The organism is Nitrospirillum amazonense, assembly GCF_029594735.1.
In the GTDB taxonomy this organism is placed as follows: Bacteria; Pseudomonadota; Alphaproteobacteria; order Azospirillales; family Azospirillaceae; genus Nitrospirillum; species Nitrospirillum amazonense.
Map to the genome: position 1 here is coordinate 794,287 of NZ_JARPAF010000001.1, position 57,671 is coordinate 851,957.

Sequence of the window (57,671 nt, forward strand, 5' to 3'; positions counted from 1 at the left end):
ACCCCCGTGCCGTGACCATTGATCCTCATCACGGGGCGCCCAAGCGATCGAGTGCCCTCATAACGTTCCCCCCATAACGTTTCCGATGCCAAGATATGCAGAACTCAGCAGAGCAGATCCGGTCGCTTGTCTTCGACGCCCTCCGTGCCGCGCTGGATAGACCCGTCGAATTGTCCGATGATACGAACATCACCGAAGGCCTCGGTCTGGATTCGGTCGCGGTCATGGATTTCGTGATGGAGATCGAGGATGCACTCGACATCTCCATCCCGCTGGATCGGATCGCCGAGGTGAAGACCGTCGGTGATCTCGTCGCCGCGGCGCAAGACCTTAAGGGCGGCCGCTGATCCATGGCTCTTTTCGACAAGTACGCGCCGCTGATGGGGCAGTTCGAGAGCCTGGAATCCACCGGTCACAACCCCTTCAACGTCAGCTTCGACCGGGTGCTTTCCCCGACCGAGGGGATGATCGCCGGCCGGCGCATCCTGCTGCTGGGCACCAACAACTACCTGGGGCTGACCTACGACCCCCACGTCATCGATGCCGCCGTCGCCGCGACCCGCAGCCTGGGCGCCGGCACCACCGGCTCGCGCGTCGCCAACGGCAGCTACGGCGGCCACCGGCAGCTGGAACGCCACCTGGCCGACTTCTACGGCCGGCGGCACTGCATGGTGTTCTCCACCGGCTACCAGGCCAACCTGGGCATCCTCTCCGCCCTGGCCGGCAAGGACGACCACCTGATCCTGGACGCCGACAGCCACGCCAGCATCTATGACGGCTCCCGCCTGGGCCATGCCCAGGTCACCCGCTTCCGCCACAACGACCCCGACGACCTCGACAACCGCCTGCGCCGCCTGGCCGACACCCCCGGCGACAAGGTCATCGTCGTCGAGGGCATCTATTCCATGCTGGGCGATACCGCCCCCCTGCGCGAGTTCGTCGAGGTCAAGCGCAAGTGGGGCGCCTACCTGGTGGTGGACGAGGCCCATTCCCTGGGCGTCCTGGGGCGCACCGGACGCGGCCTGGCCGAGGCGGCCGGCGTCGAGGACGAAGTCGACTTCGTCGTCGGCACCTTCTCCAAGAGCCTGGGTGGCATCGGCGGCTTCTGCGTCAGCGACATGGACGGCTTCGACATCCTGCGCGTCGCCAGCCGCCCCTACATGTTCACCGCCTCCCTGCCCCCGGCCGTGGTGGCGGCGGTGACGGAGGCGCTGAACCAGCTGCGCCACCGCCCGGCCCTGCGCCAGCAGCTGATGGACAACGCCCGCCGCTTCCATGCCGGCCTCGCCGACCTGGGCTTCCATGTCGGGCCGGAGGCCAGCCCCGTCGTCTCCGCCATCATGCCCGACCCCAAGACGGCCTTCGCCTTCTGGACACGCTTGCTGGAGGCCGGCCTCTACACCAACGTCAGCCTGCCCCCCGCCACCCCCAAGGGCCTCGCCCTGCTCCGCTCCAGCGTCAGCGCCGCGCACAGCCGCAGCCAGATCGACCACGCCCTCTCCCTCTTCGCCACCACGGGACGCGAACTGGGCCTCATCCCGGCAGAGCCGGCGATTCCCGCCTGGGTCAAACATCCCACGGCGAACCTCGCCCACGAGCCGCAGGACGCCCTGGCCATCGGTTTCCGTAACCAACTGCTGGCGCGGCTGGCCGCCCCCAGCAAGGTGATGGCAAAGTACTATTCCGCCTTCCGCCGCCAGTCCCCCCGCCGCGCCCGCATCGTGGGCGACAAATAGGGTTCGCCTGAAATTGTGGCGGGCCGGACCTATCCCGGCCTTATCCCTCGAGCACGGCGGTTAAACGCCGTCCGAGGCTCGGTTCACATCTGGCTCTCGTCACCGGTGCTTCCCGCGGGATCGGGGCGCCCAGGTACTGGTGCACTATGGCAGCGCCGTGGATGGGGCGACCTGGTTCCCACCGACGACGCGGAACCATGACGGCGCTGGCGGGTTTGCTGCCCCATCGTCCCCACGTGAGAGAGAGGAGGCTCCGATGCAGGCGGTGCGTATCCACAGCTTTGGCGGGACCGAGGTTCTGACGCTGGAAGATGTGCCCAAACCCGAGCCCGGTGATTATGAGGTGCTGGTACGGGTCCAGGCGGCCAGCGTGAACCCCGTCGACTACAAGATCCGCAGTGGCAAGTACCTCCCGGCCGACCAGCTGCCGCTGACCCTGGGCCGCGACATGTGCGGCACGATTGAGAAATGCGGCCGCGCCGTCACCGGCTATACGGAAGGGGACGCGGTCTTCGCCATGCTGCCCACCGACCGGGGCGGCCATGCCGAGTACGTGGTGGCCAACGTTGCCCATTGCGCGCCCAAGCCGGAGAGGCTGGATCCCATCCACGCCGCTGCGGTGCCGTTGGCGGCCCTGACGGCCTGGCAGGGCCTGTTCGACCATGGCCGCCTAAAGGGCGGGCAGCGGGTGCTGGTTCACGGTGCCGCCGGTGGCGTGGGCCACTTCGCCGTGCAGTTCGCCAAGGCCTACGGCGCCACCGTCTACGCCACCTGTTCCGAAGGGGACCTGGAGTGGGTGCGGTCCCTGGGCGTGGACAAGGCCATCGACTACAAGAACCAGCGCTTCGAGGATGAGGTGCCGGAGGTTGACCTGGTCTACGACCTGGTGGCGGGGGAAACCCAGGACCGGTCATGGTCAGTCCTGAAACAGGGTGGCGTCCTGGTCTCCACCCTAACCGAGCCGTCGGCCGACAAGGCCAGGGAGCATGGCGCCGAGGGCACGCGCTATACCGCCCACGCCGACGGCCGCCAGCTGGTGGAGATCGGGCGCCTCATCGACGCCGGCCGTGTGCGGGTGCAGGTCGACAAGGTCTTCGCCCTGGAAGAGGCGGCGGAGGCGGAGCACGTGCTGGAGGACGAGCATGTGCGAGGAAAAGTGGTGCTCAAGGTCGCTTGAGTCCCCGGGGTGGCGGGCCTCACGGCCCGCCGTGCCCCCCCGTGGCGCCGAAAACCTGGCCGGTGGAGAAGGTGTCCTCGTTGCTGGCCAGCAGCACGTAGAGCGCCGCCAGCTCCGCCGGCTGCCCCGGCCGGCCCAGGGGTGTATCCGATCCGAAGGTCACCAGCTTTTCCGGCGGCTGGCCGCCGCTGGGCTGCAGGGGCGTCCACACTGGACCCGGCGCCACGGCGTTCACGCGTATGCCCTTCTTGGCCAACTGCTTGGCCAGGCCCTTGGTGAAAATCATGATGGCGCCCTTGGTCGCCGAATAATCCAGGATATTGGGTGAGGGGTCGTAGGCGTTGACCGAGGCGGTGTTGATGATGGCCGCCCCTTTGCCCAGGTGCGCCATGGCCGCCTTGGTGATCCAGAACATGGCGTAGACGTTGGTCTTGAAGGTGTCGTCGAACTGCTCGCTGCTGATGTCGGTGAGGCTGTCCACCGAATGCTGCCGGGCGGCATTGTTGACCAGGATGTCCAGCCCCCCCAGTTCGCGCGCCGCGTCGGCCACCAGCTTCTGGCAGAAAGCCTCGTTGCGGATGTCGCCCGGCAGGGGCACGGCCTTGCGTCCGGCATCCTGGATCAGCGTCACCACCTCCTTCGCATCCGGTTCCTCCACCGGCAGGTAGCCGAACGCCACGTCCGCCCCCTCGCGGGCGAAGGCGATGGCGGCGGCGCGGCCGATGCCGCTGTCGCCCCCCGTGATCAGGGCCTTGCGCCCCGCCAGTCGGCCGGACCCTTTGTAGCTTTCCTCGCCATGGTCCGGCCGGGGGTTCATACGGCTGGCCAGACCCGGCGGCTCTTGCTGTTCCTGCTTGGGAAAGGGCGGGCTGGGATATTCAGGCGTCGCGCGCCTGCCTCCGGCGGTCGCGGGCGCCGCCTGGGCGGGAACCGCCGTGAAACCCGCCATCGCCGTGCCCGCCGCCAAGCCGCCGATGACCGTGCGGCGTGAGGTGCCGTTGCCTGCTTCGCTCATGATCCTGTCTCCGCAAGGGGTATGCGGCGTCAACAGACACGGGCGCGACGGGTTCCGTTTCGGATGGGCGGGAACGAAGCCGGATAATTGGCGCTTGAGGCGGTGTTTCCTTCTGGAGGTGACACATGACCAAGCCGCTTCGATCCCCGGGCGATCCTCTGGGCATCCCGGTCCCGCTCCGCGCTTATATTCGCCGGCCCGCGCCGGCGACGATGCAGAACGCGCCGGGCCGCAAAATGTCCTGGATCTTGACGTATGAGGCCAAGCCCACCCATGAAACCGATCCGCTGATGGGCTGGAAGGGCGGCGGCGATCCGCAAATGGACGTCTTCCTCGCCTTCGACAAGCTGCAGGAGGCGGTGGAGTATGCGGAGCGCCACAACCTGCCCTATGAGATCAGCGATCCGGAGGAGCGGCCGCGCCCCCTGCCCCGGCCACAGACCCACCAGATGCGGCAGGTGTTGAGCGGCCCCACCATGGCGCCGGCCCGTACCGAGGATCCGAGCATCCGGGGCCATCAGACCGTGGTCACGACGCCGGGCCCCGTGGTGCCGCAGGCCATGGCCGATGGGCAGAAGGCGTTGATCGACAAGGCCAACGCCCCACCGCCCTATGTGCCGGATCGCGACGCGGTGGAGGACGCCAGCGAGGACTCCTTCCCCGCCAGCGACCCGCCATCCTGGACACCGGTGACGGGGGAGGCCAAGAAGACGGTCTAACGCCCAGCCACTAGTCCAATACTTTATTCAAAACTCACTTTTTCGAGGCGGCAGGGGAATATCCCGCCGGTCCCACCCGTCTGAGGGGACAGGGACTGAGGGAGCCGCTGTATGACGCCGAAGCAAAACCTGTTTTCCGCCGCGCTGGTGGTGGCCTTGGCCGTGGGGGGTGCCGGCACGGCCCACGCCGCGGGCGACGCCGCCAACGGCGCCACCGTCTTCAAGAAATGCGCCGCCTGCCATTCGGCGGAGCAGGGCGTGAACAAGGTGGGGCCCAGCCTGTTCGGCGTGGTCGGTCGCCCGGCCGGCAGCATCGGCGGCTACAGCTATTCCCCCGCCGTACAGCAAGCGGCGGCCAAGGGCCTGGTGTGGAGCGAGGACAATATCGTCGCCTACCTGGCCAACCCGCACAAATACCTGGGCGATTTCGTCGGCGACCCATCCGTCTCGAACAAGATGCCCTTCAGTCTGGCGGATGAGCAACAGCGCCGGGACGTGGTCGCCTACCTCAAATCCCTGGCGCCGCAATGAGGCGCGGCGTCGTTCTGGCCCTGCTGCTGGCCTGCGGCCTGGCGGGCCTGGCCCGCGCGGAAACGCCTATGCTGCCGCCTGATCAGGCTGCCCTGCGGGATGAGATGGCGCGCATCCATGCGGGCCATGTCGACGCCGACGCCCTGCACCGTATCGACAGCGACATCGCCGCCATGCCCGCAGGCCCAGCGCATATGGGCATGGCAACGGACGGCATGGCGGCGCAAGCCCCCTACCCCAGCCTGAAGGCCACCCAGTTCACCCCGGCGCCCGCCCCGCGGCCTGCGGCGTCGAAATGGACGCGCCTGGCCAGCTATGCCTCAGACGCACCTAAGGGCGACGCACCCAAGCCCGACGCGCCAAAGGCGGAGGCGAAAGCACAGCGCACCTATGTCGGGCGCGAGACGTGCGAGAGCTGCCATCAGCAGGAGGCGACTAACTGGGCCCACACCATCCATGCCAAGGTGTTCCAGCAGAACCCGCGCACGGAGTTGCAGGCGCAGAATTGCGAGGCCTGCCATGGCCCCGGTTCCGCCCATATCGAGGATCCCTCGGACCTCACCACCATCATCAGCTTTTCCAAGAAAAGCAAAACGCCGGTGGCGGAGCAGAACGGCCAGTGCCTGACCTGCCATGCCGGCGGCCAGCGCATCTTCTGGCATGACAGCATTCATGACAGCAACCAGCTGGGTTGCGCCGACTGCCACAACCCCATGACCACCTTCGGCGCGCGCGGCCTGACCGCCCGGGAAAGCATCAACGAGACCTGCTTCCAGTGTCACAAGGCCCAGCACGCGGAATTCGCCCGGCGGTCGCACATGCCCCTGCTGGAGGGCAAGCTCAGCTGTACCGACTGCCACAACCCGCACGGCTCGACCACGGCGCCGCTGCTGAAGGCCGACAGCGTGAACGAGGTCTGCTTCACCTGTCATGCCGACAAGCGCGGGCCTTTCCTGTTCGAGCATGCGCCGGTGCGCGAAAGCTGCCTGAACTGCCATTCGCCGCACGGGTCCAACTTCGAGAACCTGCTGAACGCGCCGCGCCCGGTGCTGTGCCAGCAGTGCCACTCGCAAGACGGCCATCCCGGCAGCCTGCTGACGGCGGGCAACATGGCACGCGGGCCCATGCCCGACCCGCGCCTGATCGCCACCAGCTGCCAGACCTGCCACGTGAACATCCACGGGTCCAACAGTCCCTCCGGCGCACGGTTCGAACGATGAGACCTCGTCTGAAAACCTCCACCCGCTGGCTGCTTGCGGCCACCGCCCCCTTGGCGGCCCCCTTGGCGGCAACGGCGGCCCAGGCCGACAGCGGCACCACCGGCTATGGCGGGCCGGGCAACGTCCTGAACCCCACAGCCCAGGTGATGAACCGGGCGCGGGACAACGACGGCCTGTCCATCATCGACGACGTGACGCGCACGCCCACGGGCCTGATGTATCCCGTGCCCTTCCGCACGCCGGACATGACGCAGAGCAAGAGCGCCCCCGACTGGTGGACCCAGGGCTGGTTCGAGGCCGGCATCATGGGCACCTTCGGCCAGGACAGCCGTTCGGCCGCGTTGAACGAATACGGCGACTGGAAGAACGGCTTCACCGTCACCGGCCTGGGCTTCTCGGCAGAGAACCGGAAGACCGCCCTGCACGCCTCCGCCTACGGCCAGAACCTGGGCCGCACCGACCAGTATTACCAGGTGGACGTCGGCCGCTATGGCGTGTTCGACCTGCAGGCCTATTTCGACAGCATCCCGCACACCTTCTCCACCACCGCCAAGTCGCTGTGGGACGGGGTGGGCACCGGCAACCTCACCCTGCGCGGCGGCCTGACGCCCGGCGCCTCCACCTCGGCGCAGGTCAACGCCGTGGCGGCGGCGGTGGGGCCCAGCACCCTGCGCATCCTGCGGGAAAAGGCCGGCAGCTCCCTGACCTACACGGCGGATGAGCATACCGAGCTGTTCCTGAAGATTTCCGATGAGCAGCGCAACGGCACCCAGCCCATCAGCGCCACCTTCGGCTATCCATTCCAGAACGGCGCCACCCAGCTGATCCAGCCCATCCACTACCAGACCGTCGATGTCACCGGCGGCGTGCGCTACAAGGAACAGAACTTCCAGGCCAACTTGGCCTATGCCGGGTCCTTTTTCCGCAACGACATCCTGGATCTCACCTGGCAAAACCCGGGCCTGACCTCCAACACCACCGCTGGCGCCTATATCCCGCAGACCGGCCGGCTGAGCCTGGCGCCCAACAACGACTATCACACGGTGAAGGGTGATCTGGCGGTGCAGCTGTCGCCAGCCTCGCGCTTCACCGCCAGCCTGTCTTACAGCCTGATGCGCCAGGATGATGAGTTGCAGGCGCCCAGCACGGGCGGCGGCCTGATCACCAGCGGCGGCAACACCATCAACCTCGGCCAATGGAACAGCGCCTCGGCGCTGAGCCAGCCCACCGCCAACGCCGCCATCAACATCCTGAACGCGGTGGCGCAGTACCATTACACCGTCAGTCCCGACCTGGGCCTGACGGTGGAAGTGCGCGACCGGGATGAGGCCAACCGCACCAACTACGTCGCCTACAATCCGCAAACCGGGCAGTACGGCTACATCGCCATCGACGGCGGGCTGGCGCCCTTCATCCCGTCCTTGAGCGGCATCTACCGGGCCAACACGCCGGGCAGCTTGGTCCAGATCCGCAACATGCCCTTCGCGAACAATGCGTTGCAGGCGACGGTCAAGGCGGCCTACCGCCTGGACACGCATTGGAAGCTGGACCTCAGTTACGAGAACGACACCATCGACCACACGGTACGGGAGATCGCGGACGCCCACGACAACATCGCCCGGCTGCAGGTCAGCACCGCGGGGTATGAGTGGGGCACCGCCCGCCTGTCCTATGAGTTCGCGCGGCGCATCGGCAGCGACTACCAGTCCAACCCCTATACGCCCTACTATTCCTCGGCCCTGCCCGGCTATATCCCCGCGACGCCGGCGGGCGATCCGGCCTTCGCCCTGGCCGACCTGCGCAAGTTTGACGTCGCCAACCGCAGTGAGCATGTGCTGCGTGGCCAGGCCAACTACATCCTGTCCCCGCGCAGCGACCTGCAGCTGACCGGCAGCTTGAAGGTGGACGAGTACGACGCCGCCTACGGCCTGCAGGCCACCCACGCCTATGATATCACCGCCGCCTACACCTACCAGATGTCGGCGGCGACCACGCTGACGGGCTATGTCACCTATCAGAACCAGGACCGGGGTGTCGCCAACATCAACGCCACCGGCAGCGGCACCAGCGGCAGTGCCGGCAGCCCAGGCTATCCCCTGGCCAACGGCTGGACGGAAACGGTGGGGTCGGACAACTATACCCTGGGGCTGAACGCCCATCACAGCTGGGGCGTCATCTCGCTGAACGCGGACTACACCTTCACCCGCGCCAGAACGGCAATCGACTACGCCTTCGCCAGCACCGGCGCCTTCTTCAACAGCCTGACGCCGGCGCAGGCCGGCAACAGCTTCCCGGAGATCACCTACGACAGCCACGCCCTGCAAACCGATGTGCGCTGGCAAATGTCGGAAGAGCTGTCCTACCGCCTGTATTATCGCTTCAATTATGAGCGGGTGGTGGATTTCCATTACACCGGCCTGACGGCAGGCGTGATCAACAACAACACCTACCTGGGCGTCATTCCCGAGAACTACACGGTCCAGACCATCGGCCTGCTGGTCCAGTATGTCTTCTAGCTCAACGCTTGACGAAGACGACGTCGGTGTAGCGTTCACCCGGCATCAGGCGGTTGTCCGGTCCGAATATGACATCGGGCGCCAACTGGTCGGGGGAGATGGTCAGGGCCACGTCGAAACCGGCGGCCACGTCGGTATCGCGAAAGCGGAAGTTGGTGGTGACCAGGCACAGCAGGCCACCCGGCTTCAGGCAGCGGGCGAAGTCCGTGACCATGGCCTGGAAGGTCGCGAAGTGCAGCACGGGATCGCAACGCTGCGCGCCGCTGGTGGTCAAGGTACCATTGCACAGTACCGCCAGGCAGAAGATGGCATCAAAGCTGCCGCCCACCTCCCCCGCCGTGCTGTCGCCCACGGCGAACTCCACGCCCGTCAGCCTCAGGGCGCGGGCGTCGGCGATGTTGCGCGGGTCAATGTCGATGCCCTTCAGCCGAGCCTCTGGGAAAAGGCGGCGCAGGCTGGCCACCTCCTGCCCCACCGAACAGCCGAAGGACAGCAGGCGGCGGTCCGGCCCATCACCCAGCCGCTCGCGCACGAAGGTGAACAGCCAGGGGTATCGGTCCGGCTTGGTGTAGCTGAAGGGCTGGAAGCGCCGGGGCGAGCGGCGCCACGGCCCCAGGCCGCGCAGCAGGCGCATCGGCGTCCTCATCACATCCGTCATCGTCATGGCCGGCACCCCTTCGACATGAGGCGGAAGCGTAGGACTATACGGTGTAAATTCAAACACTTGATGGGCGGTACGCCAGGATGACACCGCTGGAATTCTTCACCGTCTCCAAGATCGGCTGGTACCTGGTGGCGCCCAGCCACGTGCTGGTATGGAGCGCCCTCGCCGCCGCCGTGCTGGCGGCCCGGCGCCATCCGGCGGCCGTGGTGCCGGCAACGGCCTGCGCCTTGACACTGCTGGTCCTGCTGACCCTGCCCGTGGGCAATTGGGCCCTGCGGCCCATCGAAGGGCTCCATCCACGGCCGATGGAGCCCCCAACCATCGACGGCATCCTGGTGCTGGGCGAAGGCCTGAATGGCGAGGTGCTGCGCGACCGGGGGGTCCCGGGCGTGGGCCCGGACGGCGGCACCCTGCTGGCAGCCGCCGCGCTGGCCCGCCGTCATCCAGAGGCGCGCGTGATCTTCAGCGGCGGATCGGGTGAGCTGGGCACGGCCGGCATGCCGGAGGCCGAGGTGGCACGCCACGTGCTGGCTAACCTGGGCCTGGACGACACGCGGGTGAGCTATGAAGCGCGGTCGCGCACCACCCTTGAAAATCTGGTGCTGGCCAAGCGGATGGCGCAGCCGGCGCCGGGGCAGACCTGGTTGCTGGTCGCCTCCGCCTACCACATGCCGCGCGCCATGCTCTCGGCCTCGCGCGTAGGCTGGAAGGTTATCCCCTGGCCATCGAACTACCTGACCACGGCCCTGGGACCGGAAACCCATCTGTCCCTGCCCGCCAACCTGGCGCATCTGGATTTGGCGGCGCATGAGGCGCTGGGCCTGCTGGCCTATCGCCTGTCCCATGCCGGGCCGGAGACACCGTGATGCCGCCGCACTGGATGGGCCCCACCGCGCCCCCGGCCAGCCTGGCGGATCTGGTGGGGACCTACGGCCGGCGGCTGGACGATTGCATCGCCTTTCCAGGACTGATCAATTCCCACGACCACCTGGCCTTCAACTGCTATCCGCCCACCGGTTCCCCGCCCTACGACGACTTCCTGGGCTGGAGCCACGACGTGCAGGCGAACCGCGCGCTGGTCACCCGCATCGAAGCCATCCCCGCCCCCCTGCGCGTCCAGGTCGGTCTGCTGAAGAACCTGCTGTGGGGAGTGACCGCCGTGGCCGACCATGGCGGCACACCGGTCGAGGGCCCCATCCGCGTGCTGGCGCCCTACCAGGACCTGCATTCGCCGGAACTGGCCAGCCCCTGGCGCTGGATGGCCGGGCTGGGACCGGCGGTGACGCATCTGGCGGAGGGGGTGACCGCCGACAGCCGCCGCCGTGCCCTGGCCTTCCTGAAGGAAAACCTGTTCCGCCGCGCCGTCGCCGGCGTGCACGGCGTGAGCCTGGAGGGTGAGGATTTTCAGCGCCTGGCCGCGCTGGTGTGGTGCCCCGCCAGCAACCTGTTCCTGTTCGGCCGCACGGCGGACGCGGCCACCGCCCTGCGCTATACCCAATTGCTGTTCGGCACCGACGCGACCATCTCCGCCCCCGGCACCCTATGGGATCATTTGCGCCAGGCCCGTGGCCGCGTGGCGGATGCGGAGCTGTTCGCCAGCCTGACCTTCCGCGCCGCCCGCTTCTGGCGGCACACCGCGCCCGATGACCTGGTGATCGCCCGGCGGACCGCCGACGACCCGTGGGATGCCTTCTTCGCCCTGACGCCCGCCGACATCCTGCTGGTGGTCTGCGCCGAGCAGCCGGTGCTGGTGGACGACCGCCTGAGCGCCCCGTCGGGCTTCGGCCGCCTGACGGTAGGCGGCGAGGCCAAGCACGTGCGCATGAGCGTGGCGGAAATGCTGGCGGCGCTTAGGCCTCAGTTGGATACGGCGGCGCTGCTGTCGCGGTTTGGCGTCGTCGCGGAATAGATCGCCAGCGTCTCGACCCCGAAGTGCTGCCACAGCACCCGTTCCACCACCAGTCCCGCCTGGGCCAGACCGTTCAGCATGCCAGCGCAGTCACCGTGGCTGGTCAGCACGAAATAGGCCCGGCCGCCGGGGTTCAGCATGGCGGGCAGTTCGGCGGCCAGGCGGTCGATGACGTCAGGGCTGCGCCAGGACTGTTCGAACGTCGTGGTGGGCGTGCCCCGGAACTTCGGCAGGGAGAACAATACGACGTCGAAGGTGCGGCCGGCCACGGGGGCGAACAGGTCGCCCTGGTGCAGTTCCACCGCCACCCGGTTCAGGATGGCGTTGGCCCGGGCACAGGACACCGCCTCGGGCACCACGTCGACCGCCGCCACCTGGTATCCCCGCAAGGCCGCGAAGATGCCCAGCACGCCGCAGCCGGTGCCCATGTCCAGCGCAGTCGCCCCCTCCGCCGGTTCCAGCAGCGGGCTGGTGGCGATGAATTCCGCCAGGAAGCGGCCGGTACGGAAGACCACAGGGTTGAACACCCCCGGCCAGACGACGAAGGAGCGGCCCCGGATCTTCTCGAACACCGCCCGGCCCAGGCGGCGGCGCAGCACCGCCCGCTTGGCCGCCGTCCAGGGCGTCCACAACAAGCGGGTGGCGGTGGAAACGGGCGGGGGCGGCGGGGCCGCCTGGGGAGTGGCCATGGCGGTACTCATAGCTTGAGGCTGCAGACACAGCGCCGACAGACGGGATCGCTGTCCACGTCCAACGCGGCGCGGAAGGAGCGGGCCACCGGGCCATTCAGGATTTCCGGCAGGGTGCCGTCGCGCAGGCTGCCGATGGGTTCGTGGAAGAAGCAGGGCCGCACCGTGCCGTCGGCTTCCACCACCGTGGAGACCCAGGGCGCGTTGCAGCGCACGGGCGGAGGCAGCGCCATGCCATGGGCCGCGCGGTACCGAGTGCTGATGCGGCGCAGGCGAGCCGGGCTTTCCTGGATGTAACGACCGGCGAAGTCGCCGCCATGGCTGGCCGCCAACTGATCAATGGCGGCATCCAGGGCGTCGCATTCGGCCGGTGCCAGGCCCACCTCCTCCACCCGGCCCTCCGCCCAGGCCTGCGGCCGGTTGAAGGCGGTGGAGGTGAGGTCGGCGCCCAGGAAGGAAATGCTGTCCAGGCCGATGGCTTTGGCGGCATCGACGATGGCAGGCAGCTCATGGAAATTACCGCGCTGGATGACGCAGCGCGCCGCCACCGGGTAGCCTGACCGCCGGCGCCGCAGCGCGTCCACGCCGGCGGCCAGGGAGGCGTAGGCGTCCTTGATGCCGCGGATGCGGTTGTGCGTGGCCTCGGGCCCGTCCAAGGAAACGATGACCTCGTCACACCAGTCCACGATGTCGGCGGCGTGCCGTTCCAGCAGCAGGCCGCTGCTGAGCAGGGTGATCTTCAGCGGCAGGGCCTTCAGCACCGCGCACAGGCCCCACAGGTTGGGGTGCATCAGCGCCTCCCCACCCGAGAGCACCACCCAGCGCACGCCTAGGGTGCGGAAGTCGTCCACCAGCCGGTCCACCGCCGCCTGTTCCAGGCTGGTGCCGTTGCGGTTGGCCTTCCAGATGTCGCACATGACGCAGCGGCAGTTGCAGCGGCTGTGCGGCATCAGGGTGACCACCGGCACCCCGGCCAGGCGCCGGCCCCGCCAGACGCGCGCTAGGGGAAAGGCGCCCATCCTAGAACCCTTGGATTTCGGGGCGCTGGTAAGGGAACACCTTGTCCAGCAGCCGCAGTTCGATGGGGAAGTCGTAGAACTGCGTCTTGTACCGCCAGGCGGCCATAGTGCGCAGGGCGAAGCGGCCGGTACGGGTCAGGCGGGTGTCGGTCATGGTGGGGTAGCGGGCGTGCAGCACCCGCTGGAAATTGCCGATCTTGCGCCGAATGTCGTCGTTCATCCACGGCAGGTTGGACGACAGATGCTGGGCGAACTTCTCCCACTTCGCCTCGGTCCACGTCGCCACGTCCTTCGGGTATTCGAATCCCGCCGCCTGCGCCTCCTGCAGCATGGCGCCCTCCACCGGCACGGGGCTGTAGATGTAGAACACGATCTCCGTCGCTGGATTAACTTTCTTCAGCATCCGTATGAACTGGATGGTGTTCTCGGCATCCTTCGCCGGGTCCGGCGGGTTACCGATGATGAAGGACATCTCCGGCACCACGTCATGGCGACGCATCTTTTCCGCCACCGCCAGGATGGCGTTGCCGTCCTGCTTGCCGCCCTTGTTCATGCGCTTCAGGGTTTCCAGGTCGCCGGATTCCGCCCCCATGAACACCATCTTCAGGCCGCTCTTGCGCATCTTGGCCCAGGTCGCGTCGCTGAACTTCAGCATGGTGTCGGCGCGGCCGAATCCCCACCAGCCGATGTCCAGGTGAGTGATGCGCTCCGCGAACTCGGCGCAGCGGGCCTCATGGACGAAGAAGTTGCTGTCGTAGAACTCCACCGCCGTGGCGCCGTGCTCGCGCACCAGCTTTTCCACCACGGCGGCCGTCCGCTCCGCCGTCTGGGCGGAATAGCGGCCGTTCACCTTGTGCACCACCGCGCAGAAATTGCACTGGAAGGGGCAGCCGTAGCTGGCGTGGTGGGCGATGGTGCGCGACCCCAGGAAGGAGGAGCGGACGTAGGCGTCCATGTCCACCCGATGGTAGGGAAAGTCCGGCAACGCATTGATGTCGGGCACCGGCGGCTTCTGGTTCAGGTGCACCTTGCCCTCGGCATCGCGCCAGCCCAGGCCCGGCAGGCCGGTCACATCCTCCCCCGCCCGCACCTTGGCGACGAACTCGCCGAAGGCCAGCTCGCAATGGCCGCGGAAGACATAATCGACGTAAGCTTCCTGCATCACGATCTGGCCATGCAGGGTGGGGAAATAGCCGCCCCAGAGGATGGTGACGTGAGGAAACTCCGCCTTCAGCGCCCGGCAGATGGGGGAGGCGTTGGACAGCTGCGGCCCCGGCATCACCGTCACGCACAGGATGTCGGCCTTGGTCTCGACCAGCGCCTGGCGCAGCGCCGTCAACCCGTCCGGCACCAGGTTGCCGTCGATGATGCGATACTCCTCCACCCCCTCCAGCATGGCGCCGATGGCCAGCAACGACATGGGCAGGACCGGCTTCTTGGAGGCGGAGCTGACGGGGTTGTAGAACAGGATCATGGCGCGGTCGCTTCCTTAAACATGCCGCAGCAAGGTCAGATGATGGTCGGCCAGCCGGGCCAGCCAAGGATGGCCGGCCACCCGGGTCTCCCAGCGCATCAGGCGGGTCAGGTGGCGGGGATGGCGCTCCAGCCCGGCGAACAGGTCGGATGGTGGCAGGAACACCCCCACCGGATGGACGGAGACCGGCTGGAACGCCGGCGCGAAGGCGCGGGCGATGTCGCCTGGGGTCCAATAGCGGACGGGAATGGCGGCGCCGCCAATGTCGGCAGTGGAACGGCCGGACCAGCGGCGCACAGCGGTACGGCGCAAGCGCGCCCCATACCACAGGGTTTCCCAGGCGCAAAAGCGCCCCATGACCACCAGGGCCACCATCCCGCCCGGTGCCACCGCCCGGCGGAGGGCGGCGGCCAAGGGCGCCAGATCCATGGCGCAGTTCAAGGCGCCGAAGTTGGACAGCACCATGTCATAGGGACCGCCCAGATCATCAATGGCATTGAGGTCGACCAGGCGCGTGACAACCCTGTCGGCCATGCCCAGGCGCGCCGCCTTGTCGGCCGTCACCCGCAGCATGGCGGGGGAGCCGTCGGCCGCCGTCACCTGGGCGCCGGCATGGGCCAGCCACAGCGCGTCCTCCCCCGTGCCGCAGCCCAGGTCCAAGGCGCGCATGCCCGGCCAGAGATGGGCGCCCACCTGCCGCCACACGGCGTGGCGCAGCCAGCGGCCGGGGATGCTGTGGGCGAAGCCGGCGTCGTAATCATCGGCGAAGCGGTCGAAGGCCGCCGGCTGCAACAGGGCCTCAGCCATGTTCCACCTCATGACGGGTGGCGTACATGGCAAGGCGGCTGAGCGCCGAGGAGGCGCGCGCCTTGGCATGCCGCAGCAGGTCGCGCCGAGGGGCGGCCTCCAGGCGCCCCAACCGGCTTTCCGCCGCCAGCCAATGCTGGGCATGGCGGTAGAAACGGCGTGACTTGCGCCCCACCACGGTCAGGGCGCGGTCGCTGCTCTCCTGCCAGGCGCCGCCGCCGGCGATGCGGTCCGCCACCTTGTCGTAATAAGGCGTCCCCTTGATGGGATAACTGATGGTGGTCAGGACATCGTCGGGTGCCGACAGGCGCAGGTGGCGCGCCGTCTCGTCAATGTCCTCCCAGGTCTCGCCGTCATAGCCCAGCATGATGAAGGTGCCGGCGCGGATGCCCCGATCCTGCACCAGGGCGATCATCTCGCGCATGCGCACCGCGTTGGTCCGCCGCTGCATGGCGTCCAGGATGCGCTGTGACCCGCTTTCGGCGCCGATCCAGATGCGATAGCAGCCCAGTTCCGCCAGCAGGTCGGCCACCCGCTCGTTCAGCCTGTCCTCGCGTGTGATGGTCTCAAACGGGTAGCGCAGGCCCCGGCGCTTCATTTCGGCCGCGAACTGTTCCAGCCATTTCTGGTTGATGGTGAAGACGTCGTCGGCGAACCACAGCTGGTCCGGGGCGTAGGTGTCGCGGATGAACTCGATCTCATCCGCCACGTTCTGGGCGGACCGGCGGCGGTGGCTGTGGCCGAAGACGGAATGGCTGCACCAGTTGCAGGTGTAGGGGCAGCCCCGCGCCACGATGAGAGAGACGGAGCGCACGCCGTGGTGCGTCTTCCAGGTCTGCAGATAACGCTCCAGATCGATGGCGCCCCGGTCTGGAAAGGGCTGAGCGTCCAGGTCGGCGATCTGCTTGCGCGCCGGGGTGCGGCGCACGCCGCCCTCCTCATCGCGATAGGCGATGCCGTGAACCTGATCCAGTTCGGTCAGCCCATGCCGGGCCAGATGGGGGATCACCTCCGCCAGGGTCAGCTCCCCCTCCCCCGACACGACGATATCGCCACCCCGGCTGAGGTATTCCTCGGCGTAGTTCGCCGGCTCCGGCCCGCCGAAAATAACGGTGGCGCCCGCCGCCTTGGCCGCCGCCGCCAGGCGCAGTGCGTTGCCACGGGTCATGAGGTTGACGTAGATGCCCACCACCGGCGGCCGCTTCGCCGCCAAGGTGGCCTGGGCAGCGGCCATATCCATGAAGGTGGTGTCCATCACCTCCACCCCGAAGCCCTGGGCCTTGAGGTGGGAAGAGATGTAGAGCAGGCCCAGCGGCGGATAGGGCTTCATCACCGCCCGCTCCGCCGGATCCGCCATCAGGAAATAGCCGTGGGTCAGCAGGATGTCGGTCACGGCGCCGCCCTGCCCGCAGTCATCGTCCGGGGGGCAGCCGGATGGGGCATCAGGCGCAGCAATTGCAGCCGCGCCCAGGACAGCGGAATGGCCACGCCGCAATAGGCTACGAAGGCCAGCGCCCGCAGATGATCGCCACCCCCGGCCCGGCCCCTCACGGCGTCACGCAACTGCGCCACCGCCCGGCGCACACGGAAGTCGCGATGCACGTAAGTGTGCAGGTGGCGATAAAAGGCGGTGGTGTAGGGGCCCCGGTACAGCATGGCCATGTCGGACGACACGTCCCAGTGCCGCTTGTCCCGCAGCTGGCTTTGCACCCGCTCGTAAAACACCGTCCCCGGCAGGGGATAGGAGACGGAAATGCCCATCTCATCCGGCCGGGTGGTGCGCAGCATGGCCAGCGTCTGGCCGATCTCGGCCATGCCCTCGCCGGGATAGCCGAATTGCAGGAAGTGGCCGACGCGGATGCCCGCGGCCTTCAGTTTCGCCGTGGCATTCGCGATCTCCCCGGTCGAGAGGTCCTTGTCCATGGCGTCCAGGATCTTCTGGCTGCCGGACTCCGCCCCCAGCCAGACGATGTCGCAGCCGGCGCGCTTCAGGTCGTCGACCGCCCCCTCGCGCAGCACCAGGTCGGCGCGGCTGAGGCATTTGAACGGCACCTTGACGCCCAAGTCGTCGATGGCGGCGGCGAACTCCCCCCACCAGCGGGGCTTCAGCCCCATGATGTCGTCCATGAACCAGATGTAGTCGGGCGCCGCCAGGCAGACCAGGCGCGCCAGCTCCTCCGCCACCGCCCGGGCACTACGCACGGCGTAGCCTTGTCCCCAGATGGGTTTCGCGCACCAATTGCAGGAATAGGGACAGCCGCGCGAGGTGACGAGGTTGAGGGCGAAGAAGCCGTGGTGCCGGCGCCAGACCTGGCGGTAGGCGTCCATGTCCACCAGTTCCCAGGCCGGCGGCGGCAGGGCGTCCAGGTCGCGCAGTACCTCACGCTTGAGGTTGCGCACGGTCTCAACACCCTTGCGCCAGGCCAGGCCCTTGATGGCGGACAGGTCATCGGCACCATCGCGCCAGGCGGCCGTCAGCTCCGCCAGGGTCAATTCGCCCTCACCGACGATGACAGCACCGGCACCGGCGTCAAGGTAGAGGTCGGGATGGTCGGCGGCGTCAGCACTGCAGATGGCGACCTTGGCCCCCGCGGCCGTAGCGGCGGCAATCATCTCCAGCGCCGCCAGCCGCATGGCCGACAGGCACATCTTGGACAGGTAGTTGAAATTGTCGTCATAGAGCACGGCGACGTCCGGCCGCACTTCCGCCACCCGCGCCGACCAATCGACCACGGCCTGGGCGGTCATGGCGTCGAAGAAATGCACCTCATGCCCAGACGCCTGCAGCGTGCCGGCGGCATAGAGGGTGCCCAGCGGCGGGAACGGCTGATGCTCCGCCCACCGCGCCGGATCCAGGCGCAGGAAATAGACACTGCCGACTAGTATGCGAGGCATCCGCCATCCCATCGCGGAGGAAGAATGGAACGGGCCCCCGGCCCGCCCCTAACCCAAGGACGGAAACCGGGGGCCCTTTATTCCCCGTGGGCCTACTTTGAGATCACGGCCAGCGAGGCGCCGGTGATGGCCAGCTGGCTGGTGACCTGGATGATGTCCATCAGGATGCTGTCCCAGGTGAAGTGGCGCAGCTTGCGCGGCACGACGATGACCGAGCCGGGCGCCAGCTTTGGCGGGCTGGAGAGCCAGCCGCCGCCGTCCACCTGGATGGCGGAACCGTCTGGCTGGACCACGAAGACATGGTCGTCGTCGGCGATCTCCGTCATGCCGCCGGCCATGGCGATGTAGTCGTCCACGCTGCGGTCGCCGCGGAACTGGATGCCGCCCGGGGCCATGACCTCACCCGAGACCACCACGGCGCTGGGCTGGCGCGGCACCACCAGCTGGTCGCCCGGCTCCATCACCAGATCCAGTTCCGGATGGGCCGCGATCTCCCTCGGGTCCACATGCACCGCCACCCGCCCGCTGGCGGGGCCGATGCCCTGGCGCAGGCGGGCGATCATCTGGGTGACGTAGGCGATCTCCCCGTCCGTCACCTGCACCTTGCCGCTGACATTGCCGACGATGGAGATGATTTGGCGCTCCAGCGCGTCCGCCTCCTTCTGCAGGGTGTCGCGCTGCGATTCCGCCACCGACTGCCGCAGGAAGACCACGCCGGCCGGATAGGCGGCATCCGTGAAGCCGCCGGCCCGCGCCAGCACGGACGACAGATGCTCACCCCGCAGGATCTCATACCCACCGGGGAACTTGACCTCGCCCGACAGGGTGACGTCGCCCGTGTCGCGGTCGGAGAAGACGGGGTTGAAGCGCACGCGATCGAAGGGTTTCAGCGCCACCTGCGCGAACTGCGCCACCGGCAGGCCATAGCTGTGGCGCACGGTGCGCGACAGGCCGGAAGCGTTGTCGATGTCGGCGGAGGTGACCTCGAAGGCGTGCAAATCCACCTTCGGCGTCAGGCCGCCCGCCGCCTGCACCAGCTTGTCCAGCGTGGCGCCGGGCATGACCAGGAAGTCGCCGGGGCTGTTGACCTCGCCCACCACAGTGACGTGGTAGTTGGTCAGGGTGCCGACCAGCAGGCGGCGGGTGTCATCGTCCAGGCCGACGAACAGGCGCAGGGGCGGCCGACGGGAATGCTGGGCCTGGCTGACACCCAGTTGGTTGGCGCCCAAGGGGCCGACACCAAGAGGCCCGGCACCGGCTGGCAGGGCCATCGTCTGATCCTGGTCGTCATCCGCCCGGGCGGAGCTGCCGTCCTGGGCAGTAATGATGTCCGGTGGCGCCACGATGCCGGGGTTCAGCCGCTCTTCCTCTGGCTTGGGCGGGCCCTGGTCCTGAAGCGCCGGATTCTGCTGGCCCAGCTGGTTGGCGGCGTAGGCGGCATAGGCCGGGTTGGCGGCCAGCAGGGCGGCACCCTGCCCGGCCCCGCCCGGCTGGCCGGCCGGCAGCTGGATGCCTTGCAGGGCCGCCAGCTGCGCCACGCGCGGGTCCGCCGCCAGGCCGGGTGGCAAGGCCGCCGCCTGGGCCTGCAGGGCGGCGTTGGCATCAGGCGCCGGCGGCGGCGCCACCGGGTCGGGATGGTCGTTCACCTTGCGGGTCGGGTTGCGCTGCAGGTCCCCCGCCTTGTGGGCGATGTAGCGCATCTCCGCCACGTTGGTGATGTAGACGATGTCGTTGGACTGCAGGGCCACGTCGGCCTTGCCCTCCAGCACGTCGGACACAGCGAAGGGGATGACGGTGCGCTGCAGGGTGGCTGGATCCAGGCGGATGACGGCGTCGGCCAGCAGATAGGGCAAAGGTCGCCCCACCGCGGGCGCGAACATGTCGCTGGAGGCCAGCAGGCCGCGCAGGGACCGCACCGTTTCCAGAGGATAGCTGCCGTTCAGGGTGGTGGCGCCGCGCAACTCCACCTTGGCCAGCGAGATGTCGGCCGTGGGCGCCACGAACACCACGTCGCCGTCATGGACCGTGGCGCCGCCGCCGGCACCCACCTGCACCATCTCGCGCTTGCCATCGTCGCGGGTACGCAGGATGGAGTAGCGGTAGCTGCCGCGTACCTCCGTGCCCCCCGCCATGGCCATCAGGGCCGACAGCGGCGTGGCCTGCTGCCCGGCCGGTAGTTCATAGATGGCGGGGCGCTTCACCTGGCCGACAACGGCCACGGCGCTGGTCTGCAAGGGCACGACGATGCGGTCACCTTCCGCCAGCGGAATGTCGCGGCCGGCGGCGTCCCCCATCAGCAGGGTGTACAGATCCAGGCGGAAGCTGCGGCCGCCCCGCACCACCTGCACGTCGCGCAGGGAGCCCGTGTTCTTGACACCGCCCGCCAGGGACAGGGCATCCATCGCGGTGGCCAGGCCGGACAGGTTGAACAGGCCGGGGGCGTTGACCTCCCCCGTCACGCGCACGGCGATCTGGCGCACCGCGCCCACGGACACCAGCACCTCCGTCCCCGTCAGGGCGCGCCCGGCCGCGTCCTCCAGATCCTCGCGGAAGCCGCCGAAGGACCGGCCGGCCGCCGCGACGGGCGGCAGGCCGGGGAACACCACCCGCCCGTCGCGGTCCACCCGGGTGCGATAGCTGGCGTTCTGCTGCCCGCGCAGGGTCAGCACGATCTCATCCCCCTCGCCCAGAATGTAGCCGTCCTGCAGGGCGCCGCTCTGCCGCACCACCACCGGGGCGCCCCGGCCGAAGACCTCATAGCCGTATTGGCGGATGGGCTGGCCGGCGCGGGCGCTCATCAGCCGCTCGATGGCCGAGGGCGGGCCGTAGACCTGGGGGCCCTGCTGAACCGCGGGGTTCTGAACCTGCACGTCGGGCTGCAGGGAGGGAATGGTGGACTGGCCGGTCAGCCGCTGCTGCACCGTGCGCAGCAGGTCGCCCGTCAGGTCGTTGCCATTGCCGCCGCCCAGCAGTTGGGACAGCCCCTGCGCCTGCGCCAACCCCGGCGTCACGCTGGAGGCCAGCGCCGCCACCAGCATGGCATGGCGGGCCCATTTCCGGCCCGCGCTCATCGTCGCCCCAATTCTTTTCGTCATCGTTTCAGGCCTTCACCAGCCAGGGTGTCTTGTGGAACGCCTGCCGGCACAGCAGGCGGAATAACCAGATCCAGGAGGGGGCGGCCGGCACCAGGGCGCCGGACCAGGCCCAGGCGGCCCTGAGGTCGCCCCGGGTCAGCCAGACGCCGCGCAGCAGCAGGCTGGCCCGGATCTTGGGATAATCGGGCGCCACGCAGGCGGCCAGGCAGGCCCATTCCATGACCCGCACATCGCTGGCCAGCCGCCCTTGGGGTTCCATGCCGCTGTGGAAGCGGCCGGGCCGGGCCCGCCAGCGGGAAATGGGCTGGTCCAGATAGACCACGCCGCCCCCAGCCACGCGGGTGAAGACGGCGGTGGCCAACTGGTCGGTGTGGCTTTCGTCCGACGGGTCGAAGCGCAGATGCGCGCCGCCACCCAGCCAATAGAGGTTGGCGCCCAGGGGACCGTAGAGCATGGCGCCCCTGGCCAGCGACTGGACCAGGAAGGCCTGCGCCGACAGGCCCATGGCGCCCCGCCACAGGATGCGGCGTGCCACCCGCTGGGGCCGCAAGGCCTCATCCACGATCTCGTAGCTGGCGATCCCCAGGCAGGCCCCGGCGGCCACCATGCGGTCGCGCAGCTTGGTGAGGCCCGCCCCATGCACCAGGTCGCCCACCATCAGGAACAGGGCGAAGCCGAAGCCCATTTCCTCCGCCACCTCGACGGCGCGGTTCCAATTGGCGACACGTCCCAGATTCCGGGCGTTGCGGCGCACGGTGATGGCCGCCCCTTGCGCGTCCCGGGCCGGCAGGGCGTCGGCGCTGCCGTCGGTGGAGGCGTTGTCGCAGACCACGATCTCATAGCTGTCCGGCGGCAGGCCGGCCCCGGCGGCGGACGCCACCGTTTCGGCCAGCAGGGTGCCGCCGTTGTAGCTGGGGACCAGGATGGCGATCTTGGACGCGCGCATTTGTCAGCGGCGCCCCGACGCCCGGCCGCGCAGATGCGCAGCACCGGCGGCAAGCAGGACGCCCAGAATGACGCCCAGGGCCAGGAACAGGGGCCGGTTGGGCCACACCCGCTCGCGCACGTCGGGTACGGTGGGCGGATCGATGATGCGGAAGGCGAATTCCGTCTGCCCCGTCGCGTACATGTAGTTCTGCAGCGTGCGTTCGTAGGCGCTGACCAGGGCGGCGTTCAGGGCGTTGCTGTTGCCTTCCTTCTGGGCGTTGGCCATGGCGGTGCGCAGATAGGCCAGGTTGCGGTTGGCGTCGGCCAGGGCGCGGTCCCGCAGTTGCGCATTGGTCAGCGCGATCAGGTCGCGCGCCCAGCGCACCGCCAGGTCGCGGTCCTTCCAGGTGATTGCCAGCGTGACGATGCCGCTGCGCCGGTCCAGCGTGATGTCACGGATGCTGCGGTTGAACAGCTTGAAGCCCCGCCGCAGGGTGGGCACCTCGTCAGCCGGCACCGTCCATCGCTTGGCCGCCGCGTCCCACTTGCTGGCGAACAGGATGGGCAGCAGGTCCTGTTGGGTGGCGTAGGTGTCGAACAGCTCACGAGAGCCGAGCACGGCCATGGCCTCATCCTCGTTGGAGGAGGACGATTTACCCAGCAGGCCGGCGACGCCGCCCAACCCACCCAGACCGCCCAACAAGCCGGACGCGCTGCCCAGGTCCAGGTTGCCGAAGCCGGCGCCGCTCTTGGATACCGGCATCACCAGCACCTCCACCCGCCAGTAGGAGGGCAGCAGGAAGGCCGCCGCGACGGAGGCGCCGACGCTGGCCAGGAACAGGATGGCGGCCAATAACCAATGGCGGCGCAGGCGGCCCAGGAACAGGCCCAGGCTGTCGCTCCCCTGGCCGTCGCCCCCTTGGCCGCCCCCTTGGCGGCGCGGCACCCAGGCGCCGTCGGACGCGCCATCGGGGACGGTGCGGCCGGCCCATGCCAAATCTGGAGTATCCACACCCACCGTCATCGCCCCCGATCGCCTGAAACCTGGCAGAACGACGGATGGCGGCCGGCCGATATTCCCCAATTCCGGAAAAATATAGTGCTTCCCCGCGAAGCGCTGCCGGACCACTCTGCCCCCACTTCGAAGGTCTTCACCGCATCGGGTGCATCAGTGAAAAGGACGGGGCTGGGACTTGCCGGCGGGCTGGCCGATCAGGCCATCGTCAGCTTCGGCAATTTCGCGCTGAACGTGACGCTGGCCCGCAGCCTGCCGGCGGCGGAGTACGGGGCCTATTCCGTGGTGCTATCCTTCATCCTGGTGCTGAACACCCTGCATCAGGCGCTGGTGACCTACCCCCTGTCGGTGCGGCCGGCTCCCGGCGGCCGGCCCCTGGCGGTGGCCCTGCTGCTGACACCGCTCTGCGCCCTGGCCTTCCTGCCCCTGCTGGGCATCGCCACGGCCAGTGTCGGCCACCTGGGCCTGCTGCCGGTTGCCGGGGCTGCCCTGGTCTGCTGGCAACTGCAGGAGGTGGTGCGGCGCGCCCTGCTGGCGGAGAGCCGGCACATACCCCTGATCGCCCTAGACGCCCTGCGCTACCTGGGGCCGCTGGTGGCGGTGTGGGCCCTGCGCGCCAATCTCGCCATCGGCGGCGTGTTCCTGCTGGTCGCCGCCACCTCGGCCCTGGCGGCGTTGCCCGCGGCCCGGCATCTGGGACGGAATGGGCAAGCCGCCGTCAGCGGATTGCGGACGGAAATGGCGGACCACTGGCGCCTGGGCGCGCCGGTGCTGGGCGCCAACCTGCTGGCGGCCCTGTCCACGCAATGGTTCCTGTGGCTGCTGGCCTGGCACGACGATGCGCCCGGAGCCGCCGCCCTGGTGGCGCTGGCCAACGTCGTGGCCGTGGCCAGCCCCGTCATCTTCGGCATGGAGAATGTCCTGGTGCCGGAGGTGGCGCGCGCCCGCGACACCATGAGCTTCCCGGACCTGCTGCGCCTGGTGGGCCGGCGCGGATTGGTGGCGGCCGGCCTGGTCGGGCCGCTGTTCCTGGTGATCCTGGCCGCGCCCACCTGGGCCGCCCGGATGTTCTATGGCCGCGACAGCGCCTACGCCGCGCATTCAGGGGAACTGCGCCTGCTGGCGCTGGCCTATGCCTGCTATTTGGCGGCAACGCTGTTCAGCGCCGCCTTGCGCGGCTATCGCGCCAGCGGTGCCGTCTTCCGCATGCAGCTCTATCCCGCCCTGTTCGGCCTGACGGTGGGCAGCTGGCTCACCTGGCGCTTGGGCCTCAGCGGCGCCTGCATCGCCTCGGTGGCCGCCGGCGCCCTCAGGGCCGCCGTGGGTCTCGTGTATCTGTTGCGCCTGCGGCCCCTGACCGTGGCGCGGCCCGCCCTGGCGCCATCATGACGGCCGATCCGCTACAGCCCATCGAACGGCGCCTATGGCAGGCGCTGCTGTTGTGCGTGCCGGTATCGGCCACGCCGCTGCTGCCCTTCGGCAACGGCACGTTGGCCCGACCCTTGGCCATCGTGCCGGCGGCATTGCTGCTGATCCTGGCCGCCTACCGCCTGCTGGTGCTGGGTCAGCGGCCCCGGCTGGCGGGCGACGGCTTCGCGGCGCTGAGCCTGTTCACCCTCTACATCGTCGTCAGCGGCCTGGGGGTCGTGATGCTCCAGCCGCCGGACGCCTTCAAGGGCCAGACGCCGCTGGACAGCCTGGTGCGCGCCCTGCTGACCTGGGGCGTGGGCCTGGCCTTCTATGTCGTGGCCCGGCTGCAGATCCGCAACGCCGCCGACATCCGCATGACCCTGCGCTTCCTGTTCATCGGCATGGGCGTCTCCATCGCCTTCGCAGGGGTGCAGGTGGTGGCCATGGCCCAGCATGGGGAGCTGCTGCGCGTCGTCCAGGCCATCACCGACCTGATCGCCGTGCGCTACGACGGCCTGGTCAACCGTGCCCAAGGCATGACGTTCGAGCCGTCGTGGCTGGCTACCCAGATCATCGTGCTGCTGATCCCCGCCCTGATTGCCCGCGCCATGGCGCGGCAGGAGGGGGTGGGGCTGCCGGCCCTGCCCGGCCACGCCCTGCGCCTGGCCGGCGGCTTCGCCGTCGCCATCGGCGGCCTGCTGTTCTCCGGCTCCCGCTTCGGTCTGGCCTGCATCGTCGCCATGCTGGGGCTCAGCGTCTTCCTCGCCGCCCTGCGAGGCCGCATCCTGGCGGCGGCCACCTTTCTGGGCGTGCTGGTGGCCGGTGGCGGCGCGGTGGTGGCCATGAGCGGCCTGGGGGCGGGCGCCGGCGCCACCTATGTCATGGGGCCGGTCGCCTATCTGACGGAATCCGCCGACCTCAACAGCTTGGCCGGCGGGGATGTCGCCACCGGCGTCACCGACGCCCTGGCCCTGGCCGGCCGCTTCGCCGCGGCCGAGGCCGCCGGCTTGACCTGGCTGGATCATCCCGTCTTCGGCGTGTCCCTGGGCAACAACTACCGCTATTTCGGCGAATACGCCCCCGACTGGGCCTTCACCACCCAGCTGTTCACCCAGGGGGCGAAGGAAGGCATCGGCTGGCTGGACCCCAATTCACCGGAAAAGGGCAATGCCAAGAACCTGTTCCTGCGCCTGCTGTCGGAAACCGGGGTGGTGGGCTTCGCCCTGTTCATCATCTTCTTCTGGCGCCAGCTGTTCCGTGGCCGGCCGCATGACGCCTTCCACCGCTATTTCCGCCTGGCCAGCGCCGCGGCGCTGGGCTTCAGCTTCCTGAACCAGGACACCTTCGTCGACGCCGGCCTGTGGATCCCGCTGGCCCTCTGCTGCGCCATGAATCACTTGCCCACCAAGATTAAAGCGCCCGCCGGGGAATAGACCGGCACCGCCATCCGTCCTGGGGATAGGCGCACATGGGATGCGCCCGCCTCAGGTAGACCCATGGACAGCCATTCCAGACCCGCCTTGCGGATCGCCTTCGTGACGACCCGCGACCTGGCCCAGCGCAACGGCCGCACCCCCATCATGGGCCACATCCTGGTGGCCCTACGCCGCCAGCATACGGTGGAGGTGATCACCCTGCATTCTGTGCTGCAGGGCGGCAGGGCCGACCGCCTGGGCGCCGCCGCCGTCTGGCTGGCGGGTCTGGCGAGCGGGCGCCCGCCGCCCCTGCAATGCCTGCTGTACGCCGGCCCCCGGGAGGCGGAACGGGTGGCGGCGCGCATCGCCGCGGGGGCGTTCGATGCCGTCTACCTCGACACCGTGCGCTGCCAGACCCTGCTGCGCACCCTGCGGCGCGCCCTGCCCAACCTGCACATCGTCACCGACTTCGACGACCTGATGTCGCGGCGCATGACCTACCTGCGCCATCACCGCCTGCCCTTGCTGACCGGCCACGTCGGCCCGCACTTCCCCCGCTGGGCCCGCCGCCTGGCGGAAGGGCCGTTCGCCCGGCTGGTGACGGCCTATGAGGCCCGCACCCTGCCGGCGGCGGAGCGGGAGGTGATGCTGGCTTCCAGCGCTACGGTGCTGCTGTCGCCGGTGGAACGGCAGATGCTGTGCCGGAGCGCGCCCCCGGACGCCTTGTTCAAGGACGGGCCGCCGGTGGTGCGCGCCATCCCGCCCGGCGTGCCCCTGCGGGCGGAACCGTGGGGGCACGGCCATGCGCCATTACGCTTCGTCTTCATCGGCAGCGACCGGCAGCTGCAGAACCGCACGGCCATCGATTTCCTGCTGGATCAGTGGCGGCGCCTGAAGCCGGCCACGCCGCTGCACATCCACGGCCGCCAGACCCGCCCCCTGGCCAATGTGCCTGGCGTGCGCTGGCACGGCTATGCCGACGACCTGGCCCAGGTCTACCGGCCCGGCAGCATCGCCCTGGTGCCGGCGCTGGTGGCCGGCGGCATCAAGACCAAGGTGGCGGAGGCCTGGGCCTGGGGCTGCCCCGTGCTGGGCAACCGCACGGCCATGGAGGGCCTGCGCGCGCCGGGATATCCCCTGACGCTGTCCGAGGACCAGTGGGCCCCCTACCTGACGCAGCCCGAGGCCTATGCCGACCTGTGGGCCGACGCCGCGCGCAAAGGGGCCGCCTTCGTGCGCCGCGCCTTGTCACCGGCGGGGTTCGAGCGCGCCTGGGAAATGGCCCTGCGGCCCAAGTCCGCCGCGCAGGACGCGCCGGCCGGTGCACCGCTGATCGACGCGGAACAGGCCTCAGGATAGGGAGGGTTCGGGGCGCAGATGCTGGACCAAGAACTTCTCCACCGGGGCGGCGTAGACGTCGTGGTCGATGCGCCAGCGCGCCACCCGGCGCAGCAGACGGCCGGCACCCTGACCCGTGACTGCGGTGCCTGCGGCATACTTGTTGTAGAACTTGAAGCGCTCGATGCGGCGGTAGAGATGCGGCGGCACCCAGGTGCCGGCCGGCCCCGCCACATAGTCGAACCGCGCCCAGTCGTCCAGGGTGCGCGGCGTCTGGTCCGCCACGGCGGCGGCCAGGGCCGAGCCGGGATAGGGCTTGTAGTAGAACAGCGGCGTTTCGAACTTTGGGCTCATGGCCCGCAGGGTCTTGATCAGGCCCAGCGTCGCCTCGACCTGGTCCTCCGTCTCCTCCGGGAAGCCCACGATGAAGGAGAAGATGACGGCGACGTCGTGCTGCCGGCACTTGGCCGCCGTCTCCAGGATGGCATCGATGGTGGTGTCCTTCTTGATGCGCTTCATCATCTCGTGCGACCCGGTCTCCACCCCCACCAGCACGCGGCGCAGGCCGGACTGGACGCACAGGCGCCAGATCTCGTCCGGCAGGCGCACGCCCTGGTCGGCGCGCATGGTGCCGGCCCAGGTGAAGTCCAGCCCCCGGCGCAAGAACTCCTCACAGATGTCGGCCACGCGGTGGCGGTGGGTGAAGTAGGTCTCGTCCTGGAAATTCAGGTCGGTGAAGCGATAACGGCGCCACAGCGCTTCGATCTCCACCCCCATGCGGCTGGCCGAGGTCGCCTTCCAGTCGCGGCCATAGACGAAGGGGTCGGCGCAGAAGGCGCAGCGGAAGTTGCAGCCGATGGAGCCGATATAGTCCAGCTGCCGCCGGCCCTTGAGCTCGAAGTACCGCTCCACCGGGATCAGGTCGAAGTTGGGCGGAGCGAAGGCGTCCAGGCTTTCCAGATGCCGCGCCTTGGTGCGCACCACGCGGTCGCCGTCGCGGTAGGCGACACCGGCGATGCCCTCAACATCATCGTCCTCGGCCAGACGGTCCATGAGCTCCGCGAAGGTGCGCTCACCCTGCCCCGCCACGGTGATGTCGATGCTGGGTTCGTCCAGCGTCTCCACCGGGAACAGGGAGGGATGCCAGCCGCCGGCCACGGTGGTGAGGTCGGGCCGCGCCCGCTTCACCGCCCGCAGCATGGCCAGCGCGTCGCCCAGCGGCCGGCCGGTCAGCATGGTGACGCCGAAGCACAACGCGCCGTCGATGGCCCGCAGCACCGCGTCCAAGGGGTCCGCCTCGATCCGCGCGTCGATGATGCGCACATCGAAGCGCGCGGGATCAAGATTGGAACCGATGGCCAGCAGGCCCAGCGGCATGGTGTGAAACACAGCCGCAGGATTGTAAAGAACGACCTTGTGTCGGATGGCCATGATCCACCAAAAACCAAACATCGATGGCGCAGCATATCCAGCATATACAAAATAAACAATGCGCCTTTTAAAATAAATAATCGAAATGTTTGGACACCGATATTGATCGGCCGACAGGTGATTTCATGACCATCGTCCTTACGATGAATAAACTTGAAACGGCGATTTACTCAACAATCGCCTACCGGGATATTTTCCATTTCCCGGTGTCCGTTCCTGAAATCCACCGCTACCTGCATGGCATCCGTTGCACGCTGGGCGACGTGCAGCACGCGCTGGGCGGCCCGGCCCTGGCCCGCCACCTGGAAACGGACGGCACCTATCATGCCCTGCGCGGCCGGACCGACCTGTTCGCCATCCGCCGTACCCGGCGGGAGCTGTCGCGCCGGCAATGGCCGACCGCGCGACGCTATGCCCGCTTCCTGGCCAGCCTGCCCAATGTGCGCATGGTGGCGATGACGGGTTCGCTGGCCGCCGGCAACTTCCCCCCCGACGGCGACATCGACTTCCTGCTGGTCACCGACGCCGGCACCATGTGGCGCACGCGCGCCTTCTGCCGCCTGCTGGCCCTGATGGACGCCAAGCTGGCGAACGGCCTGTTCTGCCCCAACACCTTCCTGTCGCTGGCGGCCCTGCCCCTGGCGCGCCGCAGCCTATATGACGCACAGGAGCTGTGCCAGATGATCCCGCTGTATGGCCCGGACGTGTACGAGACGGTGCGGGATGCCAACGCCTGGACAGCCGACTGGCTGCCTAACGCCGTGGGGGCGCCGTTAGGCAGCCTGAACTGCGTCCCCTACACCACGGCCCTGAAGCGCGCCGGGGAGTGGCTGCTGGCCAGCCCCCTGGGCCGCGCACTGGAGGGGCTGGAGGCGCGGCGCAAGATCCACCGCTTCAATGAAACCGACCGGCTGAAAGGCGCCTGGACCCGCTCCACCCGGGACTCTCACAGCATGTGGGATGAGATGCGCCTGAAGATCGAAGCGGCGTGGCAGGCGCGCATGGATGAGCTGGCGGCCCGGTAGGCGGCCATGGCGACGCCCTTTCATGCCCAGTACCTGGCCCTGGTGGCGGAGATCGAGGCACGCTTCGCCGTCAGCCGCTGGACCAGCGGCGACGCCCATCTGTGGCCGCCGGCGCGCATGGACCTGTACCTGGACCTCTACCGTCAGCATGTGGCCGACCCTGAGGCCGGCCGGCCATCCCGGGTCGCGCGCGGCTTGCGCACCCTGGCCCACCCGCTGGCGACACTGGGACGCCGGGACAACGTCATCCTTCGGCCCCACCGGGCCGACATCCTGTTCCTGGGCGATGGCGTGTCGGTGGAGCGCATCGACGGCGCCTGGGAGGATCGCTATGGCGAACCCCTCATGGCGGTGCTTGAGGACGACGGGGCGCGCTGCCTGCACCTGCAACCCGGCCGGCGCACGCCCTGGCGCCGGCCCACCCTGGCGGTCGACCTGATCACAAGCGCCGCTCAGGCGCTGGCCCCGCTGGTCCGCGCGCCGCTGGACCTGCCGGCCCATGCTGAGGTGGTGGACTTCCTGGCCCGCCAGGGGGTGCCGGCGCCATCCTTGCGGCCGGAACGCCTGGCGCGGCGGGCCGTGGGGCTGCGCGCCCGGGCCCAGGCCTTGGGCCTGGTGCTGGACATTGCCCAGCCGCGCCTGGCTTTCACCACCACCTGGTATGCCGGCTTGGGATCCGCCCTGGCGCTCGCCTGCCGGCGGCGCGGCATCCTGTCGGTGGATGTGCAGCATTGCCCCCAGGGCGGGCGGCACAAGGCCTGTGGCTGGGCGGGCGCGGGCGCCCAAGGCTACACCACCTTGCCCGCGCTGTTCTGGACCTGGGACCCGGCCGATGCCGCCCATATCAGCGCCTGGGCGGATGGGCATTGGCATCAGGCCCTGGCCGGCGGCCATCCCCGCCTGGGCCCCTTTCTCGACGATGCCAATCCGCGTACCCGGGCCTGGGACGAACGGTTCCGCCAGGCCGCCGGCGGCGACGCCCAGCGCGATATCCTGGTGGCCCTGCAGACCACCGGTCCGTCCGCGACTTGGGATGCCGTGGCCGACCGCATCGCGGCGGGCCCACCGGATTGGCGCTGGTGGATCCGCCGCCACCCCGCCGCCGGGCCGGGGCACGACCGGCGCCATGCCCGCTTGCTGGCGCTGCGCGGCCCGAACATCCGCATCAATCCCGCCTCGGCCCTGCCGCTGCCGGCGCTGCTGCGCCATATGGACGCCGTGGTGTCACTGGCCTCCGGCGTGGCGGCGGAGGCGGTACCCTTCGGCGTGCCGGCCCTGTTCCTCAGCGCCGACGCCACCGGCCCTTTCGGCCACTTGGCGGAGGCGGGACATGCCCGGGTGGTGGCCGACATGGAGGCCCTGATCCCCACGTTGGCGGCCCTGCCCAAGGCATCGCGCCGCGCCACCCAGATCCCGAACCTGGCCGCCGGCCTGCGGCGGGTGGAGGCGATTGCCGCCAGCTACCGCGCCCTGTGGGCCGACGCCTGAGCGGCGGGCGCACCCATTTGGCGGTCGGCGATGACACGACCTTCGGCGAATTCCAGGACGCGATCGCACAGCATCAGGCTTTCCCACCGGTGGGCGATCAGCACGATGGTGGGCCGCCACGGCAGCGTCGCCAGGCCGGCCAGCAGGGCGCGCTCCCCCGCGATATCGATGGCGCCGGTGCTTTCATCCAGCGCCAGCAAAGGCGGCTCACGCATCAGCGCGCGAGCCAGGGCCAGGCGCTGGCGCTCCCCGCCCGATAGCAGGCCGCCCTGGGCGCCCACCACCGTGTCCAGACCCTGCGGCAGACGGTCCACCAGGGCGCCGGCGCCCACCAGGCCAAGGGCGGCGCGCATGTCCGCCTCGCTGGCCGAGGGGTTGGCCCAGGCCAGGTTGGCGCGGATGCTGTCATGGAACAGGAAGGTGTCCTGCGGCGCATAGGCGATGGCGGCCGCCCATTGCCGCCGCGCGGCACCGGCCAAGGTCCGGTCGCCCACGGTGATGGTGCCGGTATCGGGCGCCGTCAGGCCGACCAACAGATCGGCGAAGGTGGTCTTGCCGGCACCGGAGGCGCCCGTCACACCAACGAAGCTGCCGGCCTCAAGGGCCAAGTCCAGGCCGAACACGCCCCGGTCGCCGCCGGGGTGGCGGTAACTGACCTGGTGGAAGCGGATGGGCTGCGGGCCGGCGAAGGCGCCGCCATCCGCGATCTCGGCCGCCACCGGCGGCGCGGCGTCAGCCAACTCCGCCTCCAGCGCCCGGATCTTCTCGTACGACGGCAGGAAGTTGGCGAACTGCTGGGCGCCCTGCTGCAACTGGGCAGCCGGGGCGCTCATCCGCGCCAGCACCAGCACGAAGACGATAAGCACCGCCGGCGGCACGTCCAGCGCCCAGACCCCCACCACGATGGCGGCGGCCCCCGCCAGGGATGCCAGCGTGGTGAAGGCCAACTGCGCCTTGGTCTGTTCCCGAGTCAGGGCGACCTGGCGGCCCATCAGCCGGCCCAGGGTGCCGTTGAACTCATCGGCGAAGCGCTGCTGCATGTTCTGGCTGAGCGCCAGCTTGAGCCCCCCCAGGAATTGGGCGCCGCTGGTGGCCAGGTGCAGATTGGCATCGGCCACTTCGCGCCCCAGGCGGCGCGACCGCGCCAGTTGCGGCAGCAGGGCCAGGGTGGCCACCGCCAACAGTGCACCGGTGACGGCCGCCAGGGGGACAGAGAACAGGCAGGCCAGCCCCCACTGCACCAGCAGGAGAAACAGGGAGGTGGCGCCCTGAAGCATGAAATGGGCGCAGGCGCCGGTCAGGATGATGTCGCTGCTGAGCAGATGGTTGACCCGGGCATGCGGCAAGGTCGACAGCCGCGTCCAGGGTGCCGTGACCAGCCGAGCCACCAGCCGCGTGCGCTGCGCCTCGACAAAGCCGATGCGCAGGGTGGCCAGTAACACGTCGCGGTGCCACAGCACAACCGCCCTCAAGCCCACCAGCAGGGCGAAGCAGGCCAGCAGCGGCAGCAGCCGGGCCAGGGGATCGCCGCCGGCGGACCGCCACGGCAAGCGCCCCGCCAGCGCCGCTGCCCACCCCCCACGGTCGCCCCCCACCACCAGATCCAGCAGGGGGACCAGCAGCACCAGGCCGACACCCTCCAGTCCCGCGCCCAGCATGATCAGGATGGCGGCCTTCAGCCCATCGCCGCCGGCGTGGGTTCGGAAATCCCGGAAGAAACCCCAGGCCGACCGGGCCAGCTCACGCCCTGCGCCACGCTTGTCCATGATGGTGAGGAATCCCTGATTACGCGCTGATTTCTTGGCACAAATCGGGGTTGGGCACCGCAACTATATATTTCGCCATGTGGGGAATAACCGGGCCCCGCCATCCGTCTTAAGGGGTGATGCCTTCCGCGATCCCCATCCCGCTCCTGAGGGTCCTGGTCATCGGCGCCGGTCCGATGGCGACCCAGGTGCACCTGCCCGTGCTGGCCGCCCTGCGCGACCGGGGGCTGGTGGACCTCGCCCTGGTCTGCGACCTGGACAGAGCGCGGGCGGACACGGCGGCGGCCACCTTCGGCTTCGGCGCCAGCACGGGGGATGCCGGTGCGGCCCTGGCCCGCGACGACATCGACGCCGTCCACATCTACGCCAGCGCCCAGCTTCATTACGAATACGGAATGAGGGCCTTGAGCCAGGGCAAGCATCTGTTCGTGGAAAAGCCGGTGGCACCCGGCGCCGCCCAGGCCCAGGCCATGGCCGACCTGGCCCGCAGCCGGGGACTGGTGGCGGTGGGTGGGCACAACCGCCGCTTCTACCCCTCGCTGCGCGCGGCCCGGGCTCGCGCCGGCCTGGCCGGGTGGCGCCAGGCGGAGGCGGTATTCCACAAGCCCCTGGCGGGCCAGCCGCCGGGCTTCGGTGCCGCCAGTTGGCTGGGCGCCAACGGCATTCATGCCCTGGACGCCCTGCTGTGGATGATGGGGGGCCCGCCGGACCACTTGGCAGCCCACACCTCGGGGGAGACCTTCAGCGCCCTGATGCGCTGGCCGGGCGGTGCCCAGGCCGCCTTCCTGTGCGACAACGCGGCCGGGTGCCGGCGCGAGGACTACGCCTTCCATGCCGCCGGCGAAAGCTGTGCTGTCACCGAGACGACGTTAACCGTGCAGAGGGATGGCCGGTGCCTCACCACCGCCTTCCCCGGCGGCATGACCAGCTTCGCCCTGGAGCACGACGCTTTCCTGGACGCCATCCGCACCGGGCGGGAGCCACCACACAGCCTGGCCGCCCTGGTCCCGTCCCTGCACCTCTGTGAACTGATCGAGCACGGCCATGTCGGCCCTGTCCCCCCGATCCTGGCGGCGGCCTCCGCCGCGCCAGCGCGACCCGAGCGCACCATTCTGGTCGCGGGCCACTGGGGCGCGGCGCTGTCGCCCCTGCTGGCCGGCTATCGCCTGGCCACCCCGGACGACGTGACCGAAACGCGGCCGGACGTGGTGGCCGCCTTGCTGGGCCGGGGCGCCCCGCCACTGGCGCCGGATCTGCTGGACCGCCTGCCCAATCTGGCCGTGGTGGGCGTCGCAGGCCTGTCGGTGGCGCGTTTCGGCGCCGACGACCTGCTGGCCCGGGGCGTCGCCCTGGTCAACGCCAGCGACGCCCACGCCGACAGCGTGGCGGAATTCGCCCTGGGCCTGGCCATCCTGGGCCGCCGCCGTGCCTTCCAGGGTGATGCGGTCATGCGTGCCGGCGGCTGGGGAGTGGTGCAGCCCCCCCGGGGACTGCGCGGCTTGGCGAGACGATCGAAACCGGCCCTGCAACACCTGGGCCTGCTGCCCCTGGCGCAGCGGGTGAAGACACGCCTGGGCGGCGACGGGCGCGGCCGGCCGCCGCAAGCCCGCGACCTGATCGGCGCCACGGTGGGCCTGGTCGGCTGGGGCTCCAACGCTTACGCTTTCGCTCGGCGCCTAACCGCCTGCGGCGCCCGAGTGCTGGTGTGGTCCGAGAACGCCGCCGAAGCGGACATCCGCCAGGCAGGTGCCAGCCCAGCCGCCTTGGACCAGGTGCTGGCGGCCGATATCGTCAGCCTGCACCGGGGCCTGACGCCCGCCACCCGGCATACCCTGGGGGCGGCCGAACTGACCCGCCTGCGCCCCGGTGCCATCTTGATCAACGTGGCGCGGGGGGGCCTGATCGAGCCCACGGCCCTGCTGGACCGCCTGCGCCGCGGCGACGTCTTCGCCTGCCTGGACACCTTTGAGGAAGAGCCGCTGCCGCCCCGCCACCCCTTGCGGCGGCTGCCCAATGTCTTCCTGACGCCACACATCGCCGGCGGCAGCGCCGACATGCAGGCCCAGGCGGCGGATGAGGTGGTGGCCAAGGTGGCGCGCCTGCTGGCCGGTGACGCGGCCGACACCCTGACGCCCGCGCGCCTGCGTTCCATGACCTAGAATGTCCGCTCCAGACCCAGGGCCACGAAGTCGCGATCCGCCAGCAGCTGCTGACTGGGCGCGCCGATGTAATGGGTCAGGGTCAGGTTGGCCTTCCACACGCTGCGGTAGGTCGCCGTCACCCCCACCGTCAGGTCGCCGGCACCGGCGTTCTGGGCGTAGTAGCTGAGGCTGTGGCCGGTGATGTTGTAGCCCAGGCCCAACGGTACCGTCAGGTCCAGGTTGGGCAGGACCTGGAAGTAGTGCGGCTCGAACAGCACGCGGGCCTTGGTGGCGACCTGGTGCCACTGGTTGCCGTCATCGTCGCGCACGACGCCCACCACGTCGTCCACCGCCGCCTCGGCATTCACGTCGGCGCTGTCCCACAGGCTGGACCGGCCCAGGGCCGTGGTCAGCGACAGCTGGCCGTGCACCATGTCACCCCGGACGTACGCGGCATAGCGGTCCGTCACCGGCCCGTTCACGAAGGGCGGCGGCAGGACCAGCGGCATGTTATGGCGGGCGGAGACCTCGCCCGTCACGGTGTTGTCGCCCACGGACGCGCTGAAACTGGCGCCATAGAGGCGGACGCCGCCGGGATAAACCAAGCGATAGTAGCCGGCCGCGCCAGGGGCCGAGGCGTCGCCGTCGGGGCCGACGACATACTGCGGGTCCATTGAATTGTAGCGCAGGGCGTAAAGACCGTAGTCCACCCCGTCCACGGTAGCGTGCAGCGACACGCCGAATTGGCCATCGGCATCGGGCGTGCGGTCGGCTTGGCGGGCGAGGTAGCGCCCGGGCCCGACATAGAGGCGGTCGGCGCCGGCGCCCAGATAGTCCAGGTAACTGAAATAACTGCCGCTGCCGGCCTGGCGCGTGGGCCGCCACTCGAACTGGTCATAGAAGGACAGGGCGACCTCGGGCCAGGGCTGGACCGTCACCGCCGCCTGGCCCACCGGCCGGTAGATGTCGCTGGTATAGGCGCTGGGCCCCCCAACGGCGCGGCTATAGTCCGCCGGCGCCATGGCGGCGGCGATGGAATTGGTGTCGTAGAACAGGCTTTCACCCCACACCAGGGCCTGCCGGCCCACGCGCACCGACACCGGCATCCCGGCCAGGGTTAAGGCCCCATGGGCGAAGGCCTCCCGCATTTCGGCGTGCTGGCCCTGCAGGTCGCGCACCGCCGGGGCGAAGTGGCCGGGCGTGGCGGTGGAGGCGTTGATGGCCTGCGGGTCCGCGTCATCCGTCCGGCCCTGATAGGCGGTGTCGTACCAGGCGGCGGCACTGGCGTGCACGCCCCAGTCGCCCCAGCCCAGGTCCAGGGCCGACAGCAGATCCAGCCGGTTGGAGACCAGGCCGGGGCCGAAATTGCGGTCGCCGTCATCCCAGTTGGTGTTGGTCAGCAAAGCCCCCTTACGAGGGCCGATGCGATCCGCCATCGTGTAGCGCACCGTGTTGTCCCAGCGCAGATCCAGTCCGTCGCCGGAATAGAGATCCGCCGCGCGGACAGGAGCGGCCAGGCACAGGACGGGGAAGACCAATAGGCCGAGAACGCGGGACGCCATTGCGCTTTGGCTCAATCCATCAAAGGCTTGCCGCATCGACACTACCATACCCCGCGACAGGATGCGCCAGCGCCACATCCCGCTTGTGTCGCCAAGGGCCGCACGCCATGATCCCCGGCACCCATCGCCGGCGCCGGCCGAAACACGGGAAATCCCGGCACGCCGGCGCGCAGCCCCTCACACCACCAGGCGCCGTACGCGAGCCCATGCGATCCACTGCCGTCCCGTCCCCCATATCGCTGGCCGCCGTGCTGCTGGCCACGCTGGCGCTGGCCTGCCAGCCCACCAGCACCCGCGCCCAGGTGGCGGAGCAGGAGGCAGCGCAGCTGAAGTCCCGACTGACCCCGGTGGGCGCGGAGCGGGCGGGCAACGCGGACGGCAGCATTCCGGCCTGGACGGGCGGGTTGAGCGCGCCGGGCCCTGCGCCCGCCGGCCCGCGCCCGGACCCGTTCGCGGCGGAAAAACCGCTGTTCTCCATCACCGCCAAGAACTTCCGCGATTATGCCGACCGGCTGCCGGAGGGGGCCAAGCGCCTGTTCGAGCGCGACGCCGACTATCGCATGGACATCTATCCCAGCCACCGCACGGCCGCGGCACCCGACTGGGTCTATGAGAACATCCGCCTGAACGCCACGCGCGCCCGGCCGGCGCCGGAAGGCATCGCCTATGGGGTGGAGGGGGCCGTGGGCGGCATCCCCTTCCCCATCCCGAAGGACGGGTTCCAAGCCATGTGGAACCACCTGCTGGCCTACTGGGGCCCCGCGCGCGAGGTGACGGTCAGCACCTATGTCGTGCCGGCGGACGGGGTGGTGGAAAAGGCCAGCGGCTATAAGGAGATCGCTGACTTCCCCTATTACTACCGCGACGCCACGCCCGACAGCTACGGCGGCTATTACTTCAAGACGCTGCACCTGGCCGTGGCCCCGGCCTCCCGCGTGGGCGAAGGCTACCTCAACTGGCAGCCCATCAACATCAAGCGCCACGACTTCGCCGCCTGGCGCCTGTTGCCGGGGGAACACCGCGTGCGCAAGGCGCCGGCCATCTCCTACGACGTGCCGGACACCGACGCCGCCGGCTATATGAGCGAGGATGAGTACTACATCTTCTTCGGCGGCCTGGACCACTATGACTTCAAGCTGATGGGCAAGGCCGAGATGTTCGTGCCCTACAACAACAACCGCCTGTACGCCAAGCCGGTGAGCGAGGTGCTGGGTCGCACCCATCCCAATCCCGACACGCTGCGCTATGAGCTGCACCGCGTCTGGGTGGTGGACGGCACCCTGGCCGCCGGCGCGCATGACGTTGTCCCGCATCGGCGGCTCTACCTCGACGAAGATACCTGGATGGCGGTTTACGGGGATTCCTGGGACGAGCAAGGCAAGCTGTGGAAGTTCGGACAGGCCACCATGTACCTCATGCCGGACGTGCCGGCGGTGGTGATCGGCAGCCAGTTCATCCACGACTTCGAACTGGGCGGCTACGCCTACACCTTCGCCTTCAATGGCGAGGCGACGCCCTACATGGTCACCGCCCCGCACCCCGCCACCTTGTTCAGCCCGGACAGCCTGTCGGCAAGATCGGTCCGCTGATGGCCATTGACCGTCATTGATCAGCGGCCCTTCAGACGCTGGGCGGCGGATGCAGTCGCATCCTGCAGCGGCATGCGGACCATGCCGCTGGTGCACCTCACGCCGTCAGGCCGACATAGGCCATGCTGGCCAGCTTCTGCATCACGGCGGCCGACATCTCCCCGGCCATGACCATGCTCAGCTGGTCGTCCTGCCAGATGCAGACGCGCAACTTGTCGCGCTTGAACTGGTCGAAGCGCACCGTGCCGTCGGAATGGCGCAGGTAGATGGTGAACAGCCGGTCGTCGGCGTCGCGGTAGGCCACCGTGGCCGCCTGCCCCTCCACCTTCACGCCGGCCAGGCGATAGCCGGCGCGGGTCAGGTCCGGCACCTTGATGTTCAGGGCCACGACGCGGCTGAGCGCCGCGTTGTAGGGGGCCAAATCGCTGGGTACAGCCGCCGGCACATCGCGCGCCGCCAGCGCCATCTGCACGACATCGCCGGCCGGCCCGCCCGCCGGGCGGCCCGCCAGGTAGGCGCCACCGCCCACCAGCAGCAGCACGACGGCGGCCACGGCGCCCAGGCGGCGCCAGTCGGCCCAGGGCCGGGCGGCGTGCCCATTGGCGGCAGATTGCGCCAGGTCGATCAGGTGCTGCGGCACCGGCCGGTCGATCAGCGGGCTGTATAGCCGCTTCATCATGGCCTTGTCGGCCTCGTACCCGGCCAGACGCTCCGCCAGGGCGGGGTCCGCCAGCAGGGCGGCCTCGACAACGCGGGCGCGGTCTTCCGGCAGCTCGCCATCCAGGAAGGCATGCAGGTCGACCTCCGCGATGGAGGGATGGTTGGGGGTCTGGTCGCTCACTTTCGGTCTTTCGATACTGGGTGCTGTTGGCCCAGGGGCAGCGGGATGATCTCCGCGCCCTCGCCTTGCATCACGCTACGCAACCGCTCACGGGCCCGCGCCAAGCGCGACATCACGGTACCCACCGGAATGTCCAACTCCTCCGCGATCTCGCGATAGTTCAGTTCCTCGACACTGGACAGCAGCAGGATTTCCCGATGCTCCGGCGTCAGCCGGCTGACCGCCTTCACGAAGTCCCGCGCGGCCCCGACGTCGGTCGGCGGCGCGCTCAGTTCCACATGGTCGGCCAACTCGGTGATGTCCTGCTCCTCCCCCCGGCTGTTGCCGCGGCGGATCTCGTCGGTGTACAGGTTCCGCAAGATACGCCGCAGCCAGCCGGAGATGCGGGGCAACTCCCGCAATTGCGCTGATTGGCGCAGCGCGCGTTCCACACAATCCTGGACCAGATCATCCGCCAGCGCGGCATTGCCCACCAGCGCCAAGGCGTATCGCCTCAGCGCCGGCAGCTGCATGACCAGGGCGTTCGCGAATTGTTGGGACACGGCTTAGGGCTCTCCGACACGGGACATGTCGAACCAATGGAACACCTCGCGCCCGTGCCTAAGCCGCATCAGCTTACGTCCATCTTCACCGGCATCCCAGGGGCCAATTCCCCGGTGGATCACGGTCCTCTCATCCCTAAGACGGATGGCCTTCCGCGTTTATTCCCCGGGGCAACCGCTATGCGTTCGAAATAGTGCCGGCGAAATAGTGCCGGGCGTCGTCAGCACGCCTTGCGCCGGCTCAGCACCACCAGGGGCGTGCGGGCCAGGATCTTGAGGTCCAGGGCCAGGCTCGCGTTATCCACGTACCAGGCGTCCAGGTCCACCCGCGCCTGCATGTCCGCCACCTGGGGCGTCGCCCCGCGCGCGCCGTTTACCTGGGCCCAGCCGGTGATGCCGGGCCGCACGTTCTGGCGGTAGAGATAATTGGGGATACAGGCGCGGTAATAGTCGTCGTGGGCGGCGGCATGGGGCCGTGGCCCCACCAGGGACATGTCCCCCGACAGCACGTTCAGCAGTTGCGGCAGCTCATCCAGGCTGGTCACCCGCAGGACGCCGCCCACCCGGGTGACGCGGGGGTCGCCCTCGATGGCCTGCACCACGTCGGCGCCATCCTCCAGCACGTGCATGGTGCGGAACTTCACGATGTGGAAGGGCTGGCCCGCCAGGCCGATGCGCTGCTGGCGGAACAGGATGGGCCCCCGGCTATCCAGGCGGATCAGCAGGGCGATCAGACCCAGCAGCGGCAGGCAGGCCAGCAACAGCGCCAGGCTGAGCGTCATGTCCAGCACGCGCTTGGGCGTCAGGTGCCGCCGGGCGCGGGGCGGCAGCACCTCGACCGCGTCGGCCCGCGGCGCCGGCTCCGGCATCCGCAACGGCTGGGGCGCCGTCATGGTCACGCGGCGGTCCCGGCAGGTGTGGCTCCGGCAGGTTCGATAACGGCAGGGCCGGCCCAGGCGGTAACCAGCGCCCAGGCGGCCTGGTACAGGGCGCCGGTCAGGTCCGCCTGCGGCAGCTGGCCGCCCAGGTGCAGGACGGCAACGCCATGCAGGGTGGACCACAGCAGGCGGCCCAGGATGACCGGATCGGCGCACGTCGGCCCCACCGCCGCGAAGCCGGCAACGTGGGCGGCGAAGGCATCCTCCACCCGGCGTTCCTGGCGCCGCACTTCCGCCACCCCGGGCACCCGGGCCGGCGCCAGGGTGAACATTAGGCGATAGCGCGCGGGCTCGGCGGTCGCGAAGGCGCCGTAGGCCGTGACCAGGCGGGCCACCCGCTCCTCCAGCGTGCCGCCGTCCCGCGCCTGGTCCAGCGCGTCGGCCAGGCAGGCGAAGCCGTGGGCGCGGACGCAGGCCAAGATGGCCTCCTTATTCTCGAAATAGCGGTAGGGCGTCATGACGCTGACGCCCAGGCGCTGCGCCAGGTCCCGCATCTTGAACCCATCCAGCCCCCGGTCGGCGAACAGGCCGGCGGCGACATCGCGGACACGATCGCGCGGGGTGGTGGTCTTGGCGCAGGCGACGATGGACGGCATGGATCCTCCGGCAGGCAACGTGGGGATGGCTCCCCTCATTCCCATGACGGATACGGACCGCGGGTTTATTCCCATGAGCCCGCGCTATTTTCACAACGCGATGCGCCTCCCCCTATAACGCGATGCGCAGCGCCGCCTCCACCGCCGGCAGGAAGCCATGGTCCGGCCGCGCCTGGTCGTCCTGGACGCTGCCGCGCAGATCCAGGGTGAAGTGGCGGAACGGCAGGCTGAGGCGCCCTTCCAGGATGTTCACCTTGATGGGGACGGGGCTGACGATGTTGGCCCCGGCCGACTGCGCCGTGCCGATGACGGCGTGATGCAGGGTCATCTCATAAGTCCAGCCGTCGGCATCGCTCCAACTGCCCTGCAGGGACAAGAGGCGGGAATCATCGTCCAGGCTGAAGCCGATGGTGCGGCCGCGATAGCGCATGCCATCGGGGTAGCCGCCGTTGGTGTAGGAGAAGCCGTAGATACGGCTGGCGAAGCTGAAGATGTCGGTGGTGGAGATGCTGTCGGCATACTCCGCCGTCAGCCGCAGGGGGCGGCCCGCCAGGGGTACGAAGGCGGTGGCGCCGAACAAATGGCTGGTGCCGGAATGGGTGATGGGGGAGCTGTCCTCGTTCATCAGCTGCATATAGGCCTGGACCGGCACGCCCCACAGGTCGTGGCTATACTTGATGTCCACCACGCCCTCGTCATTGGTCCTGTTGACGTCGGTGGGGGAGTTGTTCAGCTGGAAATACTCCGCCGGATCACATGGGTGCCCCTGGCCGCAGATCTCACCCGTGCGCGCCAGGCCGATCTCCAAACCCGGGGCCGGGTTGACGGTGACGCGCAGGGCGTCGAACACCGTGTTCTTCTGCAGGCGCGGGCCGTCGAGAAGGCCCAGGAAGAATTCCGCCTGCCATGGCCCCAGCCACTCCAGCACCGGCCAGGTCGAGGGGGAGGTGTCCAGGCGCTGGATACCCACCTGGGGCATGGGCCGGGCGTTGTTGGACAGGGTCAGGGCCGAGATCCAGCCCGGTCCCCACCAGTGGGTCAGCCAGCCGCCGTAGACCAGGGCGTCGCCCGCCTTCACCGCCAGATAGCTGTCATCCAGCGCCAGCTTGGTGGCGCCCGTCTTGAAGTCCTGGGTGTAGCTGCCCACGGCCAGCCGGGCGGCCACGGTGTTGGAGCTGTAGGACAGCGCCACCTGGGTCTGCCCCTCCCCCCGGCCCAGACTGTCGAAGCCGTGCACCAAGGCCGGCGCGTTGGTCAGGTCCAGGCTGGCGCTGGTGCTGAAGCCCGGCCGGTTCTCGCGCATCGCGCGGCCCAGCACGCGCAGGGCCGCCACCTGCACCGCATCCGGCTGGGCGTCCAGGTCGGCCGCCTTCAGCGCGGGCACGATGGCCGTCCAGGGCAAGGGCCATTGCGTGGTGACCCCATCGATCAGGCCGGCCGCCGCCAGCATTTCGATATCACCGCGCAATTGGTTGTCGCCCACCTCGCCCCAAGGCGAGGCGCCGGCCAAACCCGTCGTGCCCAGCAAAAGAAACAGCGCGCCGGCCAGCCGCCGGCCCATCGCCCCGGTCCGCATCCTCAGGGTCCCACATGGCCGAACCCGACCCCGCCACCGGGGCCGCGCGCCACCTTAAAACCAAGGGAAAACGGCGGGATAGGACGTAACTTCGTATACGGACTCAGCCCTGGTGTGGGCTGCATCTCCTGAACAAAGCCTGACCCCACCGATGCGAAAGCCGGCCGTCCTGACGCTGTAGTTTGAGAAAGCCGCTTCTGTCCGCTTCGCGCCCTCACTCCGGCCATTTGGGAGGGCTAGGCAGCATCCCTAAAAGCGGACATCCGCATATTCTTAATCAGCAATGACACCAGTGTAGCCAAGCCGAAACGAGCTAGGTATTCTCAAGCGACCTGCATCGTTGCGAATAGCAAGCTCTTCCAAATCTACGCGAATCCGGGTGTTCGCGCATTGTCCAGATCCACAGCTCGACAGGAAGGCGCTGTTACTCGACAGCCCGATTCCGCGCATATCGCTTCCGCGGCGCAAGTGCCGCCGCCTTAATCTAGGCTCAGAAGAAGCGTTATCAGGGCGCGCTCAGCGGCACACCGGATTGGAAAATCCGATATTCAAAACGCACTTGATAGGCAGATGCGCTGCGGCTGTCGTCGGAAATCGCCAGGACCCTTCCAACCAACACTTCACCCGTCTTGTTCAACGCGGCAAAGGCTTCGCCTAGGCCAATCGTGTAAATGTGTGAGCTGCCGTCGAACTCCTCCATGTCGAGGAGAACATCCCGGACAACGCCCTTCAACCGCATAATCGCGATTAGCGTGGGCGTGCGATACAGGTGCACCTTTGTATCGCTTGCCTTGGAAAAGCGCAGATCGATGGTGCCCAAGGGCGACGGCACACTAATCTGCCCGCCGTCACGCGAATAATCGAAGTCGATCTCACCTGATGCCGACTCCAGACCGGATGAGCCCGACCGCCGAGCTTTTGAGGCCGCGGAAGCTTGCATCCGTACCGCAGAGTTCGCCGACGCTTCAGCTAATCGAACCTCCTCCACGATCTCGTCCGCCGTGCCGAACTGCCGCAGCAGCTCGGCGAGACTGGAGAGATGCAGATTGTTTCCGCCTGATGCCCTACGATACTCGATCAGCAGTTCGGGGCGGGTGAAGACGGGCTCGCCGCCCGAGCGCACGAACCAGTCCGCCTTCTCCTCGCCGGTGACGAACACCAGGTCTTTCTGCTTTTCGCTGCCGATGCGCAGCAGCGCTTTCCAGATAAGAAAGTCGCCAATGCCGGTGTCCGACTTGCCCCCGTCTTTGTAGCCCGGAGGTATTTTGTTCGCTAACCGGTCCGCCCATTCTGCCTGAAGCGCTTCTCGTTCTTCTTCGTGTTCGATGACGTTGCCCGCGGCAAATATCTCCGCGTAGAGCGTAGTGACAGGGTCGTTACCACGCCACGCAGTCACGCCGGTGCGAATACGGCCAAGCGCCTTCAAATAGGCTCTGCGTCCATCGGCCAGATCCTGTCCAGCCTTTTTAAGCTCGTCGTACCCGTCCAGACCTTCCAGAATCGGAGAGACGACCCCTTCGACCGAAATTCTGGAAGAGAGATCCGCTATCGTCTTCAGAAGCTCGGCGATCTTGCGATCCCTGTGCTTGATAAACTCGCGGGCAGATCGGGCGGCTAGAAACAGTCGCCCCTCTTCGGCGAGCTTTTTATAAGTGGCCGTAAGCGCGCCGAGGTCGTCCTTTCCGATGGCGTAAGGCAGCAACAGCGCATTTGTATCGATCGCGACCAGAACGTCCGAATCGGCAACGTCAGCGACCAAGCTGGAGCGCAGGAGATCGACCGGGTCCGGGAATATGTCTTCGAGCAGGAATGGGTTCGCCGCCACCGCCCGGTCATCGCGCTTAGACGGCGCGGCCGGCTGGTATTTTTCGCCTTCCGGCACCGCCCCCGCTTTGGGTGCCGCTTCCTGCTTGGCTTTGCTCATTTTGTGCGTTGCTCCAACGCGAGTCAGTCCGCCTATCCGTAACTTTAAAAAAATTGTCGCCCGGCGGCGACTCCGTACTGATTGTGCTCGACCCGAAGCCGATAGATGCTGCAATTGAAGCGATTTGTCGCTAGGCATAGCGGATGATGTGCGAATCCCCTTCAAGACCCTCCATGTGCCTCGACGAGTGGCCCGGTAGCACGATTGCTTATCAGGCCCTGCTCGCAATGCCATTCAACATCGGCGTGGGGGAAGCGCGACATCTCGTTTTCGGGGGGATCGCTTGTCACGGCTGACGGAGCTACTGGGCCAGGTTAAAGCAAGTGATGCGCAGCTCGGTCAGGAGCTCGAGCGCGAGTTTCGCGCGCTTGCATCGCGTCGCGCGTTCGGACTGAATTTCGAGCGCCATCGGCCGGAAGCTGTGGAGCTTCCAGGGCGCCCCGTGCGCAAAGGCGATAAGGTTCGAATCTGCGCCCCGCGAGGTTCCCCTGGGCCGGGTGCGCGCGATCTCTGGATTGTCGGCGATATCGATCGCGCCAATGGAACCGCCGACGTCGAGCGATTGAGCCCTGGCGCGGAGGAGGCAGCCAAGCGGACTGTCGACCTCGGTGATCTCGTCGTGATGGCTGAGTTTCGCGACATCATCTATCCGGGGCTTGTCAGCACCGGCGAGGTCAAACGCTCTGACACCCGCCCGACGCATGTCGTCATCAATGGTGAAAATTTTCACGCGCTTCAGGCGCTGACATTCAGCAATCGCGGGCGGATCGATGCGATTTACATCGACCCCCCCTACAATTCGGGCGCACGGGACTGGAAATACAACAACGATTACGTCGAGGCTGAGGACCAGTATCGCCATAGTAAGTGGCTTGCCATGATGGAGCGGCGGCTCCGCATCGCGCGTGAGCTGATGCGCCCAGAACGTAGCGTGATCTTGGTCAGCATCGACGAAAAGGAGGTCCACCGCCTCGCACTGCTTCTCGAGCAGGTCTTTCCGGAAGCAGATATCCAGATGGTGACAAGCGTCATCAGCGCGAAGGGCGCGGTTAGGGTCGGCAAATTTTCACGGGTTGAAGAACATATCTTTGTCGTAACGCTGGGCGAGGCAAAACTCATCCCTTGGGTGCGCAACATGCTTGATCCCATCAAGGGCGACGCCAGCGACCAGCAAGCGCTCGAATGGTTAGGTTTGCGCCGGCGCGAACCAAGCAGCACGCGGGGAGCTCGGCCTAACCAATTCTATCCAATCTTCGTCGACGAGGCGACTGGACGCCTCCACGCGGTCGGCGACCCGGTCGCGGACGGTATCGACCGTGAAACTATTGCCGTTCCTCCAGGCACCGTCGCGCTGTGGCCGCTCAAGCCGGACGGCACTGAAATGCTCTGGGGCCTGACGCCTGAGATTCTTAAACGCAATTGGGCGAACGGATACGTTCGCGTGAATCGCTGGAACCGCACAACGCGTAGCGGGACCGTTCAATATCTTGCCGGCGGCACGATCTCAGCGATCACGGCAGGAGCGATCCGGATCACCGGCAAGGCTCGCGATGGCTCGGTTATCGGCACCGTGGCGACCGATGATGATGCCCCGCCGCCCAAGCGCGTTTGGAACCTCGCGTCACATAATGCGGAGACTGGAGGAACGAATGTCTTGAGTAGCCTCCTGGTCGGGCGGCGCTTTCCCTACCCCAAGTCACTCTACGCGGTTGAAGATATCCTTCGTTTTTTCATAGCTGATATTCCTGATGCAGTGATTCTGGACTTCTTCGCCGGGTCAGGAACGACCGCACATGCAGTCATGCGCCTCAACCGCCAAGATGGCGGCTCGAGACGCGCAATCTGCATTACCAACAACGAGGTGAGCGCCGAGGAGCAAACAGCATTGCGGCGTAGCGGCTTGCGACCGGGCGATGAAGAGTGGGAGCGGCTCGGGATATGCGACTACATCACCAAGCCGCGTATTGCTGCCGCGATTACCGGGGAACGTGCTGATGGCACGGCCGTCCCTGGTGACTATCGGTTCAATGATGAATTCCCGATGGCCGAAGGCTTCGCCGAGAATGCGGAATTTTTCACCCTCACTTATGAAACGCCGATCGCAGTCAGCTACAACCTCGCGTTTCAACGTGTCGCCCCGTTGCTCTGGCTTCGCGCCGGCGCCGTCGGCGACCGTATTAATGAGGTCCCGGCCAACGGCTGGACGATCGTTCAGGCGTACGGTCTACTTGTCGATCTCGACAGATCATCGGAGTTTTGCGCGGCGATGAAGGAAGCCGAAGAAGCCACCCATGCTTTTGTCGTGACCAATGACGACAGGCGCTACCAATCGGTGTCGCGCCAGCTTCCGGATGGGATCGAGGTTGTCCGCCTTTACGAATCCTACCTCTCCAATTTCCGGTTCGTCAGCGGGGGCACCGAATGAAGTTCACGCTGAAGGATTATCAGGAAGACGCCGTCTCCGAAGTTCTGGAGCGGCTTCGCCGAGCTCGGCGCCGGTGGCGCGAGGACAATGAGGTTCAGGCCTTTTCGCTGACGGCACCTACGGGCGCGGGCAAGACCATCATGGCCGCTGCGGTCTTTGAAGCTCTCTTTCACGGTGACGATACATTTGAGTTCGATGCTGATCCGGGCGCCGTGGTCATCTGGTTCAGCGACGATCCTTCGTTGAACGAACAGACGCGCTTCCGGTTGGGTGAGGCGTCGGATCGTCTCAACTGGACCGACCTGCACGTGGTCGAAAACAGCTTCAACCGCGAGAAGCTCGCGCCAGGGAAGGTATATTTCCTCAATACCCACAAGCTGTCGCGCAACAGCTTGCTTGTCCGTGGTCACGAACCGGAGGATGAAGCGGAGCCGAGCCTGCCCTACATGCGGCCGGACGCGCGCTCCTATACGATCTGGGACACGATCCGGAACACGATCGAGGACCCGGCGCTGACGCTTTATCTGGTGCTCGACGAGGCGCACCGCGGGATGGGCGAAGGCCGCACGCTGCAGGATCGGTCGACTATCGTTCGCCGGCTAATCAACGGCGCCGGCTCGATGCCGCCTATGCCGATCGTGTGGGGCATCTCGGCTACGGTCGAGCGGTTCAACGTCGCGATGCGGGAAGCGCGGGGGCGGAGCATTTTGCCCGGCGTCGCGGTCGATCCTGCAAAGGTTCAGGAATCTGGCCTACTGAAAGACACGATCGTTCTCGATATTCCGGACGAGGCTGGGCATTTCGAGACGGTGCTGGTGCGGCGGGCAACGGACAAGATCGTCGAATCGAGTCAGGCTTGGGCTGACTATGCGGCGCAACAGCCTAGCACACCGATCGTCCAGCCTTTGCTCGTCCTTCAGGTCAGGAACACACCTGACCCTGACGAGATCGGCCGAGCTCTGGACATGATCTATGAGCGCTGGCCTGCCTTGTCTCAGGATGCGATCGCTCATGTGTTCGGTGAGCACGTGACGCAGACATTCGGGCGTCACGTGGTGCCGTATATCTCGCCAGAGAGGGTTCAGGAGTCCGCTTGGGTTCGCGTGCTGATCGCCAAAGACGCGATCAGCACCGGCTGGGATTGTCCACGTGCGGAGGTGATGGTGTCATTCCGCGCAGCGCAGGATCCAACGCATATTACCCAACTCCTCGGTCGCATGGTACGCACTCCGCTCGCGCGGCGCATCCCGGGTAATGACAAGCTCAATTCCGTTGACTGCCTGCTTCCGTTCTTCGACAGGGCCGCGGTGAAGGCGGTTGCCAATGCCCTGATGGCGGGTGGAGGCGACGGGGAGCAGCCGCTTTCGGGTCGCCGTGTCTTGATCAATCCTGCCGAGATGATGCCCAACCCATCGGTTGCCGCCGATGCTTGGGCTCGATTCCTGTCGCTGCCATCGCAGTCGCTTCCCCACCGCGCGCCGCGGCCGGTTAAACGCCTCACCGCATTAGCGCACGAATTGGCAACAGATGGAATCCTTGCCGATGCCGGCAAGAAAGCTCACCGTGAAATGCATGCGGCGCTCGACGCGGCGCGCGTGCGCTACGCTAGTCAGTTGGAAGCAGCCAGGCAGTCGGTCCTGACGGTCGAGGGCGTCGCACTCACGGCAGACCTCGGCGAGCGAGTCACGCGGTTCAATGCCTTCGTCGAAACCGCCGATATGACGGTGATCGACGATGCTTACAGGCGCGCCGCGCGGGTGTTCAGCCCTGATCTTGCTCGCACATACGCTGAGCATGTTGCGCGCAACATGCCCGGAAGTGACCCGGAAGAGGCGTTGATTGCAGCACATGTCGAAATTGCGGCCCTCGCCTTAGTGGAAGGGGTGCGCGAGTATCTCGAAGTCGAAGCCGAGCGACTTACGCGGCGATGGTTGGATCACTACCGGGTCGCGATAAAGTCGCTCGGGGACGAGCGTCAAGAGGAGTATCGCCAAATCCGCGCAATGAGCGCGGAACCCGAGGCACACGATCTCGGTCATCCGCGCAAGTGGCTCGTCGCGTCAATGGCGCGCGAGCAAAATGGGGAAGAGATTTCACTGCCGAGATATCGCGGTCATCTGATGTGCGACGCCGAAGGCCTGTTCCCAGTTGAGCTGAATGGCTGGGAGCAAGCCGTACTTGATCGTGAGAGTGCCCGCGTGGGTTTCGAAGCTTGGTATCGCAACCCAGCGAGAGCAACGCCGGAAGCTCTTGGCATCGCCTATGAGTCGAGCGGCGGCTATAAGATCCTCCGCCCCGACTTCTTGTTTCTGTCGAGACTAGCCGATGGAACGGTGGTAGCCGATCTCGTCGACCCGCATGGCATCCAACTTAGCGATGCATTACCCAAGATTCGGGGCTTAGCCCAGTATGCGGAAACGCATGCTGGCGCGTTTCGGCGGATCGAAACCGTCGCGAAGATCGATGACGAATTAAAGGTTCTCGATCTCACCGACAGTATCGTCCGCAACGCCATCGCAACAGCTGAGAGCGCGGCTGAGCTTTACCAGAGCACGCTGGCACGCGCCTACTAAGGGGCCCGCCAAATGACATCGCAGAGGTGCCCTATTGGCAGCCAGTGCAGGCTGTCCAGCCTTCATTCGGTTCTAAGGGACGGCGGCATTGGGGGTGTGAGACCGCCAGAAAAGAAGCGCTGGAGACGACCCTGACGTAAGACCGGAGTAAGACCGGAGTAAGACCGGATGTTTGTCCGAGGTGAGGTGGCTCGTCCCCGCAATCACAAGGCGGCTTTCGCCGATACCGAACCAGGAGCAGACAGTCAGCAACCGGCCCCATAGCCGCCATTCCCGGAACCACTCAGACCCAAGATGAGCTGGCCCATAAGGTGAGCCCCCGATTCTCATGCTATGGGCCAAACCTTCTTATTTTATGGATAAGCTCAGCCCTGGTCCAAGCTGCGGAGATAGGCGCAGAACATGTCGGCCATGGCGTCGGCATAGGTCGATATCTCCGCATCCGTGCGCGGGGTTTCGGAATAGCCCTTGCCCACTTGGCTCACGGTCGTCTTGATCAGGTCACCCGCCATGGCGCGCACGGCATCGGTGGCGTTGGGCAACGCCTCGCGCATGAAGGCCGCGACGACATCGTCGGTCGATCCCCGCGCCTCCTTGGCCTCCGGCGCGTCGCGGTAGAGGGGTGCCGCATCGGCCAGGGCCCCCCGCATCTCCGCCTCTTCACACTCCGACTTCAGGAAAGCGTGGACCAGGGTGCGCAGCCGATCCAGCGGCGGCCGGGCGCGACCCTCCAGGATGGCGCGCAGCATATCGGCCGTCTGCCGCCATTCATCGCTTTGCAGCCGGAACAGGATGGCGGCCTTGTTGGGAAAATACTGGTACAGCGACCCGACGCTGACACCCGCCTTTTCCGCAACCCGCGCGGTGGTGAAGCGGGCCGCCCCCTCCTTCGCCAAAACCTGAACAGCCGCCTCCAGGATGGTGGCGACCAGCCCGGCGGAGCGGGCCTGCTGCGGCTGCTTTCGTGAGGAAATGCGGGGGCTGGCGCGGTCGGGCATGGCGGGGCGGGGCAATGCGAATAGGGAACATGACGAATTAGTCGTATTTTGAGGGCGGCGCAAGACCGCGCCGCGTCAACCCGGATTTATCCCCATGAGCACCCTGACCACCGCCCCCGTGGCCCCCTTGCTGGACCGCCTGTTCGCGGAGGCCGCCCGGATCACGCCCTCCTCCATTCCCGGCGTGGCCGACATGATGGCGCGCGGCGACCATACCCACCTGATGCGCAGCAAGACCGAGTACCGCAGGTTCTACAGCGCCCTGAAGGACATGCCCCTGGCGGTGTCGCGTGAGGCGGGAACGCTGCTGTACATGCTGGCGCGCGGCTCGAACGCACGCACGGTCGTGGAGTTCGGCACCTCCTTCGGCCTGTCCACCCTGCATCTGGCGGCGGCCCTGCGCGACAATGGCGGCGGCCGGCTGATCACCACGGAGTTCGAGCCGTCCAAGGTTGCCCGCGCCCGGGCTAACCTGACGGAAGGCGGCCTGATCGACCTTGTGGAAATCCGCGAGGGCGACGCCCTGCATACCTTGGCCGCCGACCTGCCGCAGACCATAGACCTGCTGCTGCTGGACGGCGCCAAGGCCCTCTATCCTGAGATCCTGGACCTGGTGGAGAGCCGCCTGCGGCCGGGCGCCTTTATCCTCGCCGACAACGCCGATCACAGCCCGGACTATCTGACCCGGGTGCGCGATCCCGCCAACGGCTATCTTTCCCTGCCCTTCGGCGAGGATGTGGAACTGTCGATCAAACTGGGCTGAAGGCGCCAAAGATCTCGTTGAGTTGCTTGCCGGAGGCGCCGGCGGCCAGCCCGTCGAACGATCCGCCCCGCAGCGTCTCCGCCGCGCGCAGGAAACCGCCCCAGGCGGCGCGCGCCAGTCCACCGCCAACGCTGACCCGGCGCACGCCCCAGTCGGCGATTTCCGCCAGGCTGGGGCCCGGGCGCATGACCAGCAGGTTCACCGGCTTGGGCGCCACCGCGCGGACCAGGGCCACGACGTCGGCCTTGTCGACCAGGCCGGGGGCGTAGAGGCAATCGGCGCCCGCCTCGGCCAAGGCCACCATCTTGTCGATGGCCTCGGTCACGCGGGACGGGTCGCTCAACAGGATCTCGGTGCGGGCGACCAGCAGGGCGTGTGCATCGACCTGGTCTATGGCGGCCCGCGCCGCGCGAATGCGCTCCACCGCCGTGGCGGTGTCGTAATGGCCGGGCTGGCCGTCGGCGCGGATGTCCTCGATCGACAAGCCCGCGACACCAGCCTCAACCGCCATGCGAATATTGGCCGCCAGATCACTGATTTCATGAGCAAAGCCAGACTCATAATCCGCGTTGACCGGCAGGTCGGTCGCCGGCACCAAGGCGCGCAGGTGCTCCAGCACCTCGTCCCGCGTCACGCCATAATCCGGCCGGCCTTGCGTCCAGGCATAGCCTGAACTGGTCGTCGCCAGGGCCTTGAAATCCATGTGCTGGAGCATCCGGGCGCTGCCCACGTCCCAGGGGTTGGGCAGCATGAAACAACCGTCCTGATGCAGGGCGCGGAAGGCCGCGCGCTTTTCCGTGATGGTGCGTGTCATGGTCCGTTTCCCTCCCGTTGGTGACGGACAGTCCATCCACCGTCACCTGTCGGCAAGGATGACGATCACACCCTCTGACGCCGCGCCAAATCAGCAAGACACCGCCTGGGGCAAGAGGTGGTCAGGATGGCGGCGAAGTCCCTGATGGTCCGCGACTAACCATAAACATCGTTGCACAGCGGGCAACACTTCGCAGGCAAAAATGGTGGGGAATGAAAATTTATCTTATAATACAATAGCATATGAGAGCCCGCCACCATTGCTACGTCCCGTCGATGGTCCCACCCCCGCCCGCGGTATGATTCCGGAACCGCACCGTTCTGCGCGAAGCTCTGTGACACGCGCCTTCGTTGCCGGCGCCGCTCCGCAGACGGTGCCGGCAACGGATGGGCAAGGGCCGCCAGCACGGGAAAAAATCCATGGTCAAGCTTTCGATCAACGGCACCGTCCACGATGTGGATGTGGAGCAGGACACGCCGCTGCTCTGGGTGTTGCGTGATGTCCTGGGAATGACGGGCACCAAGTTCGGATGCGGCGTCGCCCAATGCGGCGCTTGTACCGTCCATCTGGATGGAACCCCCGTTCGCTCCTGCCAGACGGCCGTCGGGGACGTGGGCGATATGGCCATCGTCACCATCGAAGGCATCGGCGCCACCCCGGCCGGCGCCAAGGTGCAGAAGGCCTGGATGGACCTGCAGGTGGCGCAGTGCGGCTACTGCCAGTCGGGCCAGATCATGTCGGCCGCGGCGCTGCTGGCGCAGACGCCAGCGCCCAATGACGCCGACATCGACGCCGCCATGGCGGGCAACATCTGCCGCTGCGGCACCTATGTCCGCATCCGCGAGGGCGTCAAGCACGCCGCCTCTCTGACGTGAGGTGCACGATGGACAAGCATCTTTCCACGCCCGGCACCTCCCGCCGTGACGTGCTGCGCGGCCTGGCCTACGGCGGCCTGCTGCTGGCCGTCGATCTGCCGCTGGGCCGCCTGGCGGTGGCGGGCGAGAACGCCCCCGCCGTGTTCGCGCCCGACGCCTTCATCCGCATCGCCGGTGATGGCACCGCGACCCTGATCATGCCGCAGGTGGAAATGGGCCAGGGCATCTACACGGCCATGACCATGCTCATCGCGGAGGAGCTGGATTTGCCATTGGCCGCCGTCCGGCTGGAGGCGGCACCCGCCAGCGACGCGCTTTATGGCAACCCCATCTTCAAGATCCAGGCGACCGGCGGCTCCACCTCCGTCCGCGCCTACTGGACGCCCATGCGCAAGGCTGGCGCCGCCGCGCGCGTCATGCTGGTGGAGGCCGCGGCCAAGCGCTGGCAGGTGGCACCGGCCAGCTGCGAGACCCGGGACGGCACCGTTCTCCATACCGCCAGCGGCCGTTCCCTACCCTATGGTGATCTGGCCGCCGCCGCCGCGCGCCTGACCCCGCCCGCCGACCCGCCGCTGAAGGATCCGAAGACCTTCCGTCTGCTGGGCAAGACCCAGACCCGGCTGGACATCGAGGCCAAGGGCAACGGTTCCGCCAAATACGGCATCGACGCCATGCCGCCCGGCGTGAAGTTCGCCACCCTGGCCAGCTGCCCTGTACCCGGCGGCAAGGTCAAGAGCGTGGACGACGCCCAGGCCCGCGCCGTGCCGGGAGTGCGGCAGGTGGTGGTGCTGGACGATTTGGTGGCCGTGGTCGGCGATCACATGTGGGCGGCCAAGAAGGGGTTGGACAAGCTGGCCATCGTCTGGGACGAGGGGCCCAACGCCACGCTGTCCACCGACAGCCTGCGCGCGGCCATGCATGAGGCCGCGAAGCAACCGGGCGTGGTGGTGAAGAGCGAAGGGGCCGACGCGCAGCCGGGTGCACCCGGCGTGATCAGCGCGAGCTATGAGCTGCCCTTCCTGGCACACGCGCCCATGGAGCCCATGAACTGCACGGTCCACCTGCGGCCGGGCGCCTGCGATGTCTGGACCGGCACCCAGGTGATGACCAAGGCCCAGGCCATGGCGGCGCAGGCCGCCGGCCTGAAGCCCGAGCAGGTGACCGTCCACAACCATTTGCTGGGCGGTGGCTTCGGCCGCCGGCTGGAGGTGGACATGATCGACAAGGCGGTGCGCGTCGCCGCCCACGTCGATGGTCCGGTGAAGGTGGTCTGGACGCGGGAGGAGGACATCCAGAAGGCGATGTACCGTTCCACCTATGGCAGCTGGCTGTCCGCCAAGCTGGAGAACGGCAAGCCGGTGGCCTGGCGCCACACGGTGGTGGGCCCCTCGGTCATCGCCCGATGGCTGCCGCCGGCCTTCACCGGCGGCATCGACATCGACGCCATCGACGGCGCCAGCGACCAGCCTTATGCCGTCGGCGGCTTCCATGTCGAGTACGTCCGCCACGAGCCCCAGGGGGTGCCCACCTGCTTCTGGCGCGGCGTGGGCCCCAACAACACCGTTTTCTCCGTCGAAAGCTTCATCGATCGGCTGGCCTGGGAAACCAAGAGCGACCCGCTGGAATACCGCCGCGCGCTGCTGGCCGCCAACCCCCGGGCGCTACAGGTGCTGAACACGGCGGCGGAGCGTGCCGGCTGGGCCACGCCCCTGCCGCCCGCGGCGGGCGGGCGCGTAGGCCGGGGCATATGCCTGCAGACGGTCTTCGGCAGCTATCTCGCCACCATCGCCGAGGTGGCCGTGCGGGATGACGGCGAGGTGCAGGTGCGCCGCCTGGTCACCGCCGTCGATTGCGGCATGGTGGTGAACCCGGACGGCGTGGTCTCGCAAATCCAGGGCGGGCTGGTCTTCGGCCTGTCCGCCGCCCTGCATGGCCAGATCACCTTTGAGAAGGGGCGCGTGCAGCAGAGCAATTTCCATGATTACCGCGTCGTCCGCATCGATGAGATGCCGGCTGTGGAGGTGCACCTGGTGCCGTCCACCGAGGCGCCCGGCGGCATTGGCGAGCCCGGCACCACCACGGTGCAGCCCGCCGTGGCCAACGCCATCTATGCCGCCACGGGCGTGCAACTGACACGCATGCCCATAGACCGGACACTGCTGGCCAAGGGGGGGCGGACCTGATGCGCGGAAGCACAAAAAGGGCGGCCCTGCTGGCTGCCGGGATCATCGTCGTGGCGGGCGCCGCCGTGCTTGGCCGAATGATGTTCCTGCCCGGCCCACTGGATTTCGCCGGCGGCCACCAGGTCAGCCTGGCGGATTTCAAGGGCCCCTCGCCCACCGGCGTGCCCAAGGAACTGGCCAACGCCGCCCTGCTGGAACGGGGCGCCTACCTGACCGCGGCGGCCGACTGCCAGGCCTGCCATACCGCCGAGGGCGGCACGCCCTACGCCGGCGGCCGGCCGTTCAAGCTGCCCTTCGGCACCCTCTATACCCCCAACATCACCCCCGACGCGGAAACGGGCATCGGCCGCTGGAGCGATGCGGACTTCCTGAAGGCGGTGCACAAGGGCGTGGCGCCAGGGGGGCGGCATCTCTACCCCGCCTTTCCCTACGCGTCGTACACATTGATGACGGACGAGGACGTGCTGGCCATCAAGGCTTATCTGTTCTCGCTGGCGCCGGTGCGGCGGCAGAACCTGCCCGACACCTTCGCCTTTCCCTATAACCAGCGCTGGCTGATGATCTTCTGGGGCATGCTGTTCAACCCTGACCATCGCTTCCAGCCGGTGGCTGAGCGCGGTCCGGAATGGAACCGCGGCGCCTATCTGGTGGAAGGGGCGGCGCACTGCGGTGAATGCCATACGCCGCGCACCCCGTTCCAGGCCATGGACACCCGGCGCAAGTTCGCCGGCGGCCAGGCGGAGGGCTGGAACGCCTACAACATCACCCCTGACGCGACGTCGGGCATCGGCGGCTGGTCGCCGGAACAGATCGAGGCCTACCTGGCCCACGGCCACGCCAAGGGCAAGAGCGTCGCCTCCGGCCCGATGCGCGAGGCGGTGGAGTTGAGCTTCTCGAAGCTCAGCCCGTCGGACATCGCGGCGATGCGCAGCTATCTGCAAACCGTGCCGGCGGTGCACACCAGCCTTCCCGCCCCGGCCGGCCCCGCCCCGCGGGAGCATGGCGCCACCGTGGCCGACAACCTGGACGGCAAGCGCATGTTCGAAGGCGCCTGCGCCAGCTGCCACGCCTGGAGCGGCGCCGGCGTCAATTCGGCAGAGGCTCAGCTGACAGCGAAGCGGGCGGTGAACGACCCCAGCGCGGCCAACGTCGCCCTGATGATCTTGAAGGGCTCCGGCCCCCAGGTCGCCGGCCGACCCTATATGCCAGGCTTCTCCGGCGCCTATTCGGATGAGGAGATCGCGGCGGTGGCCAATTACGTGACCGCGCGCTTCGGCGCGGCCCCGTCGAAGATCACGCCCGGCGATGTCGCCAAGCTGCGCCTGGAGTAGCGTTCCCGGTTCCCCCGCCGGCCAGCCGGCGGGGGGCGGGAATGCCACCTCCACGGGTGCCATATGGGATTCCCCACCGGGAAGCCGCCACTTGGTGCGCGGCGGCGGTGCAGCTGCGTTAACCACGTATGCCTTACGGGTGTATGCTACTAAACGCATCAATGACTTGAGGATCATCGGCAGCATAACTGCCGTACACTTTCGACAATTTCTATAAATTGCGCGCATCGGTTGCGTTATGGTCCCGATGCTAGTCGCCAGCCGAACGGTTGCGTGACTGGCGGCGTATTCGCGAACCGGGGCGGGACCGGTGACGCGGTGTCGACGGCCGGGGCAGGACCGTCGCCCGCATGGCGCCCCCCATGTGTCCGGTACGCCACAGGTTTCAGGCCACAGGTTCCAGGGGCGGACAGCATGGGTTCTCGGGTTGGGACGGGGATGCGGGGGAATGCCCCGCAAGGCGGTGTGGCGTGCGCTGAAGGCCATGTGATCATCTCACCAGAGACTTCGCGGCTCGGTTGCCGGGCGGCCTTGCTGGCCGGCACGGCCATGGCCCTGCTGGCCGTCACCACCGCCGGACCGGCCCACGCCGGCAGCGGCCCCACCCTGCCCACGGGCGGCGCCTTCCAGGCCGGATCGGGCAGCATCAGCGGCGGACCGGGCAGCCTGACCGTCAACCAGGGCAGCCAGCGCGCCATCATCGACTGGAAAAGCTTTTC

45 protein-coding genes (1 of these 45 running past the window's edge) are annotated in these 57,671 nt (G+C 67.9%); 23 read left to right on the forward strand and 22 right to left on the reverse strand.

All coding sequences use genetic code 11. From position 1 onward, the window contains the following. Nucleotides 1–95: 95 nt before the first annotated feature. The 3 genes from P5F91_RS03305 (at nt 96) to P5F91_RS03315 (ending at nt 2,913) form a co-directional block, all read left to right on the forward strand. Nucleotides 96–347, forward strand: coding sequence for an acyl carrier protein (locus P5F91_RS03305; RefSeq protein ID WP_004274421.1), 252 nt, complete (start codon nt 96–98; stop codon nt 345–347). 3 nt (nt 348–350) lie between these two features. Further along, the gene (gene spt / locus P5F91_RS03310) at nt 351–1,736 is read left to right on the forward strand and encodes a serine palmitoyltransferase (protein ID WP_422394442.1); all 1,386 of its coding nucleotides are present in this window, start codon (nt 351–353) and stop codon (nt 1,734–1,736) included. A 256-nt stretch (nt 1,737–1,992) separates the two neighbouring features. Beyond that, nucleotides 1,993–2,913, forward strand: coding sequence for an NADP-dependent oxidoreductase (locus P5F91_RS03315; RefSeq protein WP_277906486.1), 921 nt, complete (start codon nt 1,993–1,995; stop codon nt 2,911–2,913). A 19-nt stretch (nt 2,914–2,932) separates the two neighbouring features. On the opposite strand, the gene P5F91_RS03320 is transcribed toward P5F91_RS03315, so the two are convergent. After that, the gene (locus tag P5F91_RS03320; protein ID WP_145613529.1) at nt 2,933–3,928 is read right to left on the reverse strand and encodes an SDR family oxidoreductase; all 996 of its coding nucleotides are present in this window, start codon (nt 3,926–3,928) and stop codon (nt 2,933–2,935) included. Between the two features lie 125 nt (nt 3,929–4,053). Here P5F91_RS03320 and P5F91_RS03325 point away from each other — a divergent pair, with 125 nt between their 5' ends. The 4 genes from P5F91_RS03325 to P5F91_RS03340 all read left to right on the forward strand — a co-directional run bounded on the left by P5F91_RS03325 (nt 4,054) and on the right by P5F91_RS03340 (nt 8,914). Continuing rightward, nucleotides 4,054–4,647: an NADH dehydrogenase ubiquinone Fe-S protein 4 gene (locus tag P5F91_RS03325; protein ID WP_277906487.1), complete on the forward strand. Its 594-nt coding sequence runs from the start codon at nt 4,054–4,056 to the stop codon at nt 4,645–4,647. Nucleotides 4,648–4,758: 111 nt separating this feature from the next. Then, nucleotides 4,759–5,178, forward strand: a complete 420-nt coding sequence (locus tag P5F91_RS03330) for a c-type cytochrome (protein ID WP_277906488.1) — start codon at nt 4,759–4,761, stop codon at nt 5,176–5,178. Then, complete coding sequence (locus tag P5F91_RS03335) at nt 5,175–6,398, forward strand: DmsE family decaheme c-type cytochrome (RefSeq protein ID WP_277906489.1); 1,224 nt, start codon at nt 5,175–5,177, stop codon at nt 6,396–6,398. The genes P5F91_RS03330 and P5F91_RS03335 overlap by 4 nt, the downstream gene beginning before the upstream one ends. Then, on the forward strand, nt 6,395–8,914 hold the full coding sequence (locus P5F91_RS03340; protein WP_277906490.1) for an MtrB/PioB family outer membrane beta-barrel protein: 2,520 nt from the start codon (nt 6,395–6,397) through the stop codon (nt 8,912–8,914). Before P5F91_RS03335 ends, P5F91_RS03340 begins: the two co-directional genes overlap by 4 nt. 1 nt (nt 8,915) lies before the next feature. On the opposite strand, the gene P5F91_RS03345 is transcribed toward P5F91_RS03340, so the two are convergent. Continuing rightward, on the reverse strand, nt 8,916–9,578 hold the full coding sequence (locus P5F91_RS03345; RefSeq protein ID WP_277906491.1) for a class I SAM-dependent methyltransferase: 663 nt from the start codon (nt 9,576–9,578) through the stop codon (nt 8,916–8,918). A gap of 80 nt (nt 9,579–9,658) precedes the next feature. Here P5F91_RS03345 and P5F91_RS03350 point away from each other — a divergent pair, with 80 nt between their 5' ends. Both P5F91_RS03350 and P5F91_RS03355 read left to right on the forward strand, forming a co-directional pair. After that, entirely contained in the window at nt 9,659–10,444 is a 786-nt protein-coding gene (locus tag P5F91_RS03350; protein ID WP_277906492.1) for a YdcF family protein, read from the forward strand. After that, the gene (locus P5F91_RS03355) at nt 10,444–11,487 is read left to right on the forward strand and encodes an amidohydrolase family protein (protein WP_277906493.1); all 1,044 of its coding nucleotides are present in this window, start codon (nt 10,444–10,446) and stop codon (nt 11,485–11,487) included. Before P5F91_RS03350 ends, P5F91_RS03355 begins: the two co-directional genes overlap by 1 nt. Here the strand turns inward: P5F91_RS03355 and P5F91_RS03360 are convergent. The 9 genes from P5F91_RS03360 to P5F91_RS03400 form a co-directional block, all read right to left on the reverse strand. Beyond that, complete coding sequence (locus P5F91_RS03360) at nt 11,436–12,176, reverse strand: methyltransferase (RefSeq protein ID WP_277906494.1); 741 nt, start codon at nt 12,174–12,176, stop codon at nt 11,436–11,438. The two genes, P5F91_RS03355 and P5F91_RS03360, sit on opposite strands and share 52 nt — an antisense overlap. 8 nt (nt 12,177–12,184) lie before the next feature. After that, nucleotides 12,185–13,195, reverse strand: coding sequence for a radical SAM/SPASM domain-containing protein (locus P5F91_RS03365; protein ID WP_277906495.1), 1,011 nt, complete (start codon nt 13,193–13,195; stop codon nt 12,185–12,187). A 1-nt stretch (nt 13,196) separates the two neighbouring features. Then, nucleotides 13,197–14,669: a B12-binding domain-containing radical SAM protein gene (locus P5F91_RS03370; protein ID WP_277906496.1), complete on the reverse strand. Its 1,473-nt coding sequence runs from the start codon at nt 14,667–14,669 to the stop codon at nt 13,197–13,199. A 15-nt stretch (nt 14,670–14,684) separates the two neighbouring features. Further along, nucleotides 14,685–15,476 (reverse strand): SAM-dependent methyltransferase, encoded by a 792-nt coding sequence (locus P5F91_RS03375; protein WP_277906497.1) that lies wholly within the window; start codon nt 15,474–15,476, stop codon nt 14,685–14,687. Further along, nucleotides 15,469–16,869: a B12-binding domain-containing radical SAM protein gene (locus P5F91_RS03380; protein ID WP_277906498.1), complete on the reverse strand. Its 1,401-nt coding sequence runs from the start codon at nt 16,867–16,869 to the stop codon at nt 15,469–15,471. The genes P5F91_RS03375 and P5F91_RS03380 overlap by 8 nt, the downstream gene beginning before the upstream one ends. Then, nucleotides 16,866–18,371, reverse strand: a complete 1,506-nt coding sequence (locus P5F91_RS03385; RefSeq protein WP_277906499.1) for a B12-binding domain-containing radical SAM protein — start codon at nt 18,369–18,371, stop codon at nt 16,866–16,868. Before P5F91_RS03385 ends, P5F91_RS03380 begins: the two co-directional genes overlap by 4 nt. Before the next feature lie 92 nt (nt 18,372–18,463). Beyond that, nucleotides 18,464–21,442: an SLBB domain-containing protein gene (locus P5F91_RS03390; RefSeq protein WP_277906500.1), complete on the reverse strand. Its 2,979-nt coding sequence runs from the start codon at nt 21,440–21,442 to the stop codon at nt 18,464–18,466. Between the two features lie 28 nt (nt 21,443–21,470). Then, entirely contained in the window at nt 21,471–22,412 is a 942-nt protein-coding gene (locus P5F91_RS03395) for a glycosyltransferase family 2 protein (RefSeq protein ID WP_277906501.1), read from the reverse strand. 3 nt (nt 22,413–22,415) lie between these two features. Further along, nucleotides 22,416–23,417, reverse strand: coding sequence for a hypothetical protein (locus P5F91_RS03400; protein ID WP_277906502.1), 1,002 nt, complete (start codon nt 23,415–23,417; stop codon nt 22,416–22,418). Nucleotides 23,418–23,564: 147 nt separating this feature from the next. On the opposite strand from P5F91_RS03400, the gene P5F91_RS03405 reads away from it, so the two are divergent. The 3 genes from P5F91_RS03405 (at nt 23,565) to P5F91_RS03415 (ending at nt 27,592) form a co-directional block, all read left to right on the forward strand. Next, nucleotides 23,565–24,797 (forward strand): MATE family efflux transporter, encoded by a 1,233-nt coding sequence (locus P5F91_RS03405; RefSeq protein WP_277906503.1) that lies wholly within the window; start codon nt 23,565–23,567, stop codon nt 24,795–24,797. After that, on the forward strand, nt 24,794–26,251 hold the full coding sequence (locus P5F91_RS03410; protein ID WP_277906504.1) for an O-antigen ligase family protein: 1,458 nt from the start codon (nt 24,794–24,796) through the stop codon (nt 26,249–26,251). Before P5F91_RS03405 ends, P5F91_RS03410 begins: the two co-directional genes overlap by 4 nt. A 63-nt stretch (nt 26,252–26,314) precedes the next feature. Continuing rightward, entirely contained in the window at nt 26,315–27,592 is a 1,278-nt protein-coding gene (locus P5F91_RS03415) for a glycosyltransferase (RefSeq protein WP_277906505.1), read from the forward strand. On the opposite strand, the gene P5F91_RS03420 is transcribed toward P5F91_RS03415, so the two are convergent. After that, nucleotides 27,584–29,002, reverse strand: a complete 1,419-nt coding sequence (locus tag P5F91_RS03420; protein ID WP_277906506.1) for a B12-binding domain-containing radical SAM protein — start codon at nt 29,000–29,002, stop codon at nt 27,584–27,586. The genes P5F91_RS03415 and P5F91_RS03420 overlap by 9 nt on opposite strands. A gap of 206 nt (nt 29,003–29,208) precedes the next feature. Between P5F91_RS03420 and P5F91_RS03425 the strand changes: the two genes are divergently transcribed. Continuing rightward, nucleotides 29,209–30,027, forward strand: a complete 819-nt coding sequence (locus tag P5F91_RS03425) for a nucleotidyltransferase domain-containing protein (protein WP_277906507.1) — start codon at nt 29,209–29,211, stop codon at nt 30,025–30,027. A gap of 6 nt (nt 30,028–30,033) precedes the next feature. Further along, nucleotides 30,034–31,515, forward strand: coding sequence for a hypothetical protein (locus P5F91_RS03430; RefSeq protein ID WP_277906508.1), 1,482 nt, complete (start codon nt 30,034–30,036; stop codon nt 31,513–31,515). Here P5F91_RS03430 and P5F91_RS03435 read toward each other — a convergent pair. After that, on the reverse strand, nt 31,488–33,281 hold the full coding sequence (locus P5F91_RS03435; RefSeq protein WP_277906509.1) for an ATP-binding cassette domain-containing protein: 1,794 nt from the start codon (nt 33,279–33,281) through the stop codon (nt 31,488–31,490). The two genes, P5F91_RS03430 and P5F91_RS03435, sit on opposite strands and share 28 nt — an antisense overlap. A 119-nt stretch (nt 33,282–33,400) precedes the next feature. Here P5F91_RS03435 and P5F91_RS03440 point away from each other — a divergent pair, with 119 nt between their 5' ends. After that, on the forward strand, nt 33,401–35,440 hold the full coding sequence (locus P5F91_RS03440; RefSeq protein ID WP_277906510.1) for an NAD(P)-dependent oxidoreductase: 2,040 nt from the start codon (nt 33,401–33,403) through the stop codon (nt 35,438–35,440). Here P5F91_RS03440 and P5F91_RS03445 read toward each other — a convergent pair. Next, the gene (locus tag P5F91_RS03445; protein ID WP_277906511.1) at nt 35,437–36,984 is read right to left on the reverse strand and encodes a DUF1302 domain-containing protein; all 1,548 of its coding nucleotides are present in this window, start codon (nt 36,982–36,984) and stop codon (nt 35,437–35,439) included. The genes P5F91_RS03440 and P5F91_RS03445 overlap by 4 nt on opposite strands. Nucleotides 36,985–37,190: 206 nt before the next feature. Between P5F91_RS03445 and P5F91_RS03450 the strand changes: the two genes are divergently transcribed. Further along, entirely contained in the window at nt 37,191–38,573 is a 1,383-nt protein-coding gene (locus P5F91_RS03450) for a DUF1329 domain-containing protein (RefSeq protein ID WP_277906512.1), read from the forward strand. A gap of 97 nt (nt 38,574–38,670) precedes the next feature. Here the strand turns inward: P5F91_RS03450 and P5F91_RS03455 are convergent, their stop codons facing one another. The 6 genes from P5F91_RS03455 to P5F91_RS03480 all read right to left on the reverse strand — a co-directional run bounded on the left by P5F91_RS03455 (nt 38,671) and on the right by P5F91_RS03480 (nt 44,990). Then, nucleotides 38,671–39,414: an anti-sigma factor family protein gene (locus tag P5F91_RS03455; RefSeq protein ID WP_277906513.1), complete on the reverse strand. Its 744-nt coding sequence runs from the start codon at nt 39,412–39,414 to the stop codon at nt 38,671–38,673. Beyond that, nucleotides 39,411–39,956 (reverse strand): RNA polymerase sigma factor, encoded by a 546-nt coding sequence (locus tag P5F91_RS03460; protein WP_246134613.1) that lies wholly within the window; start codon nt 39,954–39,956, stop codon nt 39,411–39,413. The genes P5F91_RS03455 and P5F91_RS03460 overlap by 4 nt, the downstream gene beginning before the upstream one ends. Nucleotides 39,957–40,177: 221 nt before the next feature. Next, nucleotides 40,178–40,849 carry an exopolysaccharide biosynthesis polyprenyl glycosylphosphotransferase gene (locus tag P5F91_RS03465; protein WP_145613541.1) on the reverse strand — a complete coding sequence of 224 codons (672 nt, stop codon included), beginning with the start codon at nt 40,847–40,849 and terminating at the stop codon, nt 40,178–40,180. Between the two features lie 2 nt (nt 40,850–40,851). Then, complete coding sequence (locus P5F91_RS03470; RefSeq protein ID WP_186454989.1) at nt 40,852–41,490, reverse strand: TetR/AcrR family transcriptional regulator; 639 nt, start codon at nt 41,488–41,490, stop codon at nt 40,852–40,854. A gap of 112 nt (nt 41,491–41,602) precedes the next feature. Continuing rightward, the gene (locus P5F91_RS03475; RefSeq protein WP_277906514.1) at nt 41,603–43,066 is read right to left on the reverse strand and encodes a capsule assembly Wzi family protein; all 1,464 of its coding nucleotides are present in this window, start codon (nt 43,064–43,066) and stop codon (nt 41,603–41,605) included. Between the two features lie 505 nt (nt 43,067–43,571). Continuing rightward, entirely contained in the window at nt 43,572–44,990 is a 1,419-nt protein-coding gene (locus tag P5F91_RS03480) for a PIN-like domain-containing protein (protein WP_277906515.1), read from the reverse strand. Between the two features lie 283 nt (nt 44,991–45,273). On the opposite strand from P5F91_RS03480, the gene P5F91_RS03485 reads away from it, so the two are divergent. Together P5F91_RS03485 and P5F91_RS03490 are read left to right on the forward strand one after the other, a co-directional pair. After that, nucleotides 45,274–47,415: a site-specific DNA-methyltransferase gene (locus tag P5F91_RS03485; protein WP_277906516.1), complete on the forward strand. Its 2,142-nt coding sequence runs from the start codon at nt 45,274–45,276 to the stop codon at nt 47,413–47,415. After that, a complete protein-coding gene (locus P5F91_RS03490) occupies nt 47,412–49,988 on the forward strand; it encodes a DEAD/DEAH box helicase (protein WP_277906517.1) in 2,577 nt (858 codons plus the stop codon). Before P5F91_RS03485 ends, P5F91_RS03490 begins: the two co-directional genes overlap by 4 nt. A 365-nt stretch (nt 49,989–50,353) precedes the next feature. Here the strand turns inward: P5F91_RS03490 and P5F91_RS03495 are convergent, their stop codons facing one another. Then, entirely contained in the window at nt 50,354–50,986 is a 633-nt protein-coding gene (locus P5F91_RS03495) for a TetR/AcrR family transcriptional regulator (protein WP_277906518.1), read from the reverse strand. A 94-nt stretch (nt 50,987–51,080) separates the two neighbouring features. Here P5F91_RS03495 and P5F91_RS03500 point away from each other — a divergent pair, with 94 nt between their 5' ends. Next, entirely contained in the window at nt 51,081–51,749 is a 669-nt protein-coding gene (locus P5F91_RS03500) for an O-methyltransferase (RefSeq protein WP_145613500.1), read from the forward strand. On the opposite strand, the gene P5F91_RS03505 is transcribed toward P5F91_RS03500, so the two are convergent. Beyond that, nucleotides 51,736–52,563 carry an isocitrate lyase/PEP mutase family protein gene (locus P5F91_RS03505; protein WP_145613499.1) on the reverse strand — a complete coding sequence of 276 codons (828 nt, stop codon included), beginning with the start codon at nt 52,561–52,563 and terminating at the stop codon, nt 51,736–51,738. The genes P5F91_RS03500 and P5F91_RS03505 overlap by 14 nt on opposite strands. 419 nt (nt 52,564–52,982) lie before the next feature. Between P5F91_RS03505 and P5F91_RS03510 the strand changes: the two genes are divergently transcribed. The 4 genes from P5F91_RS03510 to P5F91_RS03525 all read left to right on the forward strand — a co-directional run. Next, nucleotides 52,983–53,438 (forward strand): (2Fe-2S)-binding protein, encoded by a 456-nt coding sequence (locus tag P5F91_RS03510; protein ID WP_145613498.1) that lies wholly within the window; start codon nt 52,983–52,985, stop codon nt 53,436–53,438. 8 nt (nt 53,439–53,446) lie between these two features. Further along, the gene (locus P5F91_RS03515) at nt 53,447–55,621 is read left to right on the forward strand and encodes a xanthine dehydrogenase family protein molybdopterin-binding subunit (RefSeq protein ID WP_277906519.1); all 2,175 of its coding nucleotides are present in this window, start codon (nt 53,447–53,449) and stop codon (nt 55,619–55,621) included. Further along, nucleotides 55,621–56,952 (forward strand): cytochrome c, encoded by a 1,332-nt coding sequence (locus tag P5F91_RS03520; RefSeq protein WP_277906520.1) that lies wholly within the window; start codon nt 55,621–55,623, stop codon nt 56,950–56,952. The genes P5F91_RS03515 and P5F91_RS03520 overlap by 1 nt, the downstream gene beginning before the upstream one ends. A 531-nt stretch (nt 56,953–57,483) precedes the next feature. Further along, nucleotides 57,484–57,671 carry the 5' end (the start) of an MBG domain-containing protein gene (locus P5F91_RS03525; protein WP_277906521.1) on the forward strand. The gene runs 10,204 nt beyond the window's last position, so the window shows 188 of its 10,392 coding nt (coding positions 1–188); it begins with the start codon at nt 57,484–57,486; its stop codon lies off the right edge, out of view.

Coding starts and splice junctions, on each gene's coding strand:
- P5F91_RS03305 (WP_004274421.1), top strand. CDS start 96: ATGCAGAACTCAGCAGAGCAGATCCGGTCGCTTGTCTTCGACGCCCTC.
- spt (WP_422394442.1), top strand. CDS start 351: ATGGCTCTTTTCGACAAGTACGCGCCGCTGATGGGGCAGTTCGAGAGC.
- P5F91_RS03315 (WP_277906486.1), top strand. CDS start 1,993: ATGCAGGCGGTGCGTATCCACAGCTTTGGCGGGACCGAGGTTCTGACG.
- P5F91_RS03320 (WP_145613529.1), bottom strand. CDS start 3,928: ATGAGCGAAGCAGGCAACGGCACCTCACGCCGCACGGTCATCGGCGGC.
- P5F91_RS03325 (WP_277906487.1), top strand. CDS start 4,054: ATGACCAAGCCGCTTCGATCCCCGGGCGATCCTCTGGGCATCCCGGTC.
- P5F91_RS03330 (WP_277906488.1), top strand. CDS start 4,759: ATGACGCCGAAGCAAAACCTGTTTTCCGCCGCGCTGGTGGTGGCCTTG.
- P5F91_RS03335 (WP_277906489.1), top strand. CDS start 5,175: ATGAGGCGCGGCGTCGTTCTGGCCCTGCTGCTGGCCTGCGGCCTGGCG.
- P5F91_RS03340 (WP_277906490.1), top strand. CDS start 6,395: ATGAGACCTCGTCTGAAAACCTCCACCCGCTGGCTGCTTGCGGCCACC.
- P5F91_RS03345 (WP_277906491.1), bottom strand. CDS start 9,578: ATGACGATGACGGATGTGATGAGGACGCCGATGCGCCTGCTGCGCGGC.
- P5F91_RS03350 (WP_277906492.1), top strand. CDS start 9,659: ATGACACCGCTGGAATTCTTCACCGTCTCCAAGATCGGCTGGTACCTG.
- P5F91_RS03355 (WP_277906493.1), top strand. CDS start 10,444: ATGCCGCCGCACTGGATGGGCCCCACCGCGCCCCCGGCCAGCCTGGCG.
- P5F91_RS03360 (WP_277906494.1), bottom strand. CDS start 12,176: ATGGCCACTCCCCAGGCGGCCCCGCCGCCCCCGCCCGTTTCCACCGCC.
- P5F91_RS03365 (WP_277906495.1), bottom strand. CDS start 13,195: ATGGGCGCCTTTCCCCTAGCGCGCGTCTGGCGGGGCCGGCGCCTGGCC.
- P5F91_RS03370 (WP_277906496.1), bottom strand. CDS start 14,669: ATGATCCTGTTCTACAACCCCGTCAGCTCCGCCTCCAAGAAGCCGGTC.
- P5F91_RS03375 (WP_277906497.1), bottom strand. CDS start 15,476: ATGGCTGAGGCCCTGTTGCAGCCGGCGGCCTTCGACCGCTTCGCCGAT.
- P5F91_RS03385 (WP_277906499.1), bottom strand. CDS start 18,371: ATGCCTCGCATACTAGTCGGCAGTGTCTATTTCCTGCGCCTGGATCCG.
- P5F91_RS03390 (WP_277906500.1), bottom strand. CDS start 21,442: ATGAGCGCGGGCCGGAAATGGGCCCGCCATGCCATGCTGGTGGCGGCG.
- P5F91_RS03395 (WP_277906501.1), bottom strand. CDS start 22,412: ATGCGCGCGTCCAAGATCGCCATCCTGGTCCCCAGCTACAACGGCGGC.
- P5F91_RS03400 (WP_277906502.1), bottom strand. CDS start 23,417: ATGACGGTGGGTGTGGATACTCCAGATTTGGCATGGGCCGGCCGCACC.
- P5F91_RS03410 (WP_277906504.1), top strand. CDS start 24,794: ATGACGGCCGATCCGCTACAGCCCATCGAACGGCGCCTATGGCAGGCG.
- P5F91_RS03415 (WP_277906505.1), top strand. CDS start 26,315: ATGGACAGCCATTCCAGACCCGCCTTGCGGATCGCCTTCGTGACGACC.
- P5F91_RS03420 (WP_277906506.1), bottom strand. CDS start 29,002: ATGGCCATCCGACACAAGGTCGTTCTTTACAATCCTGCGGCTGTGTTT.
- P5F91_RS03430 (WP_277906508.1), top strand. CDS start 30,034: ATGGCGACGCCCTTTCATGCCCAGTACCTGGCCCTGGTGGCGGAGATC.
- P5F91_RS03435 (WP_277906509.1), bottom strand. CDS start 33,281: ATGGACAAGCGTGGCGCAGGGCGTGAGCTGGCCCGGTCGGCCTGGGGT.
- P5F91_RS03440 (WP_277906510.1), top strand. CDS start 33,401: ATGCCTTCCGCGATCCCCATCCCGCTCCTGAGGGTCCTGGTCATCGGC.
- P5F91_RS03445 (WP_277906511.1), bottom strand. CDS start 36,984: ATGGCGTCCCGCGTTCTCGGCCTATTGGTCTTCCCCGTCCTGTGCCTG.
- P5F91_RS03450 (WP_277906512.1), top strand. CDS start 37,191: ATGCGATCCACTGCCGTCCCGTCCCCCATATCGCTGGCCGCCGTGCTG.
- P5F91_RS03465 (WP_145613541.1), bottom strand. CDS start 40,849: ATGACGGCGCCCCAGCCGTTGCGGATGCCGGAGCCGGCGCCGCGGGCC.
- P5F91_RS03470 (WP_186454989.1), bottom strand. CDS start 41,490: ATGCCGTCCATCGTCGCCTGCGCCAAGACCACCACCCCGCGCGATCGT.
- P5F91_RS03475 (WP_277906514.1), bottom strand. CDS start 43,066: ATGCGGACCGGGGCGATGGGCCGGCGGCTGGCCGGCGCGCTGTTTCTT.
- P5F91_RS03480 (WP_277906515.1), bottom strand. CDS start 44,990: ATGAGCAAAGCCAAGCAGGAAGCGGCACCCAAAGCGGGGGCGGTGCCG.
- P5F91_RS03490 (WP_277906517.1), top strand. CDS start 47,412: ATGAAGTTCACGCTGAAGGATTATCAGGAAGACGCCGTCTCCGAAGTT.
- P5F91_RS03495 (WP_277906518.1), bottom strand. CDS start 50,986: ATGCCCGACCGCGCCAGCCCCCGCATTTCCTCACGAAAGCAGCCGCAG.
- P5F91_RS03500 (WP_145613500.1), top strand. CDS start 51,081: ATGAGCACCCTGACCACCGCCCCCGTGGCCCCCTTGCTGGACCGCCTG.
- P5F91_RS03505 (WP_145613499.1), bottom strand. CDS start 52,563: ATGACACGCACCATCACGGAAAAGCGCGCGGCCTTCCGCGCCCTGCAT.
- P5F91_RS03510 (WP_145613498.1), top strand. CDS start 52,983: ATGGTCAAGCTTTCGATCAACGGCACCGTCCACGATGTGGATGTGGAG.
- P5F91_RS03515 (WP_277906519.1), top strand. CDS start 53,447: ATGGACAAGCATCTTTCCACGCCCGGCACCTCCCGCCGTGACGTGCTG.
- P5F91_RS03520 (WP_277906520.1), top strand. CDS start 55,621: ATGCGCGGAAGCACAAAAAGGGCGGCCCTGCTGGCTGCCGGGATCATC.